This window comes from Nonomuraea sp. NPDC004580 (assembly GCF_040609855.1).
Taxonomy (GTDB): Bacteria; Actinomycetota; Actinomycetes; order Streptosporangiales; family Streptosporangiaceae; genus Nonomuraea; species Nonomuraea salmonea.
Window position 1 is genome coordinate 1 of record NZ_JBEXLH010000020.1, and the last position, 55114, is coordinate 55114.

Annotated in this window: 59 protein-coding genes and 1 pseudogene (1 of these 60 cut by a window edge); 41 read left to right on the forward strand and 19 right to left on the reverse strand. The window is 69.8% G+C overall.

Features of this window, described 5'->3' with window-relative positions:
• From ABZW11_RS21425 to ABZW11_RS21460, 8 genes and pseudogenes are all read left to right on the forward strand, one after another.
• Positions 1 to 251: pseudogene (locus tag ABZW11_RS21425) on the forward strand (NADH-quinone oxidoreductase subunit H); the annotation flags it as partial.
• On the forward strand, positions 238 to 753 hold the full coding sequence (nuoI, locus tag ABZW11_RS21430; protein WP_355419610.1) for an NADH-quinone oxidoreductase subunit NuoI: 516 nt from the start codon (positions 238 to 240) through the stop codon (positions 751 to 753). The pseudogene ABZW11_RS21425 and the gene nuoI, both read left to right, overlap by 14 nt.
• Positions 746 to 1549 (forward strand): NADH-quinone oxidoreductase subunit J, encoded by an 804-nt coding sequence (locus ABZW11_RS21435; RefSeq protein ID WP_355419612.1) that lies wholly within the window; start codon positions 746 to 748, stop codon positions 1547 to 1549. The genes nuoI and ABZW11_RS21435 overlap by 8 nt, the downstream gene beginning before the upstream one ends.
• On the forward strand, positions 1546 to 1842 hold the full coding sequence (gene nuoK / locus ABZW11_RS21440; protein WP_106246199.1) for an NADH-quinone oxidoreductase subunit NuoK: 297 nt from the start codon (positions 1546 to 1548) through the stop codon (positions 1840 to 1842). The genes ABZW11_RS21435 and nuoK overlap by 4 nt, the downstream gene beginning before the upstream one ends.
• A 73-nt stretch (positions 1843 to 1915) precedes the next feature.
• Positions 1916 to 3766, forward strand: coding sequence for an NADH-quinone oxidoreductase subunit L (nuoL, locus tag ABZW11_RS21445; protein WP_355419880.1), 1851 nt, complete (start codon positions 1916 to 1918; stop codon positions 3764 to 3766).
• Positions 3766 to 5325, forward strand: a complete 1560-nt coding sequence (locus tag ABZW11_RS21450) for an NADH-quinone oxidoreductase subunit M (RefSeq protein ID WP_355419615.1) — start codon at positions 3766 to 3768, stop codon at positions 5323 to 5325. Before nuoL ends, ABZW11_RS21450 begins: the two co-directional genes overlap by 1 nt.
• Positions 5322 to 6914 carry an NADH-quinone oxidoreductase subunit NuoN gene (gene nuoN / locus ABZW11_RS21455; RefSeq protein ID WP_355419617.1) on the forward strand — a complete coding sequence of 531 codons (1593 nt, stop codon included), beginning with the start codon at positions 5322 to 5324 and terminating at the stop codon, positions 6912 to 6914. Before ABZW11_RS21450 ends, nuoN begins: the two co-directional genes overlap by 4 nt.
• Positions 6915 to 6925: 11 nt before the next feature.
• Entirely contained in the window at positions 6926 to 7915 is a 990-nt protein-coding gene (locus ABZW11_RS21460; RefSeq protein ID WP_355419619.1) for a polyprenyl synthetase family protein, read from the forward strand.
• On the opposite strand, the gene rarD is transcribed toward ABZW11_RS21460, so the two are convergent.
• From rarD to ABZW11_RS21480, 4 genes are all read right to left on the reverse strand, one after another.
• The gene (rarD, locus tag ABZW11_RS21465) at positions 7891 to 8820 is read right to left on the reverse strand and encodes an EamA family transporter RarD (RefSeq protein WP_355419621.1); all 930 of its coding nucleotides are present in this window, start codon (positions 8818 to 8820) and stop codon (positions 7891 to 7893) included. The genes ABZW11_RS21460 and rarD overlap by 25 nt on opposite strands.
• A gap of 166 nt (positions 8821 to 8986) precedes the next feature.
• Positions 8987 to 9745 (reverse strand): ABC transporter permease, encoded by a 759-nt coding sequence (locus tag ABZW11_RS21470; protein ID WP_355419623.1) that lies wholly within the window; start codon positions 9743 to 9745, stop codon positions 8987 to 8989.
• The gene (locus ABZW11_RS21475) at positions 9742 to 10668 is read right to left on the reverse strand and encodes an ATP-binding cassette domain-containing protein (protein WP_355419625.1); all 927 of its coding nucleotides are present in this window, start codon (positions 10666 to 10668) and stop codon (positions 9742 to 9744) included. The genes ABZW11_RS21470 and ABZW11_RS21475 overlap by 4 nt, the downstream gene beginning before the upstream one ends.
• 5 nt (positions 10669 to 10673) lie before the next feature.
• Positions 10674 to 11882: a cytochrome P450 gene (locus tag ABZW11_RS21480; protein WP_355419627.1), complete on the reverse strand. Its 1209-nt coding sequence runs from the start codon at positions 11880 to 11882 to the stop codon at positions 10674 to 10676.
• A gap of 161 nt (positions 11883 to 12043) precedes the next feature.
• Here ABZW11_RS21480 and ABZW11_RS21485 point away from each other — a divergent pair, with 161 nt between their 5' ends.
• The gene (locus ABZW11_RS21485) at positions 12044 to 12706 is read left to right on the forward strand and encodes a helix-turn-helix domain-containing protein (RefSeq protein ID WP_355419629.1); all 663 of its coding nucleotides are present in this window, start codon (positions 12044 to 12046) and stop codon (positions 12704 to 12706) included.
• Here the strand turns inward: ABZW11_RS21485 and ABZW11_RS21490 are convergent, their stop codons facing one another.
• Together ABZW11_RS21490 and ABZW11_RS21495 are read right to left on the reverse strand one after the other, a co-directional pair.
• Entirely contained in the window at positions 12707 to 12841 is a 135-nt protein-coding gene (locus ABZW11_RS21490) for a hypothetical protein (protein ID WP_355419631.1), read from the reverse strand.
• Between the two features lie 154 nt (positions 12842 to 12995).
• The gene (locus tag ABZW11_RS21495) at positions 12996 to 13934 is read right to left on the reverse strand and encodes an NADP-dependent oxidoreductase (protein WP_355419633.1); all 939 of its coding nucleotides are present in this window, start codon (positions 13932 to 13934) and stop codon (positions 12996 to 12998) included.
• A 94-nt stretch (positions 13935 to 14028) separates the two neighbouring features.
• Between ABZW11_RS21495 and ABZW11_RS21500 the strand changes: the two genes are divergently transcribed.
• Positions 14029 to 14601, forward strand: a complete 573-nt coding sequence (locus ABZW11_RS21500) for a helix-turn-helix domain-containing protein (RefSeq protein ID WP_355419634.1) — start codon at positions 14029 to 14031, stop codon at positions 14599 to 14601.
• A 110-nt stretch (positions 14602 to 14711) separates the two neighbouring features.
• Here the strand turns inward: ABZW11_RS21500 and ABZW11_RS21505 are convergent, their stop codons facing one another.
• From ABZW11_RS21505 to ABZW11_RS21515, 3 genes are all read right to left on the reverse strand, one after another.
• A complete protein-coding gene (locus ABZW11_RS21505) occupies positions 14712 to 15854 on the reverse strand; it encodes a CU044_5270 family protein (RefSeq protein ID WP_355419636.1) in 1143 nt (380 codons plus the stop codon).
• Entirely contained in the window at positions 15847 to 16413 is a 567-nt protein-coding gene (locus tag ABZW11_RS21510; RefSeq protein ID WP_355419638.1) for an RNA polymerase sigma factor, read from the reverse strand. The genes ABZW11_RS21505 and ABZW11_RS21510 overlap by 8 nt, the downstream gene beginning before the upstream one ends.
• A gap of 101 nt (positions 16414 to 16514) precedes the next feature.
• A complete protein-coding gene (locus ABZW11_RS21515) occupies positions 16515 to 17462 on the reverse strand; it encodes an oxidoreductase (protein WP_355419640.1) in 948 nt (315 codons plus the stop codon).
• Positions 17463 to 17517: 55 nt separating this feature from the next.
• On the opposite strand from ABZW11_RS21515, the gene ABZW11_RS21520 reads away from it, so the two are divergent.
• Entirely contained in the window at positions 17518 to 18105 is a 588-nt protein-coding gene (locus ABZW11_RS21520) for a MerR family transcriptional regulator (RefSeq protein ID WP_355419642.1), read from the forward strand.
• On the opposite strand, the gene ABZW11_RS21525 is transcribed toward ABZW11_RS21520, so the two are convergent.
• Entirely contained in the window at positions 18020 to 18727 is a 708-nt protein-coding gene (locus ABZW11_RS21525; protein WP_355419644.1) for a hypothetical protein, read from the reverse strand. The genes ABZW11_RS21520 and ABZW11_RS21525 overlap by 86 nt on opposite strands.
• A gap of 69 nt (positions 18728 to 18796) precedes the next feature.
• Positions 18797 to 19753: a Fic family protein gene (locus ABZW11_RS21530; protein WP_355419646.1), complete on the reverse strand. Its 957-nt coding sequence runs from the start codon at positions 19751 to 19753 to the stop codon at positions 18797 to 18799.
• Positions 19754 to 19759: 6 nt separating this feature from the next.
• Between ABZW11_RS21530 and ABZW11_RS21535 the strand changes: the two genes are divergently transcribed.
• From ABZW11_RS21535 to ABZW11_RS21545, 3 genes are all read left to right on the forward strand, one after another.
• Positions 19760 to 19993: a hypothetical protein gene (locus tag ABZW11_RS21535; protein ID WP_355419648.1), complete on the forward strand. Its 234-nt coding sequence runs from the start codon at positions 19760 to 19762 to the stop codon at positions 19991 to 19993.
• 197 nt (positions 19994 to 20190) lie between these two features.
• Complete coding sequence (locus tag ABZW11_RS21540; protein WP_355419650.1) at positions 20191 to 21315, forward strand: hypothetical protein; 1125 nt, start codon at positions 20191 to 20193, stop codon at positions 21313 to 21315.
• Positions 21316 to 21442: 127 nt separating this feature from the next.
• Positions 21443 to 21862, forward strand: coding sequence for a VOC family protein (locus ABZW11_RS21545; protein ID WP_355419652.1), 420 nt, complete (start codon positions 21443 to 21445; stop codon positions 21860 to 21862).
• Here the strand turns inward: ABZW11_RS21545 and ABZW11_RS21550 are convergent.
• From ABZW11_RS21550 to ABZW11_RS21560, 3 genes are read right to left on the reverse strand one after another with little or no spacing between them, the layout of a single operon-like run.
• On the reverse strand, positions 21807 to 22469 hold the full coding sequence (locus ABZW11_RS21550; RefSeq protein WP_355419654.1) for a TetR family transcriptional regulator: 663 nt from the start codon (positions 22467 to 22469) through the stop codon (positions 21807 to 21809). The genes ABZW11_RS21545 and ABZW11_RS21550 overlap by 56 nt on opposite strands.
• A gap of 18 nt (positions 22470 to 22487) precedes the next feature.
• Positions 22488 to 23036: a DUF4166 domain-containing protein gene (locus ABZW11_RS21555; protein WP_355419656.1), complete on the reverse strand. Its 549-nt coding sequence runs from the start codon at positions 23034 to 23036 to the stop codon at positions 22488 to 22490.
• Between the two features lie 10 nt (positions 23037 to 23046).
• Positions 23047 to 23184 (reverse strand): hypothetical protein, encoded by a 138-nt coding sequence (locus ABZW11_RS21560; RefSeq protein WP_355419658.1) that lies wholly within the window; start codon positions 23182 to 23184, stop codon positions 23047 to 23049.
• Between the two features lie 118 nt (positions 23185 to 23302).
• On the opposite strand from ABZW11_RS21560, the gene ABZW11_RS21565 reads away from it, so the two are divergent.
• The 11 genes from ABZW11_RS21565 (at position 23303) to rfbD (ending at position 33667) form a co-directional block, all read left to right on the forward strand.
• The gene (locus ABZW11_RS21565) at positions 23303 to 23674 is read left to right on the forward strand and encodes an MmcQ/YjbR family DNA-binding protein (RefSeq protein ID WP_345394450.1); all 372 of its coding nucleotides are present in this window, start codon (positions 23303 to 23305) and stop codon (positions 23672 to 23674) included.
• Positions 23675 to 23685: 11 nt separating this feature from the next.
• On the forward strand, positions 23686 to 24351 hold the full coding sequence (locus tag ABZW11_RS21570; RefSeq protein ID WP_355419660.1) for a GNAT family protein: 666 nt from the start codon (positions 23686 to 23688) through the stop codon (positions 24349 to 24351).
• Positions 24352 to 24718: 367 nt separating this feature from the next.
• A complete protein-coding gene (locus ABZW11_RS21575; protein WP_355419662.1) occupies positions 24719 to 26608 on the forward strand; it encodes a PIG-L family deacetylase in 1890 nt (629 codons plus the stop codon).
• A gap of 112 nt (positions 26609 to 26720) precedes the next feature.
• Positions 26721 to 27098, forward strand: coding sequence for a hypothetical protein (locus ABZW11_RS21580; RefSeq protein WP_355419664.1), 378 nt, complete (start codon positions 26721 to 26723; stop codon positions 27096 to 27098).
• 24 nt (positions 27099 to 27122) lie between these two features.
• Positions 27123 to 28010, forward strand: a complete 888-nt coding sequence (locus ABZW11_RS21585; protein WP_355419666.1) for an EamA family transporter — start codon at positions 27123 to 27125, stop codon at positions 28008 to 28010.
• A complete protein-coding gene (locus tag ABZW11_RS21590; protein WP_355419668.1) occupies positions 28007 to 28639 on the forward strand; it encodes a GntR family transcriptional regulator in 633 nt (210 codons plus the stop codon). Before ABZW11_RS21585 ends, ABZW11_RS21590 begins: the two co-directional genes overlap by 4 nt.
• A gap of 83 nt (positions 28640 to 28722) precedes the next feature.
• The gene (locus tag ABZW11_RS21595) at positions 28723 to 29073 is read left to right on the forward strand and encodes a hypothetical protein (protein WP_355419670.1); all 351 of its coding nucleotides are present in this window, start codon (positions 28723 to 28725) and stop codon (positions 29071 to 29073) included.
• 260 nt (positions 29074 to 29333) lie between these two features.
• Positions 29334 to 30788 carry a sugar transferase gene (locus tag ABZW11_RS21600; RefSeq protein ID WP_355419672.1) on the forward strand — a complete coding sequence of 485 codons (1455 nt, stop codon included), beginning with the start codon at positions 29334 to 29336 and terminating at the stop codon, positions 30786 to 30788.
• A 1-nt stretch (position 30789) separates the two neighbouring features.
• A complete protein-coding gene (locus ABZW11_RS21605; protein WP_355419674.1) occupies positions 30790 to 31857 on the forward strand; it encodes a glucose-1-phosphate thymidylyltransferase in 1068 nt (355 codons plus the stop codon).
• The gene (gene rfbB / locus ABZW11_RS21610) at positions 31854 to 32783 is read left to right on the forward strand and encodes a dTDP-glucose 4,6-dehydratase (RefSeq protein WP_355419676.1); all 930 of its coding nucleotides are present in this window, start codon (positions 31854 to 31856) and stop codon (positions 32781 to 32783) included. Before ABZW11_RS21605 ends, rfbB begins: the two co-directional genes overlap by 4 nt.
• A complete protein-coding gene (gene rfbD, locus ABZW11_RS21615) occupies positions 32780 to 33667 on the forward strand; it encodes a dTDP-4-dehydrorhamnose reductase (protein WP_355419678.1) in 888 nt (295 codons plus the stop codon). Before rfbB ends, rfbD begins: the two co-directional genes overlap by 4 nt.
• Here rfbD and ABZW11_RS21620 read toward each other — a convergent pair.
• Positions 33590 to 34195 (reverse strand): dTDP-4-dehydrorhamnose 3,5-epimerase family protein, encoded by a 606-nt coding sequence (locus tag ABZW11_RS21620; RefSeq protein WP_355419680.1) that lies wholly within the window; start codon positions 34193 to 34195, stop codon positions 33590 to 33592. The genes rfbD and ABZW11_RS21620 overlap by 78 nt on opposite strands.
• 173 nt (positions 34196 to 34368) lie before the next feature.
• On the opposite strand from ABZW11_RS21620, the gene ABZW11_RS21625 reads away from it, so the two are divergent.
• From ABZW11_RS21625 to ABZW11_RS21670, 10 genes are all read left to right on the forward strand, one after another.
• Positions 34369 to 35592 carry a class I SAM-dependent methyltransferase gene (locus ABZW11_RS21625; protein ID WP_355419682.1) on the forward strand — a complete coding sequence of 408 codons (1224 nt, stop codon included), beginning with the start codon at positions 34369 to 34371 and terminating at the stop codon, positions 35590 to 35592.
• Entirely contained in the window at positions 35589 to 36362 is a 774-nt protein-coding gene (locus ABZW11_RS21630) for a sugar phosphate nucleotidyltransferase (protein WP_355419684.1), read from the forward strand. Before ABZW11_RS21625 ends, ABZW11_RS21630 begins: the two co-directional genes overlap by 4 nt.
• Positions 36359 to 37012, forward strand: coding sequence for a PIG-L family deacetylase (locus ABZW11_RS21635; protein WP_355419686.1), 654 nt, complete (start codon positions 36359 to 36361; stop codon positions 37010 to 37012). Before ABZW11_RS21630 ends, ABZW11_RS21635 begins: the two co-directional genes overlap by 4 nt.
• Positions 37013 to 37018: 6 nt before the next feature.
• Positions 37019 to 38041 carry an SDR family oxidoreductase gene (locus ABZW11_RS21640; RefSeq protein WP_355419688.1) on the forward strand — a complete coding sequence of 341 codons (1023 nt, stop codon included), beginning with the start codon at positions 37019 to 37021 and terminating at the stop codon, positions 38039 to 38041.
• Positions 38038 to 39330, forward strand: coding sequence for a DUF4910 domain-containing protein (locus ABZW11_RS21645; protein WP_355419690.1), 1293 nt, complete (start codon positions 38038 to 38040; stop codon positions 39328 to 39330). Before ABZW11_RS21640 ends, ABZW11_RS21645 begins: the two co-directional genes overlap by 4 nt.
• Complete coding sequence (locus ABZW11_RS21650; protein WP_355419883.1) at positions 39330 to 40283, forward strand: hypothetical protein; 954 nt, start codon at positions 39330 to 39332, stop codon at positions 40281 to 40283. Before ABZW11_RS21645 ends, ABZW11_RS21650 begins: the two co-directional genes overlap by 1 nt.
• 7 nt (positions 40284 to 40290) lie before the next feature.
• Positions 40291 to 41748 (forward strand): oligosaccharide flippase family protein, encoded by a 1458-nt coding sequence (locus tag ABZW11_RS21655; RefSeq protein ID WP_355419692.1) that lies wholly within the window; start codon positions 40291 to 40293, stop codon positions 41746 to 41748.
• Positions 41735 to 42622, forward strand: coding sequence for a glycosyltransferase family 2 protein (locus ABZW11_RS21660; RefSeq protein WP_355419694.1), 888 nt, complete (start codon positions 41735 to 41737; stop codon positions 42620 to 42622). The genes ABZW11_RS21655 and ABZW11_RS21660 overlap by 14 nt, the downstream gene beginning before the upstream one ends.
• A gap of 60 nt (positions 42623 to 42682) precedes the next feature.
• Positions 42683 to 43441 carry a hypothetical protein gene (locus ABZW11_RS21665; protein ID WP_355419696.1) on the forward strand — a complete coding sequence of 253 codons (759 nt, stop codon included), beginning with the start codon at positions 42683 to 42685 and terminating at the stop codon, positions 43439 to 43441.
• A 129-nt stretch (positions 43442 to 43570) separates the two neighbouring features.
• Complete coding sequence (locus tag ABZW11_RS21670; protein ID WP_355419698.1) at positions 43571 to 44386, forward strand: hypothetical protein; 816 nt, start codon at positions 43571 to 43573, stop codon at positions 44384 to 44386.
• Between the two features lie 11 nt (positions 44387 to 44397).
• Here the strand turns inward: ABZW11_RS21670 and ABZW11_RS21675 are convergent, their stop codons facing one another.
• Complete coding sequence (locus ABZW11_RS21675; protein WP_355419700.1) at positions 44398 to 45282, reverse strand: DUF6492 family protein; 885 nt, start codon at positions 45280 to 45282, stop codon at positions 44398 to 44400.
• A 168-nt stretch (positions 45283 to 45450) separates the two neighbouring features.
• Between ABZW11_RS21675 and ABZW11_RS21680 the strand changes: the two genes are divergently transcribed.
• Together ABZW11_RS21680 and ABZW11_RS21685 are read left to right on the forward strand one after the other, a co-directional pair.
• The gene (locus tag ABZW11_RS21680; protein WP_355419702.1) at positions 45451 to 46164 is read left to right on the forward strand and encodes a hypothetical protein; all 714 of its coding nucleotides are present in this window, start codon (positions 45451 to 45453) and stop codon (positions 46162 to 46164) included.
• Between the two features lie 8 nt (positions 46165 to 46172).
• Positions 46173 to 47513, forward strand: coding sequence for an O-antigen ligase family protein (locus ABZW11_RS21685; RefSeq protein ID WP_355419704.1), 1341 nt, complete (start codon positions 46173 to 46175; stop codon positions 47511 to 47513).
• On the opposite strand, the gene rfbC is transcribed toward ABZW11_RS21685, so the two are convergent.
• A complete protein-coding gene (gene rfbC, locus ABZW11_RS21690) occupies positions 47452 to 47997 on the reverse strand; it encodes a dTDP-4-dehydrorhamnose 3,5-epimerase (RefSeq protein WP_355419706.1) in 546 nt (181 codons plus the stop codon). The genes ABZW11_RS21685 and rfbC overlap by 62 nt on opposite strands.
• Positions 47998 to 48151: 154 nt before the next feature.
• Here rfbC and ABZW11_RS21695 point away from each other — a divergent pair, with 154 nt between their 5' ends.
• From ABZW11_RS21695 to ABZW11_RS21710, 4 genes are read left to right on the forward strand one after another with little or no spacing between them, the layout of a single operon-like run.
• Positions 48152 to 48907 carry a WecB/TagA/CpsF family glycosyltransferase gene (locus ABZW11_RS21695; RefSeq protein WP_355419708.1) on the forward strand — a complete coding sequence of 252 codons (756 nt, stop codon included), beginning with the start codon at positions 48152 to 48154 and terminating at the stop codon, positions 48905 to 48907.
• Between the two features lie 24 nt (positions 48908 to 48931).
• Positions 48932 to 51025 carry a glycosyltransferase gene (locus tag ABZW11_RS21700; protein WP_355419710.1) on the forward strand — a complete coding sequence of 698 codons (2094 nt, stop codon included), beginning with the start codon at positions 48932 to 48934 and terminating at the stop codon, positions 51023 to 51025.
• The gene (locus tag ABZW11_RS21705) at positions 51022 to 52305 is read left to right on the forward strand and encodes a hypothetical protein (RefSeq protein ID WP_355419712.1); all 1284 of its coding nucleotides are present in this window, start codon (positions 51022 to 51024) and stop codon (positions 52303 to 52305) included. Before ABZW11_RS21700 ends, ABZW11_RS21705 begins: the two co-directional genes overlap by 4 nt.
• A 41-nt stretch (positions 52306 to 52346) precedes the next feature.
• Positions 52347 to 53606, forward strand: coding sequence for a hypothetical protein (locus ABZW11_RS21710; RefSeq protein ID WP_355419714.1), 1260 nt, complete (start codon positions 52347 to 52349; stop codon positions 53604 to 53606).
• On the opposite strand, the gene ABZW11_RS21715 is transcribed toward ABZW11_RS21710, so the two are convergent.
• Positions 53607 to 54488: an NAD-dependent epimerase/dehydratase family protein gene (locus tag ABZW11_RS21715; RefSeq protein WP_355419716.1), complete on the reverse strand. Its 882-nt coding sequence runs from the start codon at positions 54486 to 54488 to the stop codon at positions 53607 to 53609. It lies immediately after the preceding gene.
• Between the two features lie 137 nt (positions 54489 to 54625).
• Positions 54626 to 55114: the 3' portion of a 2-oxoacid:ferredoxin oxidoreductase subunit beta gene (locus ABZW11_RS21720; RefSeq protein WP_355419718.1), read on the reverse strand. It continues 558 nt past the right edge of the window; the window shows 489 of its 1047 coding nt (coding positions 559-1047); its start codon lies beyond the right edge, outside the window; its stop codon occupies positions 54626 to 54628.

The window sequence follows — 55114 nt, forward strand, 5'->3', positions numbered from 1 at the left end:
TCGTGGTGTACGAGGAGAGCCGCACGGTCGGCATCGCACTCGGCGCCGTCATCGTGGTCGGCGCGCTGGCCATCTGGATGCGGTTCGACACCGTCAACCAGCGGCGCAAGGAGGCGAAGAAGGCGCAGGTGGAGGCCGAGTTCGAGGAACTGTCCGAGGAGCCGACGGCCGGTGGCTTCCCTGTGCCGCCGCTCGACCTGCCGCACTACCACGGGGTGCAGCACAAGGAGATTCCCAGTGGGACTAACTGACTGGCTGAACCCCGTCAAAGGCTTCGGGGTCACCTTCCACACGATGTTCAAGAAGCCCGTCACGACGAACTACCCGGAGGAGAAGAAGCCGACGGCTCCTCGCTTCCACGGGCGTCACCAGCTCAACCGCTGGCCTGACGGGCTGGAGAAATGCGTCGGGTGCGAGCTGTGCGCCTGGGCGTGTCCGGCCGACGCCATCTACGTCGAAGGCGCGGACAACACCGAGGACGAGCGCTACTCGCCGGGTGAGCGTTACGGACGCACGTACCAGATCAACTATCTGCGGTGCATCCTGTGCGGCCTGTGCATCGAGGCGTGCCCGACGCGAGCGCTCACCATGACCAACGAGTACGAGCTCGCCGACTCCAGCCGCGAGAGCCTCATCTACACCAAGGAGATGCTGCTCGCGCCCCTCACGCAGGGCATGGAACAGCCGCCGCACCCCATGCGGCTCGGTGAGACCGAAGAGGACTACTACCGGCTAGGGCGGACCAATGGGTGAGACCATCACTTTCTGGGTGCTGGCCGTCGTCTCCGTCGGCGCCGCACTCGGCATGGTCTTCAACCGCAAGGCCGTGTACTCCGCGCTGATGCTCGGCACCGTCATGCTCTGCCTGGCCGTCCTGTACGCCGTGCAGGACGCGCCGTTCCTGGCCGCGGTGCAGATCATCGTCTACACCGGCGCGATCATGATGCTGTTCCTGTTCACGCTCATGCTCGTCGGCGTGGACTCGTCCGACTCGTTCGTCGAGACGCTGAAGGGCCAGCGCTTCTGGGCGATCATCGCCGCCGTCGGCTTCTCGGTGCTGATCTTCCTGGCCGTGGGCAACGCGATCTTCGCGCCCGAGGCCGGGCTCGCGGCGGCCACCCAGCAGGGCGGCTACATCCGCTCGATCGCGCTGCAGCTCTTCACCAAGTACGTGTTCCCGTTCGAGATCACCTCCGCGCTGCTGATCACCGCCGCGCTGGGCGCGATGGTGCTGGCGCACCGCGAGCGGGTCACCCAGAAGGCGACGCAGAAGGACCTGTCCCGGGCCCGCTTCCAGGGCGACCGCCCGTCGCCGCTGCCCGGCCCCGGCACCTACGCCAGGAACAACGCCATCGACATGCCGGCGCTGCTGCCCGACGGGTCGGTGGCCGAGTCCTCGGTCAACCGCTACATCGCCCGCTACGACGTGGAGCACGACCGCCTGCCGGACAACCCCAAGCTGGCCGAGGCGATCAAGCACACGGCCGAGGAGGGCACGGCGCCGACCGAGGCCGAGCAGGACGCCGAGAGCAATGAGGTGACCAAGTGACGACCCACTACCTCGTCCTGTCCGGCCTGCTGTTCGCGATCGGCGCCATGGGCGTGCTGATCAGGCGCAACGCCATCGTGGTGTTCATGTGCGTCGAGCTCATGCTCAACGCCTGCAACCTCGCGTTCGTGACGTTCGCCCGGCAGGTGGGCAACCTGGAGGGCCAGATCATCGCGTTCTTCGTGATGGTGGTGGCCGCGGCCGAGGTCGTCGTCGGCCTGGCCATCATCGTGACGATCTTCCGAACCCGCAGGTCCGCGTCCGTCGACGACGCCAACCTGCTGAAGTACTAAGAGGTGACTGGTGGAATCTCAACTCGCTGAGATCGTCCAGCACACCGGTGGAGTGATCGGCAACGCCTGGCTGATGATCGCGTTCCCGCTCGTGGGCGCGTTCATCCTGCTGGTGTTCAACCGGTTCACCGACCGTTGGGGCCATCTGCTGGGCGTGGCCATGTCCCTCGCCTCGTTCGTCGTGGCGGTGCTGGCGTTCTTCGAGCTGATCGGGTTCGGGGCGGAGGAGCGCCGCCGGGCGGTGCACCTGTACGAGTTCATCCCCGGCATGGTCGACATGGGGCTGCTCATCGACCCCCTGTCCATCAGCTTCGCGCTGCTGATCACCGGTGTGGGCTCGCTGATCCACATCTACTCGATCGGCTACATGGCGCACGACGAGCACCGGCGCAGGTTCTTCTCCTACCTGAACCTGTTCGTGGCCGCGATGCTGCTGCTGGTGCTGGCCGACAACTACGTCGGGCTGTTCATCGGCTGGGAGGGCGTCGGTCTGGCGTCGTACCTGCTGATCGGGTTCTGGCAGTTCAAGCCGTCCGCGGCGACCGCGGCGAAGAAGGCGTTCGTCGTCAACCGCGTCGGTGACTTCGGCCTGCTGGTCGGCATGTTCGTCATCTGGACCACGTTCGGCACCCTGACCTTCCAGGAACTGGGCGAGCGGATCCAGCCCGGCCAGACCAACGGCACGATGCTCGCCATCGGCCTGCTGCTGCTCCTCGGCGCCTGCGGTAAGTCCGCGCAGCTGCCGCTGCAGTCCTGGTTGCTCGACGCCATGGAGGGCCCGACCCCGGTCTCGGCCCTCATCCACGCCGCGACCATGGTCACCGCCGGCGTCTACCTGGTGGTCCGCTCGGGGGCGTTCTTCTTCCCCGAGGGCTCGGGCGCCGCGCTCGCCGCCGCCATCGTCGGCGCGGTCACGCTGCTCGCCGGTGCGATCATCGGTTGCGCGAAGGACGACATCAAGAAGGGCCTGGCCGGCTCGACGATGTCGCAGATCGGCTACATGATGCTCGGCGCGGGCCTCGGCCCCGCGGGCTACGCCTTCGCGATCGGCCACCTGATCACGCACGGCTTCTTCAAGGCCGACATGTTCCTCGGCGCCGGCTCGGTCATGCACGGCATGAACGACGAGGTCGACATGAGGAAGTACGGCGCGCTGCGCAAGGTCATGCCGATCACGTTCGTCACGTTCTTCATCGGCTACCTGGCGATCATCGGTTTCCCGCTGCTGTCCGGCTACTTCACCAAGGACGGCATCATCGAGACCGCGGTGCACCACCAGCCGATCCTCGGCTGGCTGGCCGTGCTCGGCGCCGGCATCACCGGCTTCTACATGTCGCGGATGGTCTTCATGACCTTCTTCGGCGAGAAGCGCTGGGACAAGGAGGCGCACCCGCACGAGTCGCCGCTCGTGATGACGGTGCCGCTGATGATCCTCTCGCTCGGCGCGCTGGGCCTCGGCGCCTACCTGGTGCTCGGCGGGACGCTCTACACGTTCCTCATCCCGGCGGTCGGCGGCAGCGTCGACTCGGTGCCGCACTTCGACCCGTTCAGCACGCCGGGCCTCGCCACGCTCGTGCTCGTCGCGGTCGGCGTCGTGTTCGCCTGGATGCGTTACGGCCGGGTCGAGGTGCCGTCGGTGCAGCCGCGCGGCAACTTCCTCACCACGTTCGCCCGGCGCGACCTGTACGGTGACGCGCTCAACGAGTCGCTCTTCATGCGGCCCGGCCAGTGGCTGACCCGCCTCGCGGTGTTCTTCGACAACCGCGGCATCGACGGGATCGTCAACGGCCTGGCGGCGGGCATCGGCGGCAGCTCCGGGCGCCTTCGGCGGATCCAGACGGGCTTCGCCAGAACGTACGCGCTGTCCATCCTGATCGGTGCCGCCCTGCTGACCGGCGCCCTGCTCCTCGTTGGGAACATCTGATGTCACCCTGGCTTCCGATACTCATGGCGGTGCCCGTGGTGGGCGCCGTCGTGGTGGCCCTGCTTCCCAAGGGCAGTGACAAGCTGGCCAAGCAGGTCACCCTGCTGTTCTCGCTGGCGACGCTGGTCCTGACCGGCGTCATGGCCGCCGGGTTCGACCCCGACGGCGACCGCTTCCAGTTCACGGCCGCCTACGACTGGATCCCGAGCTTCGGCGTGAAGTTCGGGGTCGGCGTGGACGGCGTCGCGCTCGTGCTCATCGCGCTGTCGGTGGTGCTGGTGCCGATCGTGGTGCTGGCCTCCTGGCACGACGCCGACGGCGTGAAGACCGCCGACGGCACGGTGGTCGCGCCCAAGCGCTCGGTGAAGACGTACTTCTCCCTGCTGCTGGTGCTGGAGACGATGATGATCGGCGTCTTCGCGGCGACCGACATCTTCCTGTTCTACGTCTTCTTCGAAGCCATGCTGATCCCGATGTACTTCATGATCGGGTCGTACGGCGGCGCCCAGCGGTCCTACGCGGCCGTGAAGTTCCTGCTGTACTCGCTCTTCGGCGGCCTGCTCATGCTGGTCGCGGTCATCGGCCTTTATGTCGTCGCCGGCAAGCAGTCCTTCATGTTCCCCGAGCTCGTCGGGGCCATCCAGGACCCTGCCATGCAGAAGTGGCTGTTCGGCGGCTTCTTCATCGCCTTCGCCATCAAGGCGCCGCTCTGGCCGGTGCACACCTGGCTGCCCGACGCGGCCGCGCAGGCTCCGGCCGGCGCCGCGGTGCTGCTGGTGGGCGTGCTGGACAAGGTCGGCACGTTCGGGATGCTGCGCTTCTGCCTGGAGCTGTTCCCCGACGCGGCCAAGGCGTTCACGATGCCGATCGTCGTGCTGGCGGTCATCAGCATCATCTACGGCGCCATCGTCGCCATCGGCCAGACCGACATGAAGCGGCTCATCGCGTACACGTCGATCTCGCACTTCGGGTTCATCGTGCTCGGGGTGTTCGCCATGTCGGACGTCGCCCAGTCCGGTGCGGCGCTCTACATGGTCAACCACGGCTTCGCCACGGGCGCGCTGTTCCTCGCGGCCGGGTTCCTCATCGCGCGGCGCGGCTCGCCGTTCATCGGGGACTACGGAGGCGTGCAGAAGGTCGCCCCGCTGCTCGCGGGCTTCTTCCTGATCGCCGGTCTGGCCGGTCTCTCGCTGCCGGGCCTGTCGTCCTTCGTCAGCGAGTTCATGGTCATGATCGGCACGTACTCCAGCCAGGCCCACGGGTCCGGCGCGCTGACGGTGGCGGCGATCGTCTCCGCGGTCGCGGTGATCCTCGCGGCCGTCTACATCCTGTGGATGGTCCAGCGGACCATGAACGGGCCGACGGCCGAGCCGGTCAAGGCGTTCAAGGACCTGAACGCCCGCGAGGTCTGGGTGCTGGCTCCGCTGGTCGCCCTGATCATCGGGTTCGGCTTCTTCCCCAAGCCGCTGCTTGACGTGATCAACCCGTCAGTGCAACAGACGCTGACCAACGTGAAGGTACCCACCTCCACCGTCGCTGAGAAGGGGACAGGCCAGTGAACCCCGCCATCGAAGCGCCGACGATCGAGTACGGCACGCTGGCGCCGCTGCTGGTCGTCTTCGGCGCGGCCTGCATCGGCGTGCTCGTCGAGGCTTTCGCGCCGCGTTACCTGCGCAAGTCCATCCATGTGCCGCTCACGCTGCTGAGCCTGGCCGGCGCGTTCGCGCTGGTGCTGGTGCAGACGCTGCGCGGCCAGGTGTCCGACACGCCGGCCGCCATGGGCGCGCTCGCCGTGGACGGGCCGTCGCTGTTCATCTGGGGCGTCATCCTCGTCCTGTCGTTCGTCTGCGTGCTGCTCATCAACGACGAGGGTCACTTCGTGGCCTCCGCCGCGGCCGTGCCGGGCAGCGCCGACGAGGAGGAGGCCGAGGCCCACGACAACGGCACCGGCCACACCGAGGTCTACCCGCTGGTCCTGTTCGCGGTGGGCGGCATGCTGCTGTTCCCCGCCTCGCACGACCTGCTGATGATGTTCGTGGCCCTCGAGGTCATGTCGCTGCCGCTCTACCTGCTGTGCGGCCTGGCCCGCAGGCGCCGCCTCCTCTCGCAGGAGGCGTCCATGAAGTACTTCCTGCTGGGCGCGTTCTCCTCGGCCTTCTTCCTGTACGGCACCGCGATGATCTACGGCTTCGCGGGCACCGTCTCGCTGCCGGGCATCAACCAGGCCATGGCCGCGGGCAACTCGCTCGACCCGCTGCTGCTCATCGGGTTCGCGCTGCTCGGCGTGGGCCTGCTGTTCAAGATCGGTGCGGCGCCGTTCCAGGCCTGGAAGCCGGACGTCTACCAGGGCGCCCCGACGCCCATCACCGCCCTCATGGCCTCCGGCACCCTCGTCGCGGCCGTCGGGGCCGTGCTGCGGGTCTTCTGGGTCGGCCTGGGCAACCTCGACTGGGAGTGGCGGCCGGTCATCTGGGGCGTCGCGGCGCTCACGATGATCGTCGGCTCGATCCTGGCGATCACGCAGACCGAGATCAAGCGCATGCTGGCGTACTCGTCCATCGCGCACGCCGGCTTCCTGCTGGTCGGTGTGATGGCCACGTTCGGCGACGCGCGGCAGAACGCCGACTCGCTCAAGGCGATCCTGTTCTACCTCGCGGTCTACGGCATCACCACGGTCGGCGCGTTCGCCGTGCTGACCCTCGTCCGCGACCCGGGCGGCGAGGCGGGGCACCTGTCCCGCTGGGCCGGTCTCGGCAAGCGGGCGCCGGTCCTGTCGGGCGTGTTCGCCTTCTTCCTGCTCGCCTTCGCCGGCATCCCGCTGACGAGCGGCTTCTTCGGCAAGTACGCCGTCTTCGCCGCCGCGCTGAACAGCGGCACGCAGCCCGGCGACTCCATGGGCGGCTGGATGGCCGGCCTGGTGGTCGTCGGCGTGATCGCCTCCGCGGTCGCCGCGTTCTTCTACGTCCGCGTCATCGTGCTGATGTTCTTCAGCGAGCCGGCCGCCGACGGCCCGGCGATCGCGGTGCCCAGTATGGGGACCGTGGCCGTCATCGCCGTTTCGCTGCTGGTTACGGTAGGGGTGGGGCTCTATCCGGAGTCCGTGCTCGGTGTTGCCAACGACGCTGCTAGCAGCCTGTTCATCAGATAAGGGGATCTCGTATGTCCGCGCCTCCCGTGGTTGACCTTCCCATCGAGGACGAGCGGTTGGCGCAGGACGTGGCCAACGGACTGGCCGCGGTCGAGAAGCTCCTGCGCTCGTCCGTCGAGAGCGAGAACGCCTTCGTCACGGAGGCGTCCAAGCACCTCATCGAAGCGGGCGGCAAGCGGTTCCGTACGTTGATGGTGCTGCTGGCCGCCCAGTTCGGCGACCCGTCGGCGCCGGGTGTGGTGCCCGGCGCCGTGGTCATCGAGCTGACCCACCTCGGCTCGCTCTACCACGACGACGTCATGGACGAGGCCCCGGTGCGCCGGGGCTCCCCGTCCGCCAACGCCCGGTGGGACAACACCGTGGCGATCCTCACCGGCGACTACCTGTTCGCCCAGGCCTCGGACCTGCTCGCCGACCTCGGTCCCGAGCTGATCCGCATCCAGGCGCAGACGTTCTCGCGGCTCGTGCAGGGCCAGATCAGGGAGACGATCGGGCCGCGCGCCGACGAGGACCCGATCGCCCACTACCTGAGCGTCCTGTCCGACAAGACCGGCTCGCTGATCGCGGCCTCGGGCCGCTTCGGCGCGCTGCTGTCGGGCGCCCCGGCCGACGTGGAGGAGCGGCTCAGCCGCGCCTGCGAGGCCATCGGCGTGGCCTGGCAGCTCGGCGACGACCTGCTCGACGTGGCCTCCTCGGGCGCGCAGTCGGGCAAGACGCCCGGCACGGACCTCAAGGAGGGCGTCAAGACCCTCCCCGTCCTGTACGCGCTCGCCGCCGGCGATCACCCCCGCCTGACGGCCCTGCTGTCCGGCCCGGTCGCCGACGAGGACCTGGAGGAGGCCCTGACCCTGCTCCGCGCCCACCCCGGCATGGAGCGGGCGCGGGCGGAGCTGGTGGCCTGGGTGGACCGCGCCCGTGCCGACATCTCGGGCTTGCCCGACATCCCGGCCAAGGACGCGTTCCTCGCGCTCTGCGACTACGTGGTCGAGCGCTCCGGCTGAGCCCTGAGCGCCGCGACGCGGCTCCGGGCGGTTCGACGTGCCGCCCGGAGGCTGTCGTACGAGAAGAGCGCCAGCGCCAGCCAGACGATCGAGAAGCCGATCCAGCGGCTGGGCGGCATCGTCTCCTTGGCGATGAGCACGCCGCAGGCGAACTGCAGGATCGGCGCGATGTACTGCAGCAGCCCGATCGTGCTCAGCGGCACCCTGATCGCCGCCGCGCCGAAGCAGATGAGCGGCACCGCCGTGATGAGGCCGCCCGCGACCAGCAGCAGCGCGTGCCCCGCGCCCTCCTGGCCGAACGTGGCCGTCCCCGTCGTCTGCAGCCAGGCCAGGTAGCCGATCGCCGGCAGGAGCAGCACCAGCGTCTCGATGGCCAGGCTCTCGGTGGCCTCGACGTTGGCCCGCTTCTTGACCAGGCCGTAGATGCCGAAGCTGAACGCCAGCGTCAGCGCCACCCACGGCAGCCGCCCGTAGTCGAGCGTCAGCACCAGCACCGCCAGCGCACCGGACCCGACCGCCGCCCACTGCAGCGGACGCAGCCGCTCGCGCAGCAGCGCGACCCCGAACAGCACGTTGACCAGCGGGTTGATGAAGTAGCCGAGGGCGCTTTCGACGACATGGCCGCTGTTGACCGCGTAGATGTAGGTGCCCCAGTTGACGGTCACGAAGATCGCGGCCAGCGTCAGCAGTCCCAGCTTGGCGGGCTGCCTGAACAGCTGTTTCACCCACGACCAGTGCCGGCGTACGGCCAGCGCCACGGCCACCACGACCAGCGACCACACCATGCGGTGGGCGAGGATCTCGATGGCGCCGGAGGGCTTGAGCAGCGGCCAGTAGAGGGGGAACAGGCCCCACATGGTGTAGGCGGCGATCCCGTAGAAGATGCCACGCCGGGAGTCAGGCATGTAGTCCAGTTTCAGGCATTACCACCTTTCAATACAAATTTGATCTTCTTAGACTGATTATGTAGAGACGCTTAATTGTCGGGCGTCGCCAGGGCGACGACATCGGCGCCCAGTACCGCTACGCCCTCTACTAGCTTTTCACCGGAGCCGTGTTCCCAACGGCTCCTCACCGGTTGTAGAGCCTACGGGCCCACAGGTACCCGCCCAGCGCGATGACCGCGCTCCAGAGTGCCGCCGCCGCGAAGCTGGATCCCGCGGGCTGCCCGGCCAGCAGCGCGCGCAGGGTTTCGATGACCGGCGTGAACGGCTGGTGCTCGGCGAACCAGCGCAGCGGGCCCGGCATCGACTCCGGCGGGACTACGCCGCTGCCCAGGAATGGCAGCAGCATCAGCGGCATCGGCAGGTTGCTGGCCGTGGCCACGTTCTTGGTGACCATGCCCAGCGCGGCTGACAGCCAGGTGATGGCGAAGGTGAACATCGCCAGCACGCCGATCACCCCGAGCCAGTCCAGCGCGGACGCGGCGGGGCGGAAGCCGATCAGCAGGGCCGTCAGCGTCACCGCAGTGATCGCGATGAAGTTCTGGATCAGCGCGCCGAGCACGTGCCCGGTGAGGACGGAGACACGGGCGATGGCCATGGTCTTGAACCTGGCGATGATGCCCTCGGTCATGTCCAGGGCCACCGAGATCGCTGTCCCCTGCGCGGCGCTCGCGATCGTCATGATCATGATGCCGGGGGTGATGTAAGCGGCGTAGGCGGCACGGTCACCGCCGATCCCGGCGCCCATGATGCCGCCGAGGACATAGACGAACAGCAGCAGGAGCACCACCGGGACGCCCGCGTAGGTGAGGATCAGTGTGGGGTAACGCCAGAGGTGCCTGATCTGGCGGCGCAGCATCGTCGCCGAGTCGGTGATCGCTCTCATCGGGAGGACTCCTCGGTCAGGGCAAGGAAGACGTCGTCTAGGTCGGGTGTGTGCACCGACAGTTCAGCGACGTCGATGGCCTGTGCGTCGAGCCATTCCAGGAGTTCGCGCAGTGTGCTGACGCCGGTGTCGGGGATCTGCAGCGTGAGGGACTCCTCGTCGCGCGAGGTGGCCCTCAGGTGGGAGGCCGCCCTGAGGTAACCGTCGGGGTCGGCGAAGCGTACGACGACGTGTCCGCCGGGGACCATGCGCTTGAGTTCCGCAGGGGTGCCCTCGGCCACCAGCCGGCCCTGGCTGAGCAGGGCGATGCGGTCGGCGAGTTCGTCGGCCTCGTCCAGGTATTGGGTGGTCAGGAAGATGCTCACGCCGTCCTGCTGGACGAGGTCGCGGACGATCTGCCACATGGTGCGGCGGCTGCGCGGGTCCAGGCCGGTGGTCGGCTCGTCGAGGAAGATGAGCTTGGGAGTGCCGACGAGGGTCATGGCGAGGTCGAGCCGGCGGCGCATGCCGCCGGAGTAGGTGGCCGCGGGCTTGCGCGCGGCGTCGGTGAGGTCGAAGCGTTCCAGCAGTTGGCGGGCGCGCTCGCGTCCGCGGGCGCGGCCGAGGTGGAGCAGGTCGGCCATAAGGCGCAGGTTCTCCTCGCCGGTGAGGAAGCTGTCGACAGCGGAGAACTGGCCGGTGACACCGATCGCCGCGCGCACCTTGTCGGGTTCTGTGGCGAGGTCGTGCCCGGCGACCCGGATCTCGCCCGCGTCGGCCTTGACCAGGGTGGACAGGATCTGGACCGTGGTGGTCTTGCCCGCGCCGTTCGGGCCGAGCAGCGAGAAGACGGTGCCCTGCGGGATGGACAGGTCGATGCCATCCAGGACGCGGTGGGCGCCGTAGGACTTACGCAGCCCTGTCACCGAGACGAAGGCCCGCATCGCGTTCACCCCCGATCCCAAGTGACGGGCAGGCTGTGCACGCCGTACACCTGCGAGGGGTCGGTGCGCAGCGAAAGCTCTTCAGCCGGTACGGCCAGCCGCAGCGTCGGGAAGCGGGTGAGCAGCGCGGGGAACGCGACCCGCATCTCGATGCGGGCAAGCTGCTGGCCGAGGCACTGATGGACGCCGTGGCCGAAGGCCAGATGCCCGGCGGCCGAGCGGCGCAGATCGAGCCTGTCGGGGTCGGGGAACCTGGCCGGGTCCCTGTTGGCGGCGTTGATCGCGAGGATGACCGTGTCGCCCGCCTTGAGCTGCCTGCCGCCGAGTTTCACGTCCTCCAGTACGCCGCGCATGCCGGTGGCGGCGACGGACAGGTAACGCAGCAGCTCCTCCACGGCGCCGGCGGCCAGGTCGGGGTCGCCGCGCAGGGCGTTGAGCTGGGCGGGGTCGCGCAGCAGGGCGAAGGTGCCGAGCGCGAGCATGTTGGCGGTGGTGTCGAGCCCGGCGCCGAGCAGGAAGGCGGCCACGCCGCCGAGCTCATCGTCGGTCAGGTTGCCGCCGGTGGCCAGGTCGCTGAGCAGGTCGTCGGTCGGCTTGGCCCGCTTGGCGAGCGCGAGCTCCCGCAGGTAGGTGCCGAGCTCGACGAAGGCGGCGTACTGCGCCTCAGCGGTCGCGGCGTCCGACAAGGTCCGGGTGGAGCTCTGGAACCGGTCGTGGTCCTCGTACGGGACGCCGAGCAGCTCGCAGATCATCAGCGCTGGAACCGGCTGTGCGAAGACCTCGACGAGGTCGGCGGGCGGGCCCTGCCGTTCCATCGCGTCGAGCCGTTCCCGTGTGATCTCGATGACCCGCTCGGTGAGCAGGTTCATCCTGCGGACGGTGAACTTGCCCGCCAGCAGCTTGCGGAAGCGGGTGTGCTCCGGAGCGTCCATGCCGGTCAGGTCGCCGGCGGGGGCGGGCGGCAGGTGGCCGCCCGCCAGGGGGTGGTAGTGGGTTTCGTAGCGGGAGCTGAAGCGCGGGTCGGCGAGGATCTGGCGGATCAGCTCGTATCCGGTGATCATCCAGACGCCGGGGGCGCCCTCGGGCGCGGCCAGGCGGGCGATCGGTTGCTCTGCGCGCAGGGCGGTGAGCGAAGGGGCGGGATCGAAGGGGCAGGCGGGTGCGCGGTCCAGGGACAAAGTGACCGGCTCCACGCGATAGTCCGCGTTTGACATGATTGAAAGCTACGTTGCGTTCAGAAATTCCGTCAATCAGCCGATGCGTACTACTGCAGGTTAGCGCCGGAAAATTGATGCGTTGACGCTGATGCTGAATGCAACGACGCGTTGCATTGTGTGGTGCCGAACGCAATACTGGCGGAATGCCAGAAGGAAGGTTGACCCGGCAGGACCGCCAACGCATCGCGGCCGGCCTCGCCGAAGGACGTTCGTACGCCGAGATCGCCAGGCGGCTGGACCGGCCAACGTCGACCATCAGCCGTGAGGTCGGCCGCAACGGCGGTCCCAGCGACTACCGCCCCGAGCGGGCGCACCACGCGGCGGCGCGGCGGGCACGGCGCGGCACCCCGGCCCGTTCCCCCGAGCCCCAGGACCGCACGGTCTTGGAGGTGGAAGAGGGAGCGGTCGAGATGGCGGTCGGGATGGGTCTGCCGAAAATGGTGGCGCGCGTGCTCATCGGCCTGTGGCTGAGCGAGGACGGCAGGCTCACTGCGGCCGAGCTGTCGCGCGGGCTGAAAGTCAGTCCGGCCTCGATCTCCATGGCGGTGGGTTACCTGACCCAGCAGGGGCTGATCAGGCGCGAGCGTGATCCGCAGCGGCGGCGCGACATCTACGTGGTCGACGACGACGCCTGGTACCACTCGACGGTGATCAGCGCGCGGCAGACGCTCGCGGCGGCGGAGATCACGAAGGCGGCGGGGCAGACGCTCGGGCTCGACACGCCCGTGGGACGCCGCCTGGCCAGGGGCGGTGCGTTCCTGGAGCGGATCAGTCTGGACGCTCTGGCGTCGGCTGAACGCTGGCGCGACCTCCCGCCGTGATCAGATGGCGATGAGCAGCTCCACCAGCGTGTCGGTGATCTCCCGCTCCCGCTCGTCACGCGGATGCTTGAGCAATTCCTCCCGGACCCGCTCGGGCCGCTGCTCGGCGTGCGCGACGTTCTCGGCCAACCCCACCGCCGGCTTGCCTGGACCTGCTTGGCCATGTGCTCGACCACGTCGTCCGGCGATTCTGAACGACCGCGCGGGAAACCGGCCGTGCTGCGTGCAGAACATCAGCAAGATCGCGAAGCCGGGTCGGGTAGCGCTCGGGCGCGGGTGGTGTGGTGATCTAGAGGATGATGACGATCTTGCCGCGTACGTGGCGGGCGGCCTGGAGTTCCGTCGCCTCGCGGATCTTGGCCACGGGGAACGTCGCCGCGATGGGCATCCGGATCTTGCCTGTCGCGACCAGGCGGGCCAGCTCCTCCAGGTCGCTGGGGGTGGTGGTTGCGCCGTTGGCGGCTGGTACGCCCTCTACCTGGGCGGCGATGGTGCAGATGCGGTTGTCCGGGACGCCGAGTTTTCTGGCGGTCTCCACCGTCTCCGTTCCGTGCAGGTCCAGGGCGGCGGTGATGCCGTCGGGGGCGAGGGCTTGGACTCGGTCGGCCAGGCCGTCGCCGTACGCCACCGGCTCGGCGCCCAGGTCACGGAGGAAGTCGGCTGAGGCCGGGGAGCCCGTACCGATGACGCGTGCTCCTGCGAGCCGGGCCAGTTGGACGGCGAAGACTCCGACCCCGCCCCCTGCGCCGCCGATGAGCACGGTGTCGCCCGGGCCGAGGTCGGCCACGCCGACGGCGGCCAGGGCCGTGCGGCCGGCGATCGTGAGGGTGGCGGCGGTGGGGTCGTCGATGCCGTCCGGGGTGTGGTGGGCCTCGTTCGCCGCGTTCCCGTCGGCCGGGTCGATCACCACGTAGTCGGCGACCGCGCGGGACAGAGCGCCGCCGAACACCCGGTCGCCGGGCGCGTAGCCGGTCACCCCGTCGCCGACCTGGTCGACCACTCCGGCGTAGTCCGTACCGAACCCGGCCGGCAGGCTCAGGCCGAACCGGGCGGCGGTGTCGGCGTCGGCGGTCATGATCCAGTCCATGGGGTTCAGGCCGGCCGCGGTGACCCGTACGCGGATCTGTCCAGGGCCGACCTCCGGAACGGGGACCTCACGGACGTCCAGGGCCTCGGAGCCGCCCCACGTGTCGAGCTGGACCGCTCTGCCCTTCTGCTGTTCCTGCATGTGCACCTGTCTCCTTGGGAACGAGGGAACGCGTTGAAACGGACTATGCTCCGCTTATTGAGATGACAGTAACACAACCGGAGCGTGATCCGTTTTGACTGAGGCTGAGACGCGGGCACCGCGGGCGGACGCGGCTCGCAACCGCGACCAGTTGCTCGCGGTGGCGACCCGCATGTTCATGTCGGCCGAGGCCGAGCCGTCGATGCGGGCGATCGCGCGCGAGGCCGGCGTCGGCATCGCCACGCTCTACCGGCACTTCCCGACCCGTGAGTCGCTGGTCGACGCGGTCTACCGGGATCAGGTCGTACGGCTGACGTCCGGCGCCCACGAATTGCTCGACCGCATGCCTCCTGCGGCGGCGATGCGGCGCTGGATGGACCTGTTCGGGGACTGGATCGCGGCCAAGAACGGCATGATCGACACGCTGGTCGCGATGATCGAGTCGGGCGAGATCGCCCATGCGCAGACCCGGGGCGAGCTGCTGGCGGCCATCACCACGATCCTCGACGCGGGGCGCGTGGCCGGCGACCTCCGCTCCGACGTCACCGCCGAGGACGTCGCCGACTCCCTCATCGGCATCTTCACCGTGGCGCCCAGGCGCGAACACGATGCCAAGGCCGCCCGCCTCCTGGACCTCCTGATGGACGGCCTCCGTCCCGTCGCCTGAGCCCCAACTTGGAAGGTAGGGCTGATGCGCTACGGCTCTTGATCTTCAAGAGGCGGTCGACGTGTGGGCTGACCACCGATCCAAGCCTCAGTAGTTCGCGCATCCTGGTGTCAGCTCGTGGCATCGTCGGTCCATTCGGCGACCTCGTACGTTTCGTACTCCGCCAGCTCGCCAGGCTGGTGGAAACGGTCGGGTTGGGTTTCGGGCGTCAGGCGGCGGGGTTCGCCGTCGTCGCCCGGGGGGAGGTCGCGGGAGCCGTGTGGTGGCGTCGCCACCAGGTCTCGCATGGCGAGCAGGGTTCCGTTGTCGGGGTTGATGATCCACTGGCGGCGGTACGTGCCGAGTTGCCGGGGTGCGGTGGAGAGGCCGAGAGGGATGGTCGTCTCCAAGGGCAAGGAGACCACCACTCCGGTACGGCCCAGCGGGTCGGTCGTCCGGCCCTCGATTCTGACGCCGGGCAGGGTGGCGAGCATGCGGAATGCGGCCGCTCGGACCGCCGGCGGGGCGGGTGCCTCCGCTAGCAGGGTGCCGGCCACGTCGCTCAGGGCCCGCACCCGCTTCTCGCCTTCCAGGGCCCGGATCGGCTGCCTGGTGACTTTCGGTGAGTACGCCTCCCAGTTGCCTTTCAGGTCCAGCAGCACGTTCTGCAACTGCTCGGGGTGGGCCGGCAGTGCGGCGAGTTGGCGTGGTGTCATGCCGAAGAAGCGGCGTTCGGCCACCTGGCGGCACGACGGTTTCCTGTCAGGGGCTTCGAAGAACAGGAAACCCTGAGCGACCCGCACCTTCGCCGGGGCTCCTGCGGCCCGCCATTTCTGCTGGTCGCGGGCGGTCCATGGGCGGGCGGGCAGGTCCTTGACGGCGTTGCATCCCCTGCCGCGCAGGTCGGTCCAGGCGTCGTACTGCATTCTCGACTCGACCTTGTAGTGGTCCGCCGCGTTCTCGCCGACCGCGTGGATCTTCCCGGCGATCCTGGTGGTGTGCCAGTACGTGCCGGTCGGCCCCTTTTGCACGTTGGTGGCGGCCACCAGCAGGGCGTTCTCCGGGGTCTGCTCGGCGGAATGGTCCCGGCCGGGGGTCACGGAAACGGCGGCGAACGTTGCCGCGACCAGGGCGGCCGTCGCCATCGCCATAGGAAGTCCGAAGCGGCGCGGCCGGCGAACGGATCGCCAGTCCGCCCGCAGGGCGAGCCGTTCCGGGCTTTCCTCCTCGGCCAGTGCCGTCCGCATGCGCCGCAGTGCGTCGAGTTCATCCATGGTCGTTCTCCCGCAGGAGGGCCGCGCGGAGTTTGGTCCGGGCCCGGTGAATTTTGGCCTTGACGGTGCCGAGGGGCAGATTCAGTACGGCCGCGATCTCGGCGTACGACAGCTCACCCCAGGCCAGCAGCAGGAGGGCGTTGCGATCCTGGGAGCTCAGCGCGGCGAGGGCCTTCGCCAGATGAGGGCCCTGCGCCGTGGCGGTGACGCGGTCGCTGACCAGGTCGGCGATGCCGTCCTCGGCCGGGTCCACGCCTGTTCGGGCGAACGCCCTGAACATCCGGGTCTCCTGCCGATGATGCTTGGCGATCAGATTGCCGGCGATGCCCCACAGCCACGCGGCGAACTCCGCCCGCCCGTCGAATTTCCCCCGCTGCCGGAACGCGGTGGCGAAGGTCTCTGCCACGATGTCGTCGGCGAGCGTACGTCCGAGGCGGCGCTTGATATAGGCGTGGAGCCGGGGCGCGTGGCGGTGGAACAGTTCGCCGAACGCCTCGGGGTCATCCGAAGAGGCGGCGACGATTTCCGCGTCGCCGAGCTGCTCCGTAGGCCGACTCACCACTCTGGCCGTGGCCATGGGGCGGTGTGTCGCTTCATGATCGGTTCCTCCGTGTCCGAAGTGCTGGTACCTCCTCTATCCCGATGGCCGCTTCCTGGTTGCTATGTCGTGAAGGTGTCGAGGCCGGTGAGTTCGGCGGAGAGGGTCCAGAGCCTGGCGGCGGAGCCGGGGTCGATCGCCCACGGCTTCACGCCGCCGATCAGCATGTCGTCGGTGGTGGCGGGGGCGGCGATGTCGCAATCCTGGCAGTACGCGCCGCCGTACGCGTCGAGCAGCGGCGACGTGGCCGCCCACACGGCGGTCGCCGCGCCCTGCTCCGGGGTCTTGAAGCCGTCGGCCGGACGGCCCTCCGGGGTGATCCAGCCCTGGGCGATCTGCTGCTCGCGGGGGATGTGCCGTTGCAGCGAGGTGAGGATGCTGCCCGGGTGCACCGCGAAGGCGCGCACGCCATCGAACGTGTCGAGGTGGACGGCGAACAGGGCGTTGGCCGTCTTGGACTGCCCGTACGCGACCCAATGGTCGTAGCCGCGGCGGAAGTGCGGGTCGTCCCAGCGGATGTCCGACAGGAAGTGCCCCGACGAGGCGACGGACACCACGCGCGCCCCCTGGGACAGAGCCGGACGTAGGCGATTGATCAGGGCGTAATGGCCGAGGTGGTTGACGGCGAGGTGGGCTTCCCAGCCTGGGCCGACGAGCTCGTACGGGTGGGCCATGACGCCCGCGTTGGTGAGGACGATGTCCAGGGATGTGCCGGTCTCCAGGAACTTGTCGCTGAACGTCCGGATGCTGCCGGGGGTTGCCAGGTCGAGCTCCCAGACCTCCGTCCGCGGGATGCCGCGCAGCGCCTGTGCTGCGACGGCGGGGCGGCGAGCGGGCACGATGACGTGGGCTCCGGCGCGGGTCAGCGCGCTCGTGGCCGCCAGTCCGAGCCCTGAGTAGCCGCCGGTGATCAGGACGTACCGGCCGGACAGGTCGATGCCGGTCAGGACGTCGTCCGCCGTGCTGTGCGCGCCGAACCCCGAGCCGATCTTGTATTGCGTGATGGTCATGCGGTGGAGGTTAAAATCTAGAGTGCGATCTAGGTCAAGCTATGGCGGTGCATGAATGGTCAGGAAGATCGGCCACCTCTCCATCGGCGATGTGGCCAAGGCGACCGGCCTGGGCGTACACGCGCTGCGGTTCTTCGAGCGCGAGGAGCTGTTCCTTCGCCCGATCCCGCGTACGGCGGGCGGGCAGCGGGCCTACGACCCTGCGGACGTCGAGTGGCTGCTGCTGTGCAACCGGCTGCGCGAGTCCGGCATGCCCATCGCCACCTTGAAGAGGTTCGCCCAGTTGGTCCGCTCCGGTCCCGGCAACGAGCCGGAGCGGCTCGCGCTGCTGGAGGAGCACGAGAGGGCCGTACGGGAGAAGATCGCCGACCTGACGGCCAGCCTGGACATCATCCACGACAAGGTCGTGACCTACCGCCGGCACGTCGAAGAAGGAACGGCAGCCGGCCTCTGGTCACCGCAGCCTCCGATGGTCGAGGCTCTCTCGGATGCGGCCGAGCTGGACGTCGACGCCACCAGCCAAGAGGTCATTGCGGGCTGGCGAGCCTCTGCCAGGATCAAAGCGGATCCGGCGCAGTACGCGGAGGCTCGTAAGGCGACGAGCGGTGACTTCGGCCCGGTCCAGTCTTCAGCCGGCCGGTGAGTTCCTGGGTGCCGAGGACGGACAGCAAGGGGAGGCGGTCGGCGTCTTCCGTTCCTGGTTCGGCGGTGTAGACCATCATGCGCAGGTCCTCGCCGGCCACCACCAGTACGTCGCAGTCCAGCGTGATGGCGCCCACGTGCGGGTGGTCGATGGTCTTGCGAGCTGATTCGTGGCGGCCCACCGCGCCGGACGTCCAGAGGGTTTCGAACTCCGGGCTTTCGGCGCGGAGGCGGCCTATGAGGTGGTGCAGGTGGCGGTCGGACGGGTAGCGGGCGGCGGTTCTGCGCAGATCGGCTACCTGGGCGGCACGGAGGGCGCCGAGCGAGCCCGGGGTGTGGCGGACGCGGGTGCCGGCGCCGAGGAAGGTGCGCCAGACGGCGTTGAGGTCGTCGCCCTGCCAGTCGCCCATCAGCGCCGTGTAGAGGGGGTTGGCGAGCAGCTGGGTCCAGGCGGCGTGTTCGAGGCGGGTGAGGTAGTCGACGGAGATGCCCGCCAGCTGCGACAGCTCCTCGCGCCGCAGCCCGGCGGCCCGCCGGCGAGAGCCCGCGCGCAGACCCGCCGCCTCCGGCGAGACCCGGTCACGCCAGTGCCGCAGCGCCGCACCGAGTTCTGTGGCCGCCATAACGGACAGTGTGCCTCATCTCGTACGAACCGGTCCTGGCCCTGGCAGTCCTATGACCCGTCGGTGGCGTCACCGGCGATAGGGGTCGGTGTAGGGGCTTGTCGACTCGCGTACGGACTCGACGATGGGCCGCATGGCCGGTCCGGCCACGTAGTAACGACCTCGTGCCTGCCCCTGCGGCACCAGCCACTGGAGCCGGCACATCTCCCTGATGTCCCGGACGGCCTGCTGCGGGCTGAGCTCCGCGTCCTGCTGGTAGACCGTGCGCCGGACGCGGGACTCCCAGAACGCCGGGAGCAGAGCGAAGACGGTGCGCTCGTCGAGACCGTCCGCGACGGCCGCTTCCGAGAGCGCCGGCCAGGCCCGGCTCAGCAGCGCGACCCGGCGTTCGGCCTGCTGGGCCTGCAGGTGATGGGCGCGCAGACAGAACGTGATCCATTTGTGCGTCGATCGGCGAGGGCTCCACTCGGGGCCGCTCACCTCCTCCAGGACCTGGTAGTAGGCGTACGTGTTCTGCCCCCTGCCCAGCCACTCCTCGATCGAGGAGAACTCCGGCACCATTTCGTGGTCGGGCCCGGTGTAAGCGGGGACGGCGGGGTCGTCCGCGCTGGTGACGTAGACCGGGCCCTGCCGGAGGCGCTCAGGGCGCTTGCGCGGATGATGCTCCTGCATCATGAAGTGCAGGCCGTTGAGCAGGCCCAGGTCGTAACCGAACTCGCCACCCGCGTCGGAGAGCGCCTGCACGTAGGTCATCGCTCGCCGGTAGCTCTCGACCTCGCGCACCGTGGCGTCGCTGGTCTCCAGCGGGGTCTCCCCGGCCATGAGCGCCTCGACGTCGTCGACGGACGCCGCGTACCCCTCGATAGTGTTCGAACCGACGATGGCCCTGGCCGTGAGACTGCGGCGCAACTGCTTCGTCCACCGCTCCTGGGGGCGGAGGTGCATGCGGAGCTCGTGTCGTATCTGCTCGATCTCTTCGACCACGCGGAGGTCGCTAGCGGTGAGTTTCGGCGTGGCGTAGAGCATGACTGCATGACACCATCATCGGCCGACGTGCGGCGGGGCGAGCAGAGCGCGCGGCTCGACCGGTTCGTACGGCGGGCCGCCGACGAGGGGCTGATCCGTGGCGACGTGCCGGTGGCGTGGGCCCGCGCGATGCTGGACGACCTCGTCGACACCGCCGCCCACCGCTTCCCCGACCTCGACCCGCCGCAGGCCGCCGACCTGGTCGTGCGGAGCTGGCTCGGCGGCGTCGGCCACGGCTGATCCGCTCGCGATGCGGGAGCACGGCTGATCCGCTCGCGACGTGAGGGCACGGCTGATCCGCTCGCGACGTGAGGGCACGGCTGATCCGCTCACCACGCGAGAGGCAGATTTGTGCGTCTCTACCTGGGGAAATCGCGGATTGCGGGCGGGAAAGCGATCACCGTAAGGTGAGGCGTCCCGACCCGAGCGGAGTGGTGATGCGCGAGCCGGAGCCGACGGCGGCTGATCAGTGGTCCACCTGGCCGACCGAGCCCGAGCCGCCGGGCTGCTGGCCGGGGCTCGGCGACGAGCATCGCGGTGACGGGTTCCACATCGACCGCAAGGGCGTCAAGAGCGTCGCGGGGCAGATCGTGGGTTTGTCGTTCGGCATGCGGCGCTTCGACGGGGTCCAGGACGCCGGCCCCGGCGTGCCCGAGGGCGAGTGGCTGCTGCCGTACCACCTCGGCTTGATGCTCTCCTCCGCCGCGCACGCCGTGGACGTGTTCTGGCGGGACCTGCACGCCGAGGTCGGCGTGGCCGGCCTGCTGATCGAGCGCGCGTCCTCCCGCTACGACCTGGCCGACGACCCCAAGCTCGGCGACGTCCCCGACTCCACCGTGAAGGAGCGGCTGCCGATCACGGGCGACCGCAACCACCTGAGCGACCTCTACCCGAACGGCGGCATCGACCTGAAACTGCCCGGCACGTCGTACGACGTCGGCCACCTGACGGCGAGCCAGGCGCAGTGGAGCGTGTCCACCCTGCCCAGCGCCGCGGGCGCGGCCGACATGATCTTCGGGCGGATGCCGGAGCCGCTGGTCGACCTGGCCAATCTGCTGCTCCGCCGGGCCCAGGACCTGCGCGACGCCCCCTGGTACGGCGCCGCCGCCGACCGGGCGCAGGGCGTGCTGCGGCAGATCTACGCCAACGCCACCGCGCTGGCCGCCGTCACCGGCCGGCTGGACGCCGCGGCCCGCTCGTTCGTCGAGATCAGCGACTGGTGCAGGAAGAACTTCGAGCGGGTGGCCGACCCCGATCGCGGCGTCCTGCACGAGACCTTCGACTTCGGCGGCACGCCGGACAGCAGGGCACGAGACTTCCTCGCGCGGGCGAACAGCGCGTACATGGAGGTCTACGACAGCATGCCCAAGCGGATCACCGAGGACCTCCCTGGGCTCCAGGTGACCGACCGGGACGTGGGCGCGGAGGGCAGGAGGTTTCTCGAGCTGCGGCTCCGTGCCGAGGAGAGCCTGGCCGACAACCTGGCGGACGGCCCGCAGTGGTGGGTGGACCACGAGGAGGTCTTCGAGGGGCGCCGGCAGGCGGAGAAGGAGTACGGCTGAGCAGGCGCCGTGAAATCAGGCGCCAACACGGAATGAACCACCGCTTTCCATCCGGCGGCCGTCGGCATTGGCAGGTGGACACGGCGAAACGAAAAAAGGATATTGGAAGGAAAGCGGAGGTGTTTTCATGCGCGTACGCCTTGACCATCTCGTCTGCTGGGTCTCCGATCAGCTCGTCTCGCTCCATTTCTACGAGCACGTGATCGGGCTGCCCGGGGTACGGGCCGAGGAGTTCCGTGAGGGGAAGGCACCGTTTCCCAGCGTGCGGATCACGCCGACGTGCATCCTCGACCTGATGTCCTTCGAGGTGATGCGGGGCGTGGACGAGGGCACCGGGGTGCACGGCAGCGCCGGGCACCAGATCAACCATTTCTGCCTGGCGTTCGGAAAAGAGGATTTCGACGCCCTCAAGCTGCGCCTCAAGAAACACCGGGTGGAGATCACCGGCACCGGCACGAACTCGTTCGGCGCGCAGGGCATCGCGCCGGAGACTATCTATTTCCCTGATCCCGACGGGAACGTGATCGAGGCCCGATACTACGAGTGAGCCTGGCGCGTACGGCGCGGCGCGCGACGGGGCCCATGTCCTCCAGGGCCGTCACCAGCACCGCCAGCTGTTCGAGCGCGTCGAGCGCCCGCGCCGCGCCGTCGCCGTCGACGCCCTCGTAGAGCTCCAGCCCCACGAACGCCGCCGCCGTGGCCTTGGCCAGCCCCGCGAGGTCCACGAACTCGGCCAGCGGCGAGTTCGCCAGCACCCGCGCGAGCGCCTGCTCGACCTCCGCGATCCACAGGTTGAGCCCGGCGACCACGGCGGGCGCCAGCTTCTCGTCGGTCTGGCTGCCGGCGAGGAGCTGCGCCAGCGCCGCCACGTTGCCCTCCGCCGCCTCTTCCGCGTGCACCTCGCGGCCGAGGTCGAGCAGCTCGCGCAGGGTGGTGACGGCGGCGAAGCGGTCGCGGTAGCGCTCGACGCGGCGGGTCGAGCCGTGGGCGCAGGCGGCCGACAGGAGCTGGTCGACGCTGCCGAAATGATAGAAGACCAGGGCCTGGTTGACGCCCGCCGCGGCGGCGATGGCGCGTGCCGACGCGCCGGACATGCCGGACGTGCTGAGCGTCTCCAGCGCCGCTTCGAGCAGCTTCGTACGTGTGTCGGCCACCGCTCCACTCCGTGCCGGTCAACGACGGGCGTCCTCCCGTCTGGGCCTCACGCTAGCGGGAACGCCGTGCTGCGCGAGGTCCACGTACGAGACGGTGAAGCTGCCCCAGTAGCCGAAGACGCGGCCGAGCCACGGGTTCGACACGGTCACCGCGATCCTGAACCGCTCGGCCTGGTCGTCGTAGTGCTCGGTGACCACCGCGGTGCCGGTGGCGGAGGCGGGCAGCGGCAGCGCGAGCGGGCCGAGCAGGCGCTGGCGGCCCGAGCGGATGACCAGGCCGCCCCGGTCGTCCACGGAGAGCGCCAGGGGGACGGCGAGGTGCTGGTGGGTGCCCAGGTAGTCGACGATCTCCCCTTGGGCGGGGTCGTAGATCATGGTGGCGTCGAAGCGGCTGCCGGGGAAGGTGCGGACGAAGGTGACGGTCTCGCGGCCGTAGGAGTCGGCGTACGGGTAGTTCTCGATGGTGAACGGCAGGTTCGTGCCGGTGTCGGTGGCGAGGATGTTGCGGCGGCGGCCCAGGGAGAGGAACGGGCGGACGACGGGGCCCGCGTTCCAGACCCGGTTCATCACGCCGGTGCTAGCGCAGGCGGCCGGAGCCGAGCGCGGTGATGCGGCCGAAGCGCAGGTCCCATCGCCGGTGCAGGTTCAGGTCCTCAGTGGCCTGCCAGATCCGGTCGATGTCGGCGCTGATCAGGGTCTCGACATAGAGGCGCATGGCGCACGTCCCGGTGTTCTTGAGCGACTGCTTAAGGCGACCGTACGACGATTTGAGCGACCGCTCAAGGCCTGCTCCAGTCCTCGGAAGTGTCGGACTCGTCTGGTACACAGGCGGCATGGGTGTGACCGTGGATGAGTTCCTTGAGCTGCTGGACGAGTTGCCCGAGGTGCGCACGAACCATGCGGGCGAGTGGATCGGCCTCAAGGTGCGCGGCAAAGGCTTCGGCTACCTGTGGGAGGCCACCGAGACCGTCGGGCTCAAGGCGACCATCGAGGAGCAGATCGCGCTGGTCAACGAGCGGCCCGAGGTGTTCGAGGTGCAGTTCACGGCCGGGCGGTTCGGCTGGGTCGTGGTGCACCTCGACAAGATCGACGCCGACGAGCTGCTTGAGCTGGTGGCCGAGGCGTGGTGCCTGACCGCGCCCAAGCAGCTCGTGGCCGACTTCGAGGCGAACCACCCGATCGGGCAACGGGTGCAATCCGGGTAATCTCGGGCAGCGTGACCTTCGTGAACGTCCGCCTGCGCGCGTGGCGCGACGACGACGCCCCTGCGGTGCTGCGTGCCTTCCAGGCTCCCGACCTGCGCCCGCAGGCTCCCTGGCCGATCGTCACGCTCACCGACGCCCGCGGGTGGATCGCCTCGTGGGAGGGGGTCGGTCACGCCTTCGCCATCGTGGAGCAGGACGTCGGAGTGGGTGTCGGAGTGGATGTCGGCCAGGAGGATGCGCGAGGCGCCCCAGCGGACGACTCGGCGGACGACTCGGCGGACGACTCGGCGGACGACACGGGGGAGCGGGTCGTCGGCAACGTGGCGGTGACCAGGATCGACGATCACCGTAACGGCTGGGTGTCCTACTGGGTCGTGCCCGAGGCGAGGGGGCGCGGGGTCGCGGTGGCGGCCACCGAGCTGCTGGCGCGGTGGGCGTTCGAGGAGCGCGGGCTGTTCCGGCTGGAGCTGGGCCACCGCACGACCAACGCGGCCTCCTGCCGGGTCGCCACCAAGGCCGGCTTCCTGCCGGAGGGCGTCGAGCGCGGCAAGCTCGTTCACGAGGGCGTGCGTTACGACGTCGAACGGCACGCCCGCCTGGCCACCGACCCCGCCCCCCTGACAGTCGCGGGGGTTCCGTTCGGACGCGGGTGTCGCCGGCATATCGGGCCCGGGTGAGTTTCTCGACGCGATCGGAAACGCCAATCGGCCATCCGCAATTCCAGAACGCGCCGTCTCGCACCCGCGACCGTATTTGCACATATTGGAGCGATCCAACGACTACACTCGGCAACCCCGCGGAGGCAGACGCGGGCATTTTCGCTCGTCGTCCTGTCACCGGAATTGATGGCGGCCGAAACCGCGAGACCGAAAATGTGGCGAAGGGCCGTTTCCCGGCACGATTCAGAGCTCATTAGTGACGCATCGTCGCGTGAGTTACGCAGTTGTTATCTTCCTTTCTCTTGGCAGCCAATTACGGACTGATCAGCATCGGCTTCGGGTCCGTCGCCGCGGGCCCGATACGACCCTGGGTGGGGGGAAGACGATGCACGCACAAAGATTCACCGCTTTATCCAGGCGGCTGACGGCCGTTCTCGGGGCACTGGCCGTGCTCGTACCGACGGCGGGAGCGGGATACGCCGCGACGACCACGCCGGAAGCCAGGTTCATGCAGGTCGTGGCCCATGAGGACGACGACCTGTTGTTCATGAACCCCGATGTCCACGACTCCATCCAGGCCGGGATGCCGAGCGTGACCGTGTTCATCACCGCCGGCCAGATCACCGGCCTCGGAAATTCCGACGCGGAACGGGCCCGTAACCGGCAGCGTGGCGCGCAGGACGCCTACGCCCGGATGGCCGCCGTACCGGATGCCGATCCGCAGGACCAGGAGGAGTGGGAGGGCGACGTCTGGACGCTCTCCGGTCGCCAGGTCGAGCGGTACACGCTCAAGGACGCGCCGCACGTCCAGCTCGTGTTCATGAACCTGCGCGACGGCCAGCTCGGCTGGTTCGTCTGGGGAGACGACTTCGTCGATGAGACGATCATCCCGCAGGGCAGCCAGATCACGCAGACGTTCACCTACGACACCCAGGACGTCATCGACGTGCTGTCGGGGATGATGCAGCACTACCAGCCCACGGTGGTACGGGCGCTGGACCCCATGCCCGAGCACCGCGGCCACGCCGACCACGTGGGCGCCACCATGTTCGCCAGGGAATCGGCGGCCGCGTACGGCGTGCCGGTCATCCAGCTGCACTACCGCGACTACAACATCCGTGACGTGCCGGTGAACCTGACGCCGTCCGCCATCACGCAGAAGCTGTCAATCCTCGGCGACTACTTCACCTACGACCCGTTCGATCCCGACGGGTGGGAATCGCGGCTGTACTACCGCTGGGCCCGCGGGACGACCTGGGCGGCACGTGATTCCAGCGGCCTGCCGCACGTCTTCGTGGTGCGCAGCGGCCTGGTGTACGCCTACGCGCAGGACGCGCTCGGGCAGTGGACCGGCCCGGTCGCGCTGGCCGACGCCGGTGGGCCGCTCGCGCAGGGCATCAGCGTCGGCCACAACGCCGACGGGCGGATGCAGATCTTCGCCAGACGGATGTCCGACGACCGCGTGGTCTCCCTGCGCCAGACCACGCCGGGCGGCGGCTGGGCCACCACTTGGGTCAATCACGGCAACCCGGGCACCGGCGACCCCATCCACATGGGCACGCCGGTGGTGGCCAGTAACCACAACGGCCGGCTGCAGATCTTCGTCAGGAACGGCGCCGGCGGGGTGAGCACGCGCGCCCAGACGGCGGCCAACGGCACCACGTGGAGTTCCTGGTCGAACCTGGCCGGCAGCGACGTTCAGGACGGGCTGGCGGTCGCCACCGACCCGCAGGGCCGGATCGAGCTGTTCGCCAGTACCACGACCCGGATCCTGCGCTGGTACCAGGCCAACAGCGGATTCCTGCTCGACAACACGCTGCCGTCGCTGGTTCCGGCCAGCCCGCCGATGGCCGCGGTGTCCCAGGACGGCCGCATCGAGGTGGCCTACCGCAAGGCGGGTACCGCAGAGCTGGTCGTGACCAAGCAGTCCTCGGCGGGCGGCCCGTGGAACGTCGGCCCCGTGGTGATCGGCGGGCACGCCGGGGTGGGCGAGCCGGCGCTCGTCACCACCTCGCCGGGGCCGGACGCCAGGATCCTGATGTTCCACCGCAACGCCGACGCCGGCGTGAGCATGGCCGTTCAGCAGACCCCGAACGGCGGGTACGGAAGCTGGAGCGACCTCGGCGGCTTCATCACCGACTACCCCGCGGCCACGCTCGACCAGAGCGGCGCCGTGCTGCTCTTCACCGTCGGCGTGGACGGCAAGCTGCATCTGCGCAAGCAGACCGCGCCGGGAGCCGACAGCCCCTTCGGCGACTGGGAAACGCTCACCTAGCCGGTACGGCGCCGGTCGTCCCGGCAACGGCGCGACGACCGGCGTCCTGTCTTGCGGGCGTGCAGAGGAGGCCGGGTGGCCGGGACAGACCGCCTGATCTAGGCTTTGGGGCGTGGACGGCGAGAGTCTGACCGCGGCCGGCCTGTTGGCAGCTCTGAGCCGGGTGGCGGGCGTTCTCGCGGAGTTACGTCACCCCTTCGTACGCAGCGCGCCGTTCTCGTACGTCGTGCCGCCGGCCGGGGTCCGGGTCGGCACCCTGTTCACGCTTCCCGACGGTCGCGAGGTCTCCTTCGAGGTGTCCATCGCGGTCGTGGACGGCGGCTTCCAGGTGGAGGGCGGTGTGACGGCCGAGAGCGACGTGCTGCTCGGCCTGCCGGTCAAGAGGCTGCCGGACATCGAGGTCGCGCTGGCCGTGCTGGACGACTACGCGGGCGACGTGGCCGCGGGCGCGGGCCGGCTGATCGACCGGTTATTGGATGCGATTGTCTGACAATCAGACAGTACAATCGCCAGCATGAGAAACGGACCCCTCGCGGTCGTCGCCGCCGCGGTGCTCTGGGGCACGGCCGGGACGGCGGGGCTGGTGGTCTCCGCCGACTCCGTCGCCCTGGCGGCGGCCAGACTGGTCATCGGCGGTGCGGCGCTGGCGCTGCTGGCCGGGGCGGGGCTCAGGCGGGCTGTCAGTCCGGCTCTGCTGCTGGCCGCCGTCGCCGTCGCCGCATACCAGCTCTGCTTCTTCGCCGCCATCAGCCGGACCGGCGTGGCCGTCGGTACGGTGGTGGCGATCGGCAGCGGTCCCGTCTTCACCGGGTTGGTGTCCTGGTTGCTGTACCGGCAGCGGCCGAACGCGCGCTGGGCGCTGGCGACGACCGCGGCGATCTGCGGCTGCGCGGCCCTCATGGCGGGCGGAGACGAGGGCGGCCCGCGGAGCGCGGCCGGCGGTGAGGCAGCTGTGGGGGTGGCGTTCGCGCTGCTGGGCGGCCTGCTGTATGCCTTCTATGCGGTCAGCGCCGCCCGTGCCATCAGCAAGGGAGCGCAATCCGATGCGGTGATGGGCGTGCTGTTCGGCGGAGCCGCGGTGATCTCGCTGCCGGTCCTGGCGCTGACCGGGGTGCAGTGGCCGGCAGCGCCGCACAGCCTGCTCGCCGTCGTCTATCTGGGCCTGGGCACCACGGCGCTGTCCTACTTCCTGTACGGCCGCGGCCTGCGCACCACCCCCGTGGCCACGGCCGCCACGCTGGCGCTGGCCGAACCGGCGGTCGCCGCGCTGCTGGGCGTCGTGGTGCTGCGGGAACGCCTCGGCCTGGTCTCCACCGCCGGGCTGCTGGCGCTGGCGATCGCGCTGGTCGTGGTGGCTCTGCCCGAACGGATGCGGGAAAGGGCATTAGAGTCACAGCCGTGAACCAGCCACTCAGACCAGTATCGACCGTCGCCGCGCTGGCCGACGCCCTGCGCGGCAGGGTCCTGTCCGGCGAGATCGCGCCGGGCACGCCGCTGCCCGAGCAGGAGATCGCCGCGGCGTACCGGGTGGCCAGGCCGACCGTACGCGAGGCCCTGGCGGCGCTGGTCCACGAGGGGTTGCTGAAACGCGAGCGCAACCGTAGCGCCTATGTCCCTGAGGTGACGATCTCGGACCTGAACGACCTCATGTACGTCCGCAGGCCGCTCGAAGACCTGATGGTGCAGGCCCTGTCGGGGCGCAGCGTGCCCGCGGCCCAGGCGGCGCTCGACCGGATGGCCGCTCTGCCGGCGGATGCGCCCTGGTCGGCCGTCGTGGCCGAGCACATGGCGCTGCACCAGGCGCTCATCGAAGCCGTCGGCAGTCCGCGCCTCGAACGCCTGTACGGCGCCCTGGCCGCCGAGACCAGGCTGGGGCTGGTGCGGCTGCGCGAGGTGTATAAGGACCGGGACGTGCTGGTCAGCGAGCATCAGGCGTTGCTCGACGCGATCGCCGCCGGCTCCGTGGAGGCGGCGCGGGCGGCGGTCGCCGAGCACCTGAGCCACTCCTGGGGAAGCGAGCCCGCTCCCTGAGTCTGTGCGCGTCCGTCCGGCATCGAGCACCAATGAGCGCTAACCCTTGCGGGATGAGCCCGACAGTCGCAAGAATCGCGGCCATGCACGGCAATCCGATGCCGGACTCCTACGTGTACGTCACGGAAGAGGGCGTCACCCGCCACTACGCGGACGGGAGCGTCGAAGCGCTCGCGTGGGAGGACGTGGTCGAGGTCCGTGTCGTCGCCGGACCGGGCGAAGAGGTGCGGTACATCCTGCTCGACCGTGACGGCGAGGGCTGCGTGGTACCACGCGACGCGACGGACGCGACTTTCCTCGCCCGTCTGAGGTACCTGCCGGATTTCGACGTGGATCGGCTGCAGGTGGCGGCCGACTCCGCCCATCAAGGTGTCGTGGTCGTCTGGCGCAGCCCGGACCCGCCGTCGGCGCTTCCCGACCTGGAGTACGACTAGATTTCACCGGGCTGGCATCCGCCGGAGAAGACTCTCCGAACAGCCCGGTGCGTTGCACCTGTTGGATCGTTCCGTCAACCCCGACCCACCCCTAACTTTCGTCCTCATGTGGACATTTACTGGTATTTCCCCGCTCGGAGCTGATCTTTACTCTTTAGTGGGGGGCCGCCGCCCTTGATAAGGCATGGGCCTTTGTCAACCCATGTGTCGCAAGAAACGTCACGTTACTGCGGTACCGGAGTTTCATCAGGGTGGTAACTATGAGGGTGGGGACTAGGGGGTCCGCTGACGTGCTCCTTGAGGCCATGCCGCGCCAAGAATCCAGTATCTGGACAAGAGCCTACTTACGGACCCTGTTACTCGGTGACACCTTATGCGCGCTGTTCGCATGCGCCTGTGTCATGGGTATCCGGTGGCTCTCCGGCGCGTACATCCCCGTCGCGGAGTTCGTCTTCGGCGTCGGTCTCGTACTGATCTGGCCGGCCGCGCTGGCACTGGGAGACGCCTATCGCCGGCGGGCCAACGGCGAGGGAACGGAGGAGTTCAAAGCGGTCTTCAACGGCGGTGTCGGCCTGATGGCCACGGTCGCCATCGGGGCCTACGCGACGCAGACCACCATCGCGCGCAGCTTCGTCATGGCGATGCTGCCGCTGGCCCTGCTCGCGACGCTCTACTACCGCTATCGCATGCGCAAGCACCTGCACCGGCGAAGAGCCGTCGGTGAGTACATGCGCCAGGTCATCGCGGTCGGGCATCGGGACTCGATCCTCGACCTGGTCATGCAGTTCCGCCGCCAGCCGTACCACGGCATGCGGGTGGTGGGCGCCTGCCTGCCCTCGGGTGACCGCGACGTCGATCTCGACGGCATCCCGGTGCTGGGCTCGTTCGCCGACGTGGCGGGGGTGGTCGCCCACGCGCGCGCCGACGCGGTGGCCGTGCTGGCCTGCCCGGAACTGGACGGCGCGGCGCTGCGCAGGATGGCCTGGAGCCTGGAGACCAGCAGGACCGACCTGTTCGTCGCCCCCGCGCTGCTCGACGTGGCCGGCCCGCGCATCAGCATCACGCCGGTGGCCGGCATGCCGCTGATGCACGTGGAGCATCCGGAGTTCAACGGCACCCGCCAGTTCGTGAAGTCGGTCTTCGACCGGCTGGTCGCCGGTACGGCCCTGGTGCTGCTGGCGCTGCCGCTGCTGGTGGTGGGCCTGGTGATCCGGCTCACCAGCCCGGGGCCCGTGTTGTTCCGCCAGACCAGAGTGGGCAAGGACGGCACGGGGTTCAGGGTCTACAAGTTCCGTACGATGGTGGCCGACGCCGAGCAGCGCAAGGCCGACCTTCTCGACGCCAACGAGTTCGACGGTGTGCTCTTCAAGATTAGGAACGATCCACGCATCACGCCGGTGGGCGCTTTCCTGCGCCGCTACTCCATCGACGAGCTGCCGCAGTTGCTCAACGTCATCCGCGGCGAGATGTCGCTGGTCGGCCCCCGGCCGCCGCTGCTCGAAGAGGTCGCCGCCTACGGTACGGACGTGCGCCGGCGCCTGGTGGTCAAGCCGGGCATGACCGGCCTGTGGCAGGTCAGCGGCCGCTCCGACCTCAGCTGGGACGAGTCCGTCCGGCTGGACCTGCGATACGTCGAGAACTGGTCGCTCATCCTCGACCTGCAGATCCTCTGGAAGACCTGGTCCGTCGTCACTCGTGGAGAAGGGGCTTACTAGCGTGAAAGCACTCGTGCTCGCCGGAGGGTCGGGCACACGTCTACGGCCCATCACCCACACCTCGGCCAAACAGCTCGTGCCGGTCGCGAACAAGCCGGTGCTGTTCTACGGCCTCGAGGCCATCGCGGAGACCGGCATCCGCGAGGTCGGCCTGGTGGTCGGCGACACCCAGGCCGAGATCGAGGCCGCGGTCGGTGACGGCTCGGCGTTCGGGCTGCAGGTCACCTACCTGCGCCAGGACGCGCCGCTCGGGCTCGCGCACGGCGTGCTGATCGCCCGCGAGTTCCTGGGCGACGAGGACTTCGTCATGTACCTGGGCGACAACTTCATCGTCGGCGGGATCAAGGACCTGGTGGCCGGGTTCGCGGCCCGGCGGCCGGCCGCGCAGATCATGCTCACCAAGGTCGGTGACCCGCGGCAGTTCGGCGTGGCCGAACTGGACGAGCGCGGCCAGGTGATCGGCCTGGAGGAGAAGCCGGCGCTGCCCAAGAGCGACCTGGCCCTGGTCGGCGTCTACCTGTTCAGCCCCGCCGTGCACGAGGCGGTCGCGGAGCTCAAACCGTCGTGGCGGGGCGAGCTGGAGATCACCGACGCCATTCAGTGGCTGATCGAGGCGGAGCTGCAGGTGGAGGCCTCGGTCATCACCGGTTACTGGAAGGACACCGGCAACGTCACCGACATGCTGGAGGTCAACCGGCTGGTGCTCGAATCGCTCGAGCCACGGGTGGACGGCGTGGTGGACGCGGTCAGCGAACTGGTCGGCCGGGTGGTGGTCGAGAAGGGCGCGGTGGTCGAGCGCTCCCGCGTGGTCGGACCGGTGATCATCGGTGCCGGCACCCGGGTGAGCGACAGCTACGTCGGCCCGTTCACCTCCGTCGGCGCCGACTGCCTGGTCACGGGCAGCGAACTGGATTACTCGATCGTCCTGCGGGGCACCTCCATCGCGGGGGTGGGCAGGATCGAGTCCTCGCTGATCGGCCACCATGCCGAGGTGACCGCCTCAGTCAATACTCCCAAGGCCCACCGTCTCGTGCTGGGCGATCACAGCAAGGTGCAGATCGGTACATGAAACGCATTCTGGTTACGGGTGGCGCCGGCTTCATCGGATCCCAGTTCGTCCGCGGGCTTCGTGACGCGGAAGTGACGGTGCTGGACAAGCTCACCTACGCGGGCAACCAGGCCAACCTGGAGGGGGTGCCGCACACGTTCGAGCACGGCGACGTCTGCGACGCCGCACTGCTGCGACGGATCGTCCCCGGTCACGATCTGGTCGTCAACTTCGCCGCGGAGTCGCACGTCGACCGCTCGATCGAGGGCGCGGCGGAGTTCGTGCGCAGCAACGTGCTCGGCACCCAGACGTTGCTGCAGGCGTGTCTGGACGCGGGCGTCCCCAAGGTCGTCCAGGTCTCCACGGACGAGGTCTACGGTTCGATCGAGACCGGCTCGTGGAACGAGTCCGCGCCGGTGCGGCCGCGCTCGCCGTACGCCGCCACGAAGGCGAGCGGCGACCTCATCGCCCAGGCGTACGCCGTCACCTACGGCCTGGACGTGTCCATCACCCGGTGCGGCAACAACTACGGACCCCGGCAGTATCCGGAAAAGATCATCCCGCTGTTCATCACCAACCTGTTGCGCGGCAGGAAGGTGCCGCTCTACGGCGACGGAGGCAACGTGCGCGACTGGATCCATGTCGAGGACCATTGCGCCGGCATCCGCCTGGTCGCCGAGGTGGGTAAGCCCGGCGAGGTTTATCACATCGCGGGCACGGCCGAGCTGACGAACAAGGAGCTGACCGGCCGGCTGCTCGAAGCCTGCGGCCGTGACTGGGGCTCGGTCGTCCACGTCGCGGACCGCAAGGGCCACGACCGCCGTTACTCGCTCGACGACAGCAAGCTGCGCGGGCTCGGCTGGCGGCCGAAGATCTCGTTCGAGCAGGGGCTGAAGGAGACCGTGCGGTGGTATCAGGACAACCCCGACTGGTGGGCGCGGGCATGAGGTGGCTGGTGACAGGGGCGGGCGGCATGCTCGGCAGGGACCTGACGCGCCTGCTGCGGGCCGTGCCGGGGGCGCACGTGCACGCGTTCACCAGGACCGAGCTGGATGTGTGCGACGCGGCCGCGGTGGCGGAGACGGTGCGCGCGGTGCTGCCCGACGTGGTGGTCAACTGCGCGGCCTGGACGGACGTGGACGGCGCCGAGCAGGACGAGGCGCGAGCCATGGCGATCAACGGCACGGCCGTGGCCGGGCTCGCCCTGGCGAGCACCCGGGTCGGCGCTCGGCTGTTACAACTGTCCACCGACTACGTCTTCGACGGGGCGGCGCGCACGCCGTACGGGGAGGATGCCCCGACGCGACCGCTCAACGTGTACGGCAGGGCCAAGCTGGTGGGTGAGCGCGCGGCTCTCGGCGACGGCCACTACGTGGTCCGCACGGAGTGGCTCTTCGGCGCCCACGGGCGCAGCTTCGCCAGGACGATGGCCACGCTGGCGGCCGAGGGCAGGGCGGTGCGGGTGGTCGACGACCAGGTCGGCCAGCCCACCTGGACGGTGGACCTGGCCGAGCGGTTGATCTTGCTGGGCACGGGCCAGGCGCCCCCCGGCGTCTACCACGCGACGAACGCGGGCCGGACGAGCTGGTACGGCTATGCCAGGCAGATCTACGAGCTGGCCGGCGCCGACCCCGGCCTCGTGGAGCCGGTGAGCACGGCCGCCTTTCCCCGGCCCGCGCTCCGTCCCGCCTACAGCGTGCTGGGCCACGACGCCGGCCGGCCGCTGCCGCCGATGCGCGACTGGCGTGCCGCCCTATCCGCCGCGTGGCCCCACCTGCTGAGCGGGTGGGGAGGCGTAGTGAGCCAGACAGTCGGCGTAGGAAGGCAGTAGCCCTTGTTCGGCCGCTTGCGCCAGTGTCGGCGCCGCCGCGTCCTTCCGCGACAGCACGGGCTCGATACCGGACGGCCAGGCGATGCCCAGAGCCGGGTCGAGCGGGTTCACGCCGTGCTCGCGCAGCGGCGCGTACGGCGTGGAGCACAGGTAGACGACCGTGGCCGACTCGCTGAGGGCGAAGAACGCGTGCCCCAGGCCCTCCGCGAGGTAGACCGCCCGCCGCCGCCGGTCGTCGAGCTCGATGGCGACAGAACGGCCGAAGGTGGGCGAGCCGGTGCGCACGTCCACGACGACGTCGAGCACGCTGCCGGACACGCAGGTCACGTACTTGGCCTGGCCGGGCGGTACGTCGCTGAAGTGCACCCCCCGCAGGGTGCCTCTGACCGAGATCGAGCAGTTGGCCTGCGCCACGTCCATGGGGCGGTCGAGGGCGTCCCTCCTGAACCATTCGAGGAAGGAGCCGCGGTGATCGTCGTGGATCTGCGGGCTGAGCAGCCATGCGCCGTCGAGGCCGAGGGGATCCATGAGGCGGATCATGACACAGCGGGAACGTTCCGACCAGGGCCTGTAACGAATGTGACAAGAGCCGCGAAATGTCTGCCGGTGGGCAACGGGGATGGCGCGCGACGACCGGGTTTGGACCGCGCCAGCCACATCCATCCGACGTGGGGAGAAATCATGATGCGTGATCGAGGTCGATGCCCGTGAAAGGCTGCCGGTTATGCGGCTCCAGTGACCTGGCGAGCGTGGTCGACCTCGGCGCCACGCCGCCGTGCGAGCTGTTCCTCACCCAGGACCAGCTCGACGAGCCGGAAACCACCTATCCCCTGCACCTGCGCGTCTGCACGAACTGCTGGCTCGCCCAGATCCCGCCGCTGATCCGGCCGGTGGACACCTTCACCGAGTACGCCTACTTCTCCTCGTACTCGACCTCCTGGGTCGAGCACGCGCGGCGGTTCGCCGACAGCGCGCTCGACCGGCTGGCCCCGGGCTTCGTCGTCGAGGTCGCCAGCAACGACGGCTACCTGCTCCAGCACGTCGTGGCGCGCGGCGTGCGCTGCCTGGGTGTCGAACCGTCCGCCAACGTGGGTCAGGCCGCCAGGGACAGGGGCGTGCCCACCCACACCGCGTTCCTCGACCCCCGGACGGGGGCGGCGATCAGGGCCGAGCACGGCCCCGCCGACCTGGTCGTCGCCAACAACGTCTACGCGCACATCCCGGACGTCGTCGGCTTCACCCGGGGGCTGCGCGCACTCGTCGCCGACGACGGCTGGGTCTCCATCGAGGTGCAGCACCTGCTCACGCTCATGGAGTTGAACCAGTACGACACGATCTACCACGAGCACTTCCAGTACTACACCGTCGCCTCCGCCATGCGGGCGCTCGCCTCCGGCGGGCTGGCGCTCGCCGACGTCGAGCTGCTGCCGACGCACGGCGGCTCCATCCGTCTCTGGGCCAGGCCGGCCGAGGTGGTGAGCGCGCCCAGCCGCAGGGTGATCGACGTGCTCGACAGGGAGAAGAGCGCGGGGCTGGAGGAGCCCGGCGGCTACGCCCAGTTCGGCGCGCGGGTGGCCAAAGTCCGCCGCGACCTGCTGCGGTTCCTCGTCGACGCGGCCGACGAGGGCAAGACGGTCGTCGGTTACGGGGCGCCGGGCAAGGGCAACACACTGCTCAATCACTGCGGCATCCGGTCCGACCTGCTCGCCTACACCGTGGACCGCAACCCGTACAAGCACGGCAGGTTCACCCCTGGCACCCGCATCCCCATCCTGCCGCCGGAGCGGATCGCCGCGGACCGGCCGGACTACGTGCTGGTCCTGCCGTGGAACCTGCGTGCCGAGCTGGTCGAACAGCTCTCGTACGTCCGCAAGTGGGGCGGCCGGCTGGTCTTCCCCATCCCGTCCTTGGAGGTCGCACCATGAAGGTCGTGCTCTTCTGCGGCGGTTACGGCACCCGGATGCGCAGCGGACTGCCGGGAGAGGTGCCCAAGCCGATGCAGCTCGTCGGTCCCCGGCCGCTCATCTGGCACGTGATGCGCTACTACGCGCACTTCGGGCACACCGACTTCGTGCTCTGCCTCGGTTACGGCGCCCAGCACATCAAGGAGTTCTTCCTCAACTATCAGGAGACGGACTCCAACGACTTCATCCTGCGCCGGGGCGAGGTGGAGATGCTCTCGCAGGACGCCTCCGACTGGTCCATCTCCTTCGTGCAGACCGGTCTCCGCTCGCCGATCGGTGAGCGGCTGCGCCGGGTGCGCCCGTACCTGGAGGGCGAGGAGATGTTCCTGGCGAACTACGCGGACGTGCTCACCGACGCCCCGCTGCCCGAGATCATCGGCCGGTTCGAGGAGACGGAGGCGGGGGCGTCCATGATGGTGGTCCCGCCGCCCGGCACCTTCCACTGCATCGACGTCGCCGACGACGGGCTGGCGAGGGCCATCAGCCCGGTCAGCGAGATGCCGCTCTGGGTGAACGGTGGCTACTTCGTGCTGCGCCAGGAGATCTTCGACCACATCCCCGAGAACGGCGACCTGGTCGGCGACGCCTGCGTGGAGCTGGCCAAGCGCGGGCGGCTGCTGGCGTACCGCCATCGCGGCTACTGGCGGCCGACCGACACCGTCAATCAGCGGATCGAGCTGGACGACGCCTACTCGCGGGGCGACCGGCCTTGGGCGTTGTGGGAGCGATGATCGGACTCATACCAGCCGGGCTGGGTTCCTTGGTCGCGGTCGGCGCGCACTGCGACGACCTCGCCATCGGAGCGGGCGGCACGCTGCTCACCCTCTGCTCCGCCCGCCCGGGGCTGCGGATAGACGCGCTGGTGCTGTCCGGCGGCGGTACGGAGCGCGAAGAGGAGGAGCACGCGGCGCTCGCCGCCTTCTGCCCGGGCGCCGACCTGCGGCTCAGCGTGCTCAAGCTGCCCGATGGCCGCCTGCCCGCGCACTGGCAGGAGGCCAAGGAGGCGGTGGAGGACCTGCGGGCCGCCACCGAGCCCGACCTGATCCTCGCCCCCCGGCGCGACGACGCCCACCAGGATCACCGTGGGCTGGCCGAGCTCGTGCCCACGGCCTTCCGCGACCACCTGACGCTCGGCTACGAGATCGTCAAATGGGACGGCGACCTCGGCCGTCCCTCCGTCTACCAGCCGCTGCGGCCCGAAGTGGCCGAGGAGAAGGTCTCCCTGCTCCAGCGCCACTATCCCTCGCAGCGGCGGCGCCCCTGGTACGACCGGGAGGCGTTCCTCGGCCTGGCCCGCATCCGCGGCATCGAGTGCGGCGCCCGCTACGCCGAGGCCTTCCACAGCGCCAAACTCATCCTCGACCTCGCAGCTGGAGGCTAGCCGGACATGCGTGTACTCCTGACCGGACACCAGGGCTATCTGGGCACCGTCATGGCTCCCGTACTGAGCGCGGCCGGGCACGAGGTCACCGGCCTCGATTCGGGCCTGTTCGCCGACTGCGTGCTGGGCCCGCCGCCGGCCGACCCGGAAGGGCTGGCCGTCGACCTGCGCGACGTTCCCCCCGAGGCGCTGGACGGCTTCGACGCCGTGATCCACCTCGCCGCCCTGTCGAACGACCCGCTGGGCTCGCTGGCGCCCGAGCTGACCTACGACATCAACTACCACGCCTCCGTGAGGCTGGCCCGCCTGGCGCGCGACGCCGGGGTCCGGCGCTTCCTGTACGCCTCCACCTGCTCGGTCTACGGCGCCTCCGGTGGTGACGAGCTGGTGACCGAGGACGCGCCGCTGCGGCCGCTGACGCCGTACGCGGAGTCCAAGGTGCGCGTGGAGGACGAGCTGCTGGAGCTGGCGGACACGGACTTCACCCCCGTCTTCCTGCGCAACGCGACCGCCTTCGGCTTCTCGCCCAGACTGCGCGCGGACATCGTGCTCAACAATCTGGTGGGGCACGCCTACCTGTCCGGCGAGGTCAAGGTGCTCTCCGACGGCACGCCGTGGCGGCCGCTGGTGCACGTGCTGGACATCGCGGCGGCGTTCGGCGCCGCGCTCACCGCGCCAAAGGAGGTCGTGCACGGGCGGGCGTTCAACGTGGGCGGCGAGCAGAACAACATCACCGTGGCCGAGATCGCCGTCGCCGTGGCCGAAGTGGTGCCCGGCTCGTCCCTGGCCATCACCGGGGAGACGGGCGCGGATCCGCGCTCGTACCGGGTGGACTTCTCCCGGCTGCGCGCGGCGCTGCCCGCCGCCGAGGCCCGGTGGTCGGTGAAGGAGGGCGCGATCGAGCTGATCGACGCCTATCGCCGCCACAGCCTCAAGCGGCACGCGTTCGAGCGGCGCTTCACCCGGCTCGCCCGGCTGGCCGACCGCCAGGCCGACGGCACCGTGGGCGCGGAGCTGCGGCCCTCATGACCGGCCCGAAGATGACCGGCCCGAGAATGACGGGCGCGAAGATGCACGAGCTGGTGGCGAGGCTCTACCCGCTGTGCAGGAGCATCACCGGCGACGGCGTCCGGGCGACCCTCGACGTCGTCGGCGAGCACCTCCCGCTGACCGTGCACGAGGTGCCCACGGGGACCGAGGTGCTCGACTGGACGGTTCCCGAGGAGTGGAACATCCGCGACGCCTACATCAAGGACGCATCCGGACGCCGGGTGGTGGACTTCCGGCGCTCGAACCTGCACGTGGTGGGCTACAGCGTCCCGATATCGGCGACCATGACGCTGGACGAGCTGCGCCCTCATCTGCACACGCTGCCGGAGCAGCCGGAGCTGGTGCCGTACCGGACCTCGTACTACGCGCGGACCTGGGGGTTCTGCCTGAGCCAGAACACGCTGGACGCCATGGGTGAGGGGCCGTACGAGGTGGTGATCGACTCGACGCTGACCGCGGGGCACCTGACCTACGCCGAGCACGTCGTGCCGGGGCGAAGCGACGACGAGATCATGATCTCCTGCCACGTCTGCCACCCGTCGCTGGCCAACGACAACCTGGCCGGGATCGCGGTGGCCGTGGCGCTGGCAAGGAGCCTCGACCGGCCGCGCCACACCTACCGGTTCCTGTTCGCGCCCGGCACGATCGGGGCCATCACCTGGCTGTCGCGCAACCGGGACCGCGTCGGGCGGATCAAACACGGGCTCACGCTGGCCTGCGCTGGCGACCCTGGGCAGCTCACGTACAAGCGCAGCCGCCGTGACGATGCGGCGATCGACCGGGCGGCCCTCCACGTGCTCAAGGGCCGTTCGCACCGGGTGCTGCCGTTCTCGCCGTACGGCTACGACGAGCGGCAGTTCTGCTCGCCGGGCTTCGACCTGCCGTTCGGCAGCCTGACCAGGACGCCGTACGCGGGCTACCCGGAGTACCACACCTCGGGGGACGACCTGGAGTTCGTCACCCCGGCCGCGCTGGCCGACACCCTGGAGGCGCTGCAGCAGATCACCGGCGTGCTGGACGGAGACCGTACCTACCTCAACCTGAGCCCGTACGGGGAGCCGCAGCTCGGCCGGCGCGGGCTCTACGGGTCGCTCGGCGGGCGCAGTGACACGAAACAGGCCCAGCTGGCGATGTTGTGGGTGCTCAACCTGTCCGATGGGGAGCACAGCCTGCTGGACGTCGCCGAGCGCTCGGACCTGCCGTTCGCCGCGCTGCGGGAGGCGGCGGACGCCCTGCTGGCGGCCGGACTGGTCAAGGAGACCGCGTGATGAACTACAAGGTCGGAGACCTCGTGGAAGTGCGGGGCGAGGCAGAGATCCTGGCCACGCTGGACGAGCGGGGAGAGCTCGACGGGCTGCCGTTCATGCCCGAGATGCTGGCCTACTGCGGTAAACGCCTGACCGTGCACAAGGTGGCGCACAAGCTGTGCGACACGCAGACCCGTACGGGGCTGCGCAGGATGGCGCGTGCCGTTCACCTGACCGGCGCCCGCTGCGACGGCTCCGCGCACGGCGGCTGCCAGACCGCCTGCTCCCTGTACTGGAAGGAGGACTGGATCAAGCCGGTGACGGACGAGCCCACGACCGCGCCGCAGGACTCGAGGCTGCTGCCGCTGCTGGAGGTCAACACCCGCAAGCCGCCCGCGGCGGACGGCGGGGAGCGTTTCTCCTGCCAGGCCACCGAACTGCTGCGGGCCGCGCCGACGTGCCTGCCGTTCACGAACGCCCGCCAGTACGTCACCGACGTGCGCTCGGGCAACGTGGGCGTGGGCAGGACCGTGCAGGGCATCGCCATCGGGCTGTTCAACCGGATGCAGCATCTGGCCCGGCGGGTGCTGCCGCGCCGGCTGCTGATCAGGGACGGGCTGCCGTGGGGCTTCCTCAAGGGCCGCCTGACAGGGAAGACGCCCACGCAGTCCCTCGATCTGCAGCCGGGGGAGATGGTGCGGGTCAAGTCCAAGGAGGAGATCCTCGCCACGCTCAACGCCGACATGCTCAACCGGGGCATGGGCTTCGAGCAGGAGATGGCGCGCTACTGCGGGACGACGGCGCGGGTACAGGCCAGGGTCGAGCGCTGCATCGACGAGAAGACGGGCGAACTGCTGTCGATGAAGAACCCGTGCATCGTGCTGGAGGGGGTCGTCTGCGTGGGCGTGCACAGCCTCAACTGCCCACGCGAGTTCGTGCCGTTCTGGCGGGAGATCTGGCTGGAACGGATCTGACGCGGCCGTGACTGACGACAGGGTCGAGTCCATCGGCCGCCAAGCCGGCAGCGGGCTGCGCTGGAGCCTGCTCGGGAACACCGTGACCAAGGCGGCCTCCTTCGTCATGAGCCTGGTGCTCGCCCGGCTCCTGGCGACCGAGGACTTCGGCGTCTACGCGGTCGCCCTGGCCGCGACGCAGTTCGTCATGGTCGTCAAGGACGCGGGCGTCATGGCCGCCGTCATCCAATGGCGGGGCAGGATCTCCGACATCGCGCCCACCGCCACGGTGCTCGCGTTCCTCTTCGCCACCGGTCTGTACGCGCTGTTCTGGGTCGGCGCGCCGTACTTCTCCGCGCTGGCGGGCAGCGAGCAGGCGACCGGGGTGGTCCGGCTGCTCACGGCCGTCATCCTGGTGGAGGCCGTGACCGCGGTGCGCAGCGCCGTGCTGATGCGTGAGTTCGCGCAGGACAAGCTGGCCGCCGCCAACCTGGCGGGGTTCGCCGTGAACGCCGGCGTGGCGATCTCGCTGGCGGCGGCCGGCGCGGGCGCCTACAGCTTCGCCTGCGGCCAGCTGGGCGGGGTGATCGTGACCGGCGCCATCATCGTCCTGCTGGCCAGGATGCCGTGGCGGATCGGCTTCGACCGGGCGATCGCCGCTCGCCTGCTGCGCTTCGGCCTGCCGTCCGCGCTGGGCTTCGGGCTCGAGGCCGTGCTGATGAACTCCAGCTTCGTCGTCGTGGGCGCGATACTCGGGGAGGAACAGCTCGGCTACTACCTGCTGGCCTTCAACGTCTCGAGCTGGGTGCCGGGGATGATCGGGACGGCCCTGCGCTACGTCTCCCTGCCCGGCTTCTCGCGCCTGGCCGAGGATCAGGACTCCCTGTCGGAGGGCGTGCGCAGATCCGTACCGCTGCTGGTGTCCTTCGTGATGCCGGTGGCGCTCGTCATGGCCACGCTCGCGCATCCCCTCGTCACCGTCCTCTACGAGCCTCGATGGGATCCGGCGGCACCGGTGCTGAGCTTCCTGGCCGTGCTCATGGTCGTCCGGATGATCACGTCCTACCTGGTCACGGACATCCTCATCTCGACCGGCGCGACCAGGAGCACGGTGTGGCTCAACCTCGGCTGGGCGCTCGCGCTGCTGCCGGCGCTGATAGCCGGGGCTCACTTCGGCGGCATCAGGGGCGCGGCCATCGGGCACGCTGCCGCGGCCGTCCTGGTCGCGCTGCCGCTGGGCCTGCTGCTGCTGCGCCGGCAGGGTGTACGGCTGCGGGCCGTGCTGCCCGGCCTCGTCCGGCCCGCGCTGGCGTCGGTGGTGATGTACCTGTACATGACGTCGTTCGCCGCTGTGTTCGAGGGGCCGGCGTTGCTGGAGCTCCTTCTCGTGGGCGGCTCAGGTCTGCTGGTGTTCGCCCTGCCGGCCACGCCGCCCGCGGTGCTGAGCCGGCTGACACGTCAAGGGAGGGCCCATGTCCGGCTCTGAACTGGTCTCGATCGCCCTGCCCGTGCGCAACGGCGCCGAACGGCTGGAACCCGTCGTCACGTCGGTGCTCGCGCAGGACCACGAGAACCTGGAGCTCGTCATCTCCGACAACGCCTCCACGGACGGCACCGAGGAGCTGTGCAGGGAGCTGGCGGCGCGCGACGGCAGGATCGTCTATCATCGGCACCCGCGCAACGTGGGCCTGCTCAACAACTTCATCCACGCGGCCCGGATCTCACGGGGAGCGTTCGTGCGCTGGATCGGTGACGACGACCGGCTTGACCCGGCCTGCCTCTCGCGCGCCATGGAGGTCTTCGCGGCCGACGAGCGGCTCATCCTGGTCACCACGCAGGTCGCCTACACCGGCCCCGACGGGGTCACCAGGACGGCCGCCTACGACGGCACGGCCCTCTGCTCCGGCGACCCGGTGCAGCGCTTCCGCGAGTGGCTGCGGCTGCTCAATGAGAGCCCGCTGCTGATGGACCCGCTCTACGGGCTGTTGCGCCGCGCTCCCGCGACGCTGATCCCGCGCCGGAACATGCTGCACGAGGACGAGACCTTCGCGGCCAAGCTGGCCCTGGCCGGGCCCTGGGGGCACGTGCCCGAGGTGCTGGCACACCGCAACACCCGCGTCGAACGCATCACGAAGGTGGCGCGCAGGCTCGATGTGCCGTCCTGGCAGTCGCGCCTGTCCAACACCCTGCAACTGCGCGAGCTGTTGCGGTGGGTGGGGGATGCGGAGCAGGTCCCTGGGCTGACTCAGGTGCAGCGTCGCCGGGCGCGGGCGGCGGTGCTGCACATGTACGCGCGCAGGCAGCGACGGACGGTCACGCGCCGCAGCAGGAAGCTGTGGTCGATGGTGCGCCCCGTGTAACGATGGCGATGAACAGCGCGATTCTCCCTTGTACCGGTACAACGCGGACGGGCGGACCAAGTGCGTTTCTGGACGACTCTTCTCGGGCTGGCCGGGAACAAGCTCGTCGGACCGCCCGTCGTCCTGGCGGCGGTCGGGCTCGCCCTCGCGGCATACCTCATCGTGCCGGCCCGTTACCTCTCCACGGCGTCCATGGTGCTCACCATCTCGGCCACCGGCGGGACCCAGGAGATCGGCCCGGCGCCCGAGCCGGGCCTGACCAACCCGCTGCTGCAGTTCAGCGATGCGCTGCGGACCACGGCCGGCGTCCTCATCCTGTCCATGCGAGACGATCGAGTGGCCAGGGAACTGGGCGTCACCGAGGGCGGGCCGACCGAGGTGGTCGTCAACGACGGGCGTACGGACCCTGACCTGCTGAAAGCGGGGTCCACCGGGCCGTTTCTGCACATCGAGGTGGAGGGTGCCTCCGCCGCCACGGTGCGGGACGTCATGGCCAAGGCCCGGCTGCGGCTGCGGACGCTGCTGAAGGACTGGCAGACGTCCCTGGGCGCGCCGCCCATCACGCACATCGGCCTCCTCGACGTGCGGCCCGTCACCGCGCCCCAGCCCCTTCTCACGAACAAGGTCATGGGGGCGGCCGGTGGCGGGGTGCTCGGCGCGCTCGCCGGAGCCGCGGCGGCGTACGCGATGCTGCGGTTGCGGCCGGAGCGCCGATCCGCGGCGGACGCCGAGCCGCCCGACGTGACGGACACCCAGGCTTTTCCCGCGGTCAAGCACGAGGAACCGAGCAAGCCGGATGAACCGGACGGCGACCCGTAGGTGGACGCCTCCATGGGGCAATTCGTAACATTCGGCCTTCTGGGCGCGATAGTCCTGCTGTATCGCAGCAAGCCGCGATGAACCCGTACTAACGGGGGGTTGGTCGGGATAATGGTTTTTTGGAACGTTTTGCTGGGCCTGATCCGCCGGAGAACCATCGCTCTGCCGATACTCGCTCTCGGCCTCGTCCTCGCGCTGGCGGGGTTCCTCATCGCCCCGGCGAGTTACAAGGCCGAATCGTCGCTGATCCTGACCCCGCCGCCGAGCGGCGGCACCCTGTCGATGGACCCGGCCAGCCCGATCGGCGTGACCAATCCGCTGCTGCAACACAACAACGGGTTGCGCACCGTGGCCGGCATCCTGATCGTCGCGCTCAACGGCAAGGACGAACTGCGCGGGCTGGGCGTCGTGGAGGACGGCCCGACCACCATCGTGATCGACGACGGCCGGTCCAACTCCGACCTGCTCGGCGTCGTGACCCTGGGACCGTTCCTGCACGTCGCGGTCGAGAGCGACGCACCGGATACCGCCAGGCAGGTCCTGGAGCGCGCCCATCAGCGCCTGCGGGAGCGGCTCAACGCGTACCAGGTCGCACTCGGGGCGCCGCGAAGCACCTACATCGCCCTCAACACGGTGGTGGTCCTGCCGCCCGAGTACGACGGCACCGTGAAGATCCAGTACGGGGTGGGCGCCCTGCTCGCCACGCTGCTCCTCGGTCTCGCCTGTGCCTACGCGGTGCAGGTGCGCGGACTCTTCCGCCACCGTCCCGCCCCGGCCGCGGGCGGCCGGGACGAGCCCGGTCCGCACCATGCCGCGAACGGCTCGTCCAACGGGCAGGTCCCCGCGGACACCGCGTCGGCGAGCGCCGGCGCCGAGCCGGAGGCCGCTGACCTGGTACACGTCACGAACGAGGCGGCGGCCGAGAACCGGCGCGAGAACGACTGATCCGACCGGCGTCAGGACGTCCGCGCGGCGACCTCCGTGCCGTGCCGGATGGCCGCCTGCCGCACCTCCGGCGGCGTGCCCGACTTCGAGGAGATCATCAGGCCGATGGCCTCCCGCCCCAGCCGCCCGGCGAAGTCCAGCGCGGTGTGCAGGTCCATCGGGGACTCGTCGGGCGTCTTGTGACAGATCGAGGTGTCGGAGGGCGGCCGGCCATCGGTGGCGCTCAGCACCTCGTCGACGAAGACGCCGTACAGCATGAACTCCGAGACGTGCAGCCGCGAGCCGAAAGCCTCGATCCAGTGCCGCCCGGTGGTCTGCCCGAGCCTGTCCTGCAGCTTGCGCACGGTGGGCGGGTGCCAGAAGGTCAGCGGGCTCATGTAGTCGGGCAGCGGCGGCTGCGGCGGCGGCGGGAGCCGCAGCAGGTCGCGGGCGACGTGATGCCACACGAGGTGCCTCGGCATCTGCGCGTGCACCCCGCCCTCCAGCCGATGCAGCACCATCCGGCCGTCGACCAGCGCCCGCGCGGCGGTGACCGGGCGGACCAGCACCACGTCCGAGTCGGCCACCAGCACCACGTCGGTGTCCATGGCGGCGGTGGCGGCGAGCTTGATGATCTGCTGCATCACCCAGCCGCGGACCGGCGGCCACGGCCGGCGCACGTTGATCCACATACCCATGCGCGGCACCTGGACGTAGCGCCTGGGCAGGAGCTCCTCCACCGTCCAGACCCGGCAGCGCGGTCCCGCGTACGGTGTGAACAGCCGGCGGTCAGGACGCGGCACGATCACGTGATGCACCGTGCCGGAAGGGGTGAAACGCAGCACGGACCGGTGCAGGTCACCGAAATGATCGGCGTCAGGGCCGTAGCTGGGAGTCACGACGGCCAGCGTCTTCACGCCCGGTCTCCCGGCGCACAGCACTCTTCCACGGTTCACCTCTCGCGGACGCCTCCATCGGCCCACGGTGTATCGACGCCGGACATTGGCACGTTACAGAAACAGGTAACACCGCCCACCTCGGTATCGATTGCCTGAAGAGGGGTGAGGCGTGCCTGGGGGGCTGAAGTGGACTTGTGGCAGGCGATCTCCGTTCTCGTCCGCCGCTGGTACGTGGCACTCTCGGCACTGCTGCTGACGATCACCGCCGCGTACGGCATGTACGCCACGATCCCCACCCAGTACGTCTCGACCACGCTGATGGTGCTCACGGTGCCGACCAGCGGCTCCTACCGGATGCCCCAACCCAACCACCCCAATCCGCTGGTCAATCCCCTGCTGAACTTCGACGGCGGCCTCAACATGACCGCCTCGATCATGGTGCAGGTACTCGGCGGCCCCGAGGTGGCGGGCCAGCTCGGCGTGCACGAGGACTCCAAGACGACCTACGTGGTGCACAACGGTCACCCGAATCCGGAGCTGCTGATCAATGCGCCGTTCGTGGTCATCGAGGGCACGAGCCCGTCGCCGCAGGACGCCAAGAGGATCGTCGAACGGGTCGCCGAGCGCGCGCAGGTCGAGCTGAAACGCCGGCAGCAACTGCTCGGCTCGCCACCGGAAACCTTCATCGTCCTGACCCCGATGATCGGGCCCACCGAGCCTCAGGCCGAGCGCGGCGGCAAGACCCGCACCGCGGCGGTCGTGCTGGCGCTGGGCCTCATGGCCGCCCTGGGCGCCTCGTACGCCACCGAGAGCGTCATGACGGGGTTGCGGCGCCGTCAGGAGCAGCCGCCGCCCAGCCAGGCCGCCGCTCCGGCGGAGGAGGCGGTGCTGCCACGATGAGCGTCGTCATGCGGTCCCCGCGGGACGTGCGCGGCGCGGACAGCGCCACCCTGTGCGCCGTCTTCGTCGTGGTCCTCATCCTGGTGCCGGCCCGGCAGGTCATCGGCGGCCTGCCCTTCGACCTGACCTACGCCGAGGCCATCGGCCTGATCGCCGCGGCCTGGTGGTGCTGCGCCCACCTGACCAGCACGCTCGGAGCCGCCAAGGGCCCGAACATGGTCCGGTACGCCATCTACTTCTACGTGATCACCTTCCTGGTCACCTACGCCTACACCACCGCCGGCTTCCTGCCCTCCTACGAGCTCGCGCTGTCGGACCACGTCCTCGTCATCACCGTCGGGGTCGTCGGGATGGCGCTGCTCGCCGTGGACGGGATGTCCGGGCACGACCGCCTGGACCTGGTGCTGAAGACCCTCGTCGTCGCGGGCGCCATCATGGGCGTGATCGGCGGGCTGCAGTTCCTGTTCTCCTTGGACCTCACCCAATACCTGCAGATGCCCGGCTCCCGCCTGCGGACGGTCGAGGAGACGATCCTGCAACGCAACGGGGTCAACCGGGTCGCCTCGACGGCCACGCACCCCATCGAGTTCGGCGTGGTGTCGGCGATGGTGCTGCCGCTCGCCCTGCACTACGCCTTCGACGCCTGGGAGCGCGGCGCGCCCGCGCTGCGCTGGTGGTTCCTGTGCGCGCTGGTCGCCGGCGGGATGGCGTTCTCGGCCTCCCGTTCGACGGTGCTCGGTCTGGTGGCGTCGGGGCTGATCCTGCTCGCCGGCTGGAACAAGTCCCGGCGCCTGCGGGCGGGGGCGGGGCTGATCGGCTTCCTGGTGCTGCTGCGGCTGTTCGTCCCCGGCCTGCTCGGCGCGATCATCGGGTTGTTCAGCAACCTGGACAACGACGAGAGCCTGCGCTGGCGGACCAACGACTACAGCAGCGCGCTCGCCGAGTTCGCCCGGCACCCATGGCTCGGGCGGGGCAACGGCACCTGGTTCCCGCCGCACCATCCCGTCTTCGACAACCAGTACCTGCTGACCGCCGTGCAAGGCGGCGTCTTCGGACTGCTCGGCTTCGTCGGGCTCTTCGTCATCGGCATGCTGGCGGCGTTGCGTGCGAGGCGGATCAGCACGGACGCGCGTACCAGGGATCTCGGCCTGACGCTGGCGGCGGCGCTGGCCGTGCCCCTGCTCGGCTGCGCCACCTTCGATCTGAACTCCTTCACCACCGCGAACTCGCTGGCGTTCCTGCTGATCGGGCTGGCGGGCGCGCTGCTGCGCCTGGTACGCCGCGACGCTAGGGCGAGAGAAGCCGTAGCGCCTCCTTCCACGAACCCGCGGCCAGGTCCCGTGCGCTGATCGCGGTGACCGGCAGCGGCCAGGCGATGGCGAGGTCCGGATCGTCGTAGCGCACCGAGACGTCCTCCGCCGGGTCGTGCTCCCTGTCGATCCGGTAGCAGACGTCGGCCTCGCTGAGCGCCTGGTAGCCGTGCAGCAGGCCGGGCGGCACGTACAGGTGGACGAAGTCCCGGTCATCGAGCGTGACCGTCATCTGCCGGCCGAACGTGGGGGAGTCCGGCCGGGCATCCACCAGCACGTCGAACACCGCACCACGGGCGCATCTGACCAGCTTGGCCTCGCCGCGTCCGCTCCTGCCGTGCAAGGCCCTGACGGCGCCGGCGACCGTGCGCGACTGGCTGTCCTGGACGAAGGCGGCGGGGTCCAGCCCGTGCTCCTTCGCGAGGGCGGCGTCGAACGTCCTGGTGAACAGGCCGCGTTCGTCACGGTGCGGGGTGGGGGTGAACAGCAGTGTCCCGGCCAGCGGGCCGCGTTCCACTCTCATAGGGCCATCTTGGCCGTACGGACGTAACGGATAAAGCTTTGCTCCGATGACAAAAAGGAAGGACTGACGGCCAGGCACGTCAAGCCCGAGGAGGGGTGAGGACATTCCCGTGGACCGCTCCTCCGCAAGGAACGATCCAGCGTCCCGTGCGCGGGTGGGGGCCATCGAGGTCATGGCGCTGAGCGAGGCCGAAGTCGCCGAGCACGTCACCCACGCCTGGCGGAACGGCACGGGCGGTGCGATCGTGACCGCCAACGTGGACATCGTCCGGGCCGCGACCCGCGCTCCCGAGCTCGCCGCGCTGGTGGCCGAGTCCGAGCTGGTGGTGGCCGACGGCATGCCGGTCGTCTGGGCCGCCAGGCTCGCCGGGGCGCGTCTGCCGGACCGCGTCACCGGCGCGTCGCTGGTCTTCACCCTCGCCGCGAGCGCCGCCCGCGAGGACCGCTCGATCTTCCTGCTCGGAGGAGAGCCGGGAGTGCCACAGAAGGCCGGCGAGGTGCTGGCCGCGCGCTATCCGGGCCTGAAGGTGGCGGGATCGTACGCGCCGCCCTTCGGCTTCGAGCACGACTCGGGGGAGCTGGAGAAGACCGTGTCGCTGGTCCGCGCGGCCGCACCCGACCTGGTGCTGGTGGGGCTCGGCTTCCCCAAGCAGGAACGGCTCATCGCCGTGCTCCGCTCCGAACTGCCGTACGCCTGGTACCTGGGCTGCGGCGCCGGCATCCCCATGGCGGCCGGGCACTTCAGACGAGCGCCGCGCGCCCTGCAACGAGCGGGCGCCGAATGGCTCTTCAGGCTCGCGCTGGAGCCGCGCCGCCTCATCCGCCGCTATCTGCGCGACGACCTGCCCTTCGCGTTCGTCCTGCTGGCCGGCGCCGCCTGGCGGCGTCTGACCGCGGACCGCCGTCCCTGACTCCCGACAGATTGGCCACCGCCGATGAGCGTGCCCGCGATCGACCACCCCGCGCTTGCCGTCGTCATCGTCACCTACAACAGCGGCGAGGTCATCGAGGAGTGTCTGGCCAGCCTGGCGCCGGCCCTGCGCGGTGCCGGCGCCACCAGGACGATCGTGGTGGACAACGACTCCCGCGACGACACCGTGGCCAAGGTGCGCGCCGCAGGGCCCGGCGTGGAACTGGTCAGGACCGGCCGCAACGGCGGATTCGCCGCCGGCGTGAACGCGGGCGTCGAGGCGGCCGCCGGCTGCGACGTCCTCGTGCTCAACGCCGACATCAGGCTCCGGCCCGACTCCGTACGCCTGCTGCGTGAGAAGCTGCGCGAGCCGGGAGTCGGCATCGCGGTGCCCCGGCTGACGCACGCCGACGACAGCCTTCAGCTCACGCTGCGCCGCAGCCCCACCGTGCTGCGGGCACTCGGCGAGGCGCTGCTCGGCGGGCTGCGGGCGGGCAGGTACGCGCCCCTCGGCGAGCTGGTGGTCGACCCCCGTGCCTACGACCGGCCCGCCTATCCCGAGTGGGCCACCGGCGCGGCCTGGCTGGTCTCCCGCGACTGCCTGGACACCGCGGGCCTCCTCGACGAGCGGTACTTCCTGTACTCGGAGGAGACCGAGTACATGCTGCGCGTCCGCGACCACGGCTTCTCCGTCGCCTACGAACCACGGGCGCGGGCCGTGCATCTCGGCGGCGAGCAGGACAGGTCCAGCCCTCTCTGGACGATGTCCGCGCTCAACCGTGTCCGGCTGCACCGCGAGCGGTACGGCCGGGTTCGCGCACAGTTCATGCGCCTGGCCGTCGCGCTGAACGAGGCGCTGCGGGCCGTGGCACGCGGCCGGCGGGGCGGCACCCGCCACCGGCAGGCCCTGCGCGAGCTGATGACCATGCCCGAGTGGCCCGCCCAGGCCGGGGCGGCGGCGGAGCCGCCGCCTTACGTCTGCTTCTCCGCCCAGGACTGGTGGTACCACAACAGGTCGCACTCGGACTTCCAGCTCATGCGGCACCTCGCCGGCTCGCGCCGCGTCCTGATCGTCAACAGCATCGGCATGCGCATGCCCACGCCCGGCCGTACGAGATTCGTGGCGAGGCGTATCGTCAGGAAGCTGCGCAGTGTGGCCAAGTTCGTCCGGAAGGTCGAGCCGCGCTTATGGGTCATGTCACCCTTACCGCTGCCCCTCTACCGAAGCCCCTGGGGCCGGGCACTGAACGCGCGGCTGATCAGGGCCCAGGTACGGGTGGTCTGCGCCCTGCTGGGCCTGCGCCACCCGGTGATCATGGTGACGATCCCGACCGCCTGGGACGCCGTGCGCCCCATGAGCCGGCGCGCCCTGATCTTCAACCGCTCCGACCGCCACTCGGACTTCCCCGAGTCCGACCGCGCCACCATCGAGTCACTCGAACGTGCCCTGCTGGAACGTGCCGATCATGTCGTCTACGCCAGCCGGGCGCTCATGCGCGCGGAGGCTCCGCTGACCGGGACGCGGGCGCACTTCCTCGACCACGGCGTGGACCTGGAGCTCTTCACCCCCGTGCCCGAGAACAAGCAGCCGGACGACCTGCTGGCCATCCCCGGCCCGCGCATCGGCTTCTTCGGCGCGCTGGACGACTTCGTCGTCGACTTCGAGCTGCTCGAACGGGTCGCCGTGGAGCTGCCGGAGACGTCGATCGTGCTGATCGGCGACGCGAACGGTGACATCGGGCGGCTGACGAAGCATCCCAACGTCCACTGGCTCGGCTTCCGTCCCTACCAGGTCATCCCCGCGTACGGCTCCGGCTTCGACGTCGCGATCATGCCCTGGCTGGCCAATGACTGGATCAGGCACGCCAATCCGATCAAGCTCAAGGAGTTCCTGGCACTCGGCCTGCCGGTGGTCAGCACCGGCTTCGACGAACTGGCCCACTACGCGGGCCGGGTCAGGGTGGCCGCCACCCCGGAGGAGTTCGTCGAGGCGATCAGAACGAGCCTGGCCGACGGCCCGCCACAGTCAGCGGCGGCGCTGCGCGCGTCACTCGCCGACGCGTCCTGGGCGGGCCGGGCCGCCGCGCTGGCGGCGCTGACCGAACGGGCCCCCGGATGAGGCGGGCCACGCTGGCCAAGGTGGCGACGGTCGTGACGGCCGCCGCCCTCTCCGCCGGGGGCTGGATCTGGCTGCGGGACCATCCGGCGCCGCCCGCTCCGGCGTCGATGACGGCCGCCGGCATGTCCCTGCGTCCGGTGCCCTGGGAAGGCGGCCAGGACGCGTACGCCGCCTGGCCACGGGTGGTCGAGGCGGGCTGGACCGAGCCGTCGTTCTTCCCCGTGGGGCTGTGGTTCGCCGAGGTCCGCACGAACGAGCACGTCGCCGCGGATCGGGCCATGGGCGTCAACACCTACCTCGAGCTGACCCGCGGCAGCCGTCCCCGTCTGCTGCGCAAGGCCGGGATGACCGCGTTGACCACCGAACGCGCGCCGGGCACGGGCACGGAGACCGTGGGGGCCACGCTCGCCGGCAAGGCCGACGAGTGGGCGGGCATCGGCCGGGCCGACTGGAGCGGCAAGGCCGGGCCCACACCGTGCCGGCCGAAGCTGTCGTACTGCGGTTACACGGTGCTGGACACGCTCGCCGAAGAGCTGCCCGGCCGGAACCGTCCCGTCTACGTCACCTTCGGCAAAGGCGTCGTTCACCAGGCCACCGAGGAGCAGGGCGGCAAATTCGTCAACGGCTACGCCGACCTGATCGGCGTGGACGTGGCCTGGTACACCGACGAGAACGTCTGCGCCGAGGCCGCCCGCTGGCGGCAGCTTCCCCTCGCCCAGTGCCGCGTGGCCGCCAATTACGGCGCGACCGTGGACCGGATCAGGGAGCTCGACGCCCTCGACGGCCGGCGGAGATCCGTCTTCGCCGTCATCTCCCTCGCCGGTCTGTCCCCGGGCCAGGTGGGCGGCGCGGTGATGAGCTCGCTCATCCACGGCGCGCGCGGCATCGTCTACGACGCCCACAGCCGGGGGTCGCGCTGCGCGAGCGACAACCTGCTGCGCAGCGCCTGCGGCGCGCCCGTGAGGAAGGCCGTGACCGAGCTCGGAGCGCTGATCGGACGGCTCGCTCCCGTGCTCAACGGCCAGTCGTACGCCTACGACTTCGCGCCGGAGCTGGACACCATGCTCAAGGAGCACGACGGTGCCTACTACCTGTTCGCCATGCTCGGCCGCGGTACGGCGAGCGGCCACCACACGCTCACCGTGCCGGCGAACCTGTCGCCGGCCGGCCGCATCGAGGATCATCTGACCGGACGGCCGGTGAAGGTCGACGGGGAAGGCCGCTTCACCGCGACCTTCACCACCGAGCACGCCTACCACGTCTATCGGATCACCCCATAGCTGGGAGGAACATGGCTTCGCGGAAGGTATCGAAGTGGGTCTTGCTGATTCCGCTGGTGCTGCTGGTCGGCGTGGGCTGGGTCATCGCGCAGGTGGGGGCGACGGCCGAGCGGTTCGACCTGCCGCGGATCCCCTGGGAAGGCGGCCCGGCCTACTACGCCGGCTACCGCGCGCCCAAGGAGGCGGGGTGGACGGACCCGGCGTTCTTCCCGATCGGCGTCTGGTTCGAGTCCGTCCTCGAGGAGCGTGACGTCCGCCTCGACAAGGAGGCCGGGCTCAACACCTACGTCGAGCTGACCGCCAACAGCGACATGAAGCTGATCCGCGAGCACGGCATGTACGCCATGACCAGCAAACCCCTGCCGAGCACGGGCAGCGAGACGGTCGGCTGGCTCCTCACCGACGAGCCTGACATGTTCGCCGGCCCCGGCGACGGCGTCTGGAGCGGCAAGTTCCCCGGCGAGGGCCAGATCTGCGTCCCCGAGAAGCCGCCCTGCGGCTACACGGTGATGCGCACGCTGAAGGACAAGCTCCCCAAGGACGACGGCCGACTGCACTACGCCAACTTCGGCAAGGGCGTGGCCATGTGGGAGCCGGACGCAGAGGCGAGCAAGTTCGTCAACACCTACACCGACGTCCTGTCCACCGACATCTACTGGTACACCGACGCCCACATCTGCTCCGAGGCGGAGCACTGGCTGCAGCAGGCCCGTGACCGTTGCCCACGGGCCGCGAACTACGGCCAGGTCGTCGAGCGGACCCGGCGGCTCGACGCGCTGGACGGCCGCCTCCAGCCGGTCTACGCGTTCGTCGAGGTGGGCTGGCCCGGCGCCAACGGCCGTCAGGCCATCACCGCCGACGAGATCGGCGGAGCCGTCATGAACGCCCTCATCCACGAGGCGCGCGGCGTCATCTACTTCAACCACAGCTTCGGCGGGCCCTGCGTCAGCCAGCACGTGCTGCGCGAACCGTGCAACAAGGACATCCGCGCGGCCGTGACGGAGCTGAACCGGCGGATCACCTCCCTGGCGCCGGTGCTCAACACACAGTCGTACACGCACACCTTCGAACCCCGGCTCGACACGATGCTCAAGGAGCACGATGGCTCCTACTACGTCTTCGCCACCGTGGGGAAGCAGGGCTCGCCGGGTTCGTACCGGTTGCGGCTGCCCGCCGCGCTCGCCTCGGCCGGCAGCGCCGAGGTGCTCTTCGAGAACCGGTCCGTGCCCATCCGTGACGGCGTCATCGCCGACGGCTTCGAGCGGCTGGACTCGTACCACATCTATCGGATCACACCGTGATCAGGTGAGCCGCTCCGCGTACCAGGCGAGGGTGCGACGCAGCCCGTCGGCCAGGCCGACCGTCGGACGCCAGCCGATCAGGTCGAGAGCCGGGCCGGTGTCGGCCACCTGCGTGATGTCCAGCGCCCGATCGGCCACCGCGCCGAAGGGCGGCTCGGCCGTGCTGCCCGCCAGCTCGTAGAGCAGCTCGACCACCTCGCGCACCGAGGTCTCGACGCCCGTCCCCACGTCGAAGGAGCGGCCGACGGCACGGTCGCTGTCCGCCGCGGCGACGAACGCCTCCACGACATCGTCCACGTACACCCAGTCGGCCACCTTGGCGCCGCTGGTCAGGCGCGGCTCCTCGCCCCGCAGCAAGGCCAGCGCCACGTACGGGACCAGCTTGGTGGTGTCGCGTTGCGCGGGCCCGTACACCATGGAAGGGCGCAGGACCGTGCACGGCAGCCCCCACAGCCGCTGGTACAGGTCGGCGTAGCCGGTCGCGGCGTGCTTGGCCATCGCGTACGGCGACGGCGCGGCGGCGTGGCCGTTGCCCGGCCGCGGCTCCTCGATCGAGCCGGTCAGCACGGTCCTGACGGCGTGCGCGCGAGCCGCGTCGAGCACGTTGACCGCGGCGACGAGGTTGCCCGCCAGCGTGATCCGCACCATCGCCGGGTCCCTGCCCCCGTTGACCTCGCTCGCCAGATGGAACACGACGTCGGGCCGTACCGTCCGCACCAGCTCGGCCGTGGCCTCCGCGTCGCGCAGATCCACCTGGTGGACCCCGCCCGCCCGGCTCACGGTGTGGACCTCGGCCCCCAGCGCGGCCAGGCGTGCGGCGAGGTGCCCGCCGATGAACCCCGACGCCCCCGTCACCAGGGCCCGCCTGCCCGTCCACGTCATCAGCGCACCTTCCCCCCGGCCCCCGGCCCCCCACGGCCCGGTCACAGGTGTATCCCGGCCCGCCCGCACGCCGTTACGTCCCCTGGAACGCCGAACGCCGCCGCCCTCGCAGGGGGCGGCGGCGTTCAGAGGCGGTTTCAGCTGATGCGCCAGGTGTCTCCACCCATGAGCAGGTCGCTCAGGTCGCCGGGACCCTTCTGCGCCACGGACTCCTCCAGCTGCTCGGCCATCAGCGACTCGTAGGACGGCCGGTCGACGCTGCGGAAGATGCCGATCGGCACGTGCTCGAACGCCGGCTCGTCGAGCCTGCTGAGCGCGAACGCCACCGACGGGTCGGGGCTGTGGGCGTCGTGCACGAGGATCTGGTCCTCGCTCACGCTGTCGCGGGCCACGACCTCGATGCCGCCGGCCGGGCCGCGTACGACGGCCTTGCTCGCGCTCACGATCGGCTGGCCGTGCTCGAGCCGCAGCGTGATGTCGTCGCGGACCTCAGGGTCCTTGAGCTGCTCGAAGGCGTTGTCGTTGAAGATGTTGCAGTTCTGGTAGATCTCGACCAGCGACGTGCCGCGGTGGGCGGTCGCCTCGCGCAGCACCGACTGCAGGTGCTTGCGGTCGGAGTCGATGGT

Excerpts from the sequence above, each read along its gene's own strand:
- ABZW11_RS21435 (WP_355419612.1), top strand. The coding sequence starts at position 746 with ATGGGTGAGACCATCACTTTCTGGGTGCTGGCCGTCGTCTCCGTCGGC.
- nuoL (WP_355419880.1), top strand. The coding sequence starts at position 1,916 with ATGATCGCGTTCCCGCTCGTGGGCGCGTTCATCCTGCTGGTGTTCAAC.
- ABZW11_RS21450 (WP_355419615.1), top strand. The coding sequence starts at position 3,766 with ATGTCACCCTGGCTTCCGATACTCATGGCGGTGCCCGTGGTGGGCGCC.
- ABZW11_RS21460 (WP_355419619.1), top strand. The coding sequence starts at position 6,926 with ATGTCCGCGCCTCCCGTGGTTGACCTTCCCATCGAGGACGAGCGGTTG.
- rarD (WP_355419621.1), bottom strand. The coding sequence starts at position 8,820 with ATGCCTGACTCCCGGCGTGGCATCTTCTACGGGATCGCCGCCTACACC.
- ABZW11_RS21470 (WP_355419623.1), bottom strand. The coding sequence starts at position 9,745 with ATGAGAGCGATCACCGACTCGGCGACGATGCTGCGCCGCCAGATCAGG.
- ABZW11_RS21475 (WP_355419625.1), bottom strand. The coding sequence starts at position 10,668 with ATGCGGGCCTTCGTCTCGGTGACAGGGCTGCGTAAGTCCTACGGCGCC.
- ABZW11_RS21480 (WP_355419627.1), bottom strand. The coding sequence starts at position 11,882 with ATGTCAAACGCGGACTATCGCGTGGAGCCGGTCACTTTGTCCCTGGAC.
- ABZW11_RS21495 (WP_355419633.1), bottom strand. The coding sequence starts at position 13,934 with ATGCAGGAACAGCAGAAGGGCAGAGCGGTCCAGCTCGACACGTGGGGC.
- ABZW11_RS21505 (WP_355419636.1), bottom strand. The coding sequence starts at position 15,854 with ATGGATGAACTCGACGCACTGCGGCGCATGCGGACGGCACTGGCCGAG.
- ABZW11_RS21515 (WP_355419640.1), bottom strand. The coding sequence starts at position 17,462 with ATGACCATCACGCAATACAAGATCGGCTCGGGGTTCGGCGCGCACAGC.
- ABZW11_RS21520 (WP_355419642.1), top strand. The coding sequence starts at position 17,518 with ATGGTCAGGAAGATCGGCCACCTCTCCATCGGCGATGTGGCCAAGGCG.
- ABZW11_RS21525 (WP_355419644.1), bottom strand. The coding sequence starts at position 18,727 with ATGGCGGCCACAGAACTCGGTGCGGCGCTGCGGCACTGGCGTGACCGG.
- ABZW11_RS21530 (WP_355419646.1), bottom strand. The coding sequence starts at position 19,753 with ATGCTCTACGCCACGCCGAAACTCACCGCTAGCGACCTCCGCGTGGTC.
- ABZW11_RS21535 (WP_355419648.1), top strand. The coding sequence starts at position 19,760 with ATGACACCATCATCGGCCGACGTGCGGCGGGGCGAGCAGAGCGCGCGG.
- ABZW11_RS21540 (WP_355419650.1), top strand. The coding sequence starts at position 20,191 with ATGCGCGAGCCGGAGCCGACGGCGGCTGATCAGTGGTCCACCTGGCCG.
- ABZW11_RS21545 (WP_355419652.1), top strand. The coding sequence starts at position 21,443 with ATGCGCGTACGCCTTGACCATCTCGTCTGCTGGGTCTCCGATCAGCTC.
- ABZW11_RS21555 (WP_355419656.1), bottom strand. The coding sequence starts at position 23,036 with ATGAACCGGGTCTGGAACGCGGGCCCCGTCGTCCGCCCGTTCCTCTCC.
- ABZW11_RS21560 (WP_355419658.1), bottom strand. The coding sequence starts at position 23,184 with ATGCGCCTCTATGTCGAGACCCTGATCAGCGCCGACATCGACCGGATC.
- ABZW11_RS21565 (WP_345394450.1), top strand. The coding sequence starts at position 23,303 with ATGGGTGTGACCGTGGATGAGTTCCTTGAGCTGCTGGACGAGTTGCCC.
- ABZW11_RS21575 (WP_355419662.1), top strand. The coding sequence starts at position 24,719 with ATGCACGCACAAAGATTCACCGCTTTATCCAGGCGGCTGACGGCCGTT.
- ABZW11_RS21585 (WP_355419666.1), top strand. The coding sequence starts at position 27,123 with ATGAGAAACGGACCCCTCGCGGTCGTCGCCGCCGCGGTGCTCTGGGGC.
- ABZW11_RS21595 (WP_355419670.1), top strand. The coding sequence starts at position 28,723 with ATGCACGGCAATCCGATGCCGGACTCCTACGTGTACGTCACGGAAGAG.
- ABZW11_RS21600 (WP_355419672.1), top strand. The coding sequence starts at position 29,334 with ATGAGGGTGGGGACTAGGGGGTCCGCTGACGTGCTCCTTGAGGCCATG.
- rfbB (WP_355419676.1), top strand. The coding sequence starts at position 31,854 with ATGAAACGCATTCTGGTTACGGGTGGCGCCGGCTTCATCGGATCCCAG.
- rfbD (WP_355419678.1), top strand. The coding sequence starts at position 32,780 with ATGAGGTGGCTGGTGACAGGGGCGGGCGGCATGCTCGGCAGGGACCTG.
- ABZW11_RS21620 (WP_355419680.1), bottom strand. The coding sequence starts at position 34,195 with ATGGATCCCCTCGGCCTCGACGGCGCATGGCTGCTCAGCCCGCAGATC.
- ABZW11_RS21625 (WP_355419682.1), top strand. The coding sequence starts at position 34,369 with ATGCCCGTGAAAGGCTGCCGGTTATGCGGCTCCAGTGACCTGGCGAGC.
- ABZW11_RS21630 (WP_355419684.1), top strand. The coding sequence starts at position 35,589 with ATGAAGGTCGTGCTCTTCTGCGGCGGTTACGGCACCCGGATGCGCAGC.
- ABZW11_RS21635 (WP_355419686.1), top strand. The coding sequence starts at position 36,359 with ATGATCGGACTCATACCAGCCGGGCTGGGTTCCTTGGTCGCGGTCGGC.
- ABZW11_RS21640 (WP_355419688.1), top strand. The coding sequence starts at position 37,019 with ATGCGTGTACTCCTGACCGGACACCAGGGCTATCTGGGCACCGTCATG.
- ABZW11_RS21645 (WP_355419690.1), top strand. The coding sequence starts at position 38,038 with ATGACCGGCCCGAAGATGACCGGCCCGAGAATGACGGGCGCGAAGATG.
- ABZW11_RS21650 (WP_355419883.1), top strand. The coding sequence starts at position 39,330 with ATGAACTACAAGGTCGGAGACCTCGTGGAAGTGCGGGGCGAGGCAGAG.
- ABZW11_RS21660 (WP_355419694.1), top strand. The coding sequence starts at position 41,735 with ATGTCCGGCTCTGAACTGGTCTCGATCGCCCTGCCCGTGCGCAACGGC.
- ABZW11_RS21685 (WP_355419704.1), top strand. The coding sequence starts at position 46,173 with ATGCGGTCCCCGCGGGACGTGCGCGGCGCGGACAGCGCCACCCTGTGC.
- rfbC (WP_355419706.1), bottom strand. The coding sequence starts at position 47,997 with ATGAGAGTGGAACGCGGCCCGCTGGCCGGGACACTGCTGTTCACCCCC.
- ABZW11_RS21700 (WP_355419710.1), top strand. The coding sequence starts at position 48,932 with ATGAGCGTGCCCGCGATCGACCACCCCGCGCTTGCCGTCGTCATCGTC.
- ABZW11_RS21705 (WP_355419712.1), top strand. The coding sequence starts at position 51,022 with ATGAGGCGGGCCACGCTGGCCAAGGTGGCGACGGTCGTGACGGCCGCC.
- ABZW11_RS21715 (WP_355419716.1), bottom strand. The coding sequence starts at position 54,488 with ATGACGTGGACGGGCAGGCGGGCCCTGGTGACGGGGGCGTCGGGGTTC.